Below are 57,671 nucleotides of genomic sequence, written 5' to 3'. Positions count from 1 at the left end.
ATCACTTTGACCGGCGAGGCGCAAACGAAGGAGCGGCCATCCGTCGCCACTCCAGGCCTTCCTACTCGCGAGGAGAACAAGGGCGTTGATGCGGCCTACAGCGATGCCGCCGACGGCGGCTCAGGGAATGACCTGATCATCGCCAAGGTAGGCAGCAGCTTTCTACTAGGCGGGCTGGGCAACGACATGCTGGGGGGCGCGGACGGTGACGACTGGCTGGAGGGCGGAGAGGGCACGGACTTCATCAACACCGGCGAAGGCAAAGACGTCGCTCTTGGAGGAGCGGGCAACGACATCTTGCGCGCGGGTGGTTCGATCAATCTTGTGCGTGGCGTAGTGACCGCCACAGGCGAGCCCGCGATCTTCTGGAGTGATATCAACCCTGGCTTCTTGTGGGATGGCAACTCGGCGGAGGAGTTCTTCTACTCCGTCAATGGCTTTAGGCGTTCCGTCGCCCATCCCGAGCTGGCAGAGTTCAACTTCCAGTTCACAGCTGAACAGAGCGTGACTGAAAGCCTAACCAGCTATTTGTGGTGGCACGACTCGAACACCGCCAAGGCGAGTCTGGAGCCGGGGCTGAAGATGACGATAACGCTCGGCGATCCGGAGTTCGTCCGGCGCAATGGCAACTACAGCGAGGCGCCGAGCAGCAATTTTGGCAAGCCCAAGGCCTACACGCTGTACTTCCAGGGCGACGCTCTCCTCGAGCCGGGCACGAACATTGAAGGTGCACGACTCTACGGTGGTGTCGGCAACGATGTTCTTTACGGTGCCAACAACAACGACAAGCTCTTTGGTGAGGACGACAACGATCTGATCGTTGGGTATGACGGCAACGACGAGTTGTACGGTGGCAAAGGCAAGGACGAGCTCTCGGGCGGCGCTGGCCGCGATCTGCTGGACGGCGGTGACGCTGAGGATCTTCTCGTAGGCGGCTATGGCGCGGACGTGCTCATTGGTGGTGAGGCTGGCGACAAGCTCTTTGGCGACGCGACTCTCCTGCACGGTACGAAAGACTACCCGCCGGCGATGGACAAAGCCCAGATGGGGGGCGACTATCTGCAGGGGGGCGCGGGCAACGATTCACTGTGGGGCAACCATGGCGATGACTACCTCTTTGGCGGCACGAACAACGACGTAGCTTTCGGCGGCGAAGGCGACGACCACGGCTTCGGCGAGAGCGGGGAGGACACGCTTTGGGGTGGCAATGGAGGTGACTACCTGGATGGTGGTGCCGACAAGGATCGCATCTATGGCGATGACGGCGGTGACTTGCTGCTGGGTGGCTCGGGTGACGACATCATTTACGGCGGCGATGGTGATGACATCGTGGACGGGGGCGAGGACAAAGACGTCTTGTCTGGGGATAGCGGCAACGACAACCTGCGAGGCGGATCCGGAAACGATCGCCTTTATGGCGACGGTGCGGCATCCGAGGTTGACGGCGCCGATATCGTCGAAGGCGGCGCGGGCACGGACGAGCTCTGGGGCGGCGGCCAGGGCGACATGTATGTGTTCGCCAAGGGAGACGGGCAAGACACCATTTACGACGATGGTGCCAAGGGCTCTCGCAACATCATCGTTTTCAAGTTCTCGAGCAGCGATGTCCGCGAACTGAAGCCATCGGGCGGCGACCTCATCATCAAGTACGGGGTCGACGACCAGGTCACCGTGAAGGGCTACTACAGCGGACAGGCCTACGGGGTGGGTTCGCCCGGCTCTGAAGCGGGCAACGAAGGCTCCGGTGAGGTTCAAGCTGCCATCGCGGAGATCCGCTTTGAAGACGGCACGGTCTGGGGTACCAGTGAGATCTTGGCGATGGCCCCTGCGCCGACCGACGTGCCGCCCGATCCCTACGCGGGGCTGGAGGCAATCTACTTTGTCAACGCGCTCCTGACCCGTGAAGAGGTGAAAGCTGCCGGCAAGCACTCTCTGAGCTACTCGTTCGCGAACTTCGCAGGGCCTGAGTACACCGGCGTCTATCTGTTCGACGACTCGCAGAAGCAGGCCGTACGAGATGCACTGTCGCGATTCAGCGCAGTTCTGAACTTGAACTTCACAGAGCTTGCTGACGGTGCCACGGCAGACCTGACGTTCCAGCTCGACGATCTGGAGGCCGGCGGGTTTGGCGCATTTGCTGGCTACGCATCGCCAACCACCGGCGAGATCCATCTCAACAGCGAACTTTTCTCAGCGCAGAGGCAAAACGAGTTCAACGAGTTCGTGACCAGCGGCTCGCTGGCTGTGGGCAGCGAGGGTTTCGAAGTCCTGCTGCACGAGATCGGCCACGCTCTCGGTCTCAAGCATCCGTTCGAGCCGCCCGTGCTGCCGAATGCTGAGAACACGACGGCCAACACCGTGATGTCGTACACCTCGTCAGGTGGTCCTGCGACTTCGCTGGCCGCCTTTGATGTGGCAGCACTGCAGTACCTCTATGGCGTCGCGACTTCAATCAAGACGGGCAACGATACTCACAACTTTAGCCAGCGTTGGATTCAAGACAGCAGTGGCTCTGATACGTTTGACGTTCGCTCCGAGACGTTGGACGTCAACGTGAATCTCACGCCAGGCTCGTGGATCTATCGAGGATCGAAGGCGGACAGCATCCTGGCGGAGAACCAGGCTTTCATCGGCTTTGGAACTCTGATTGAGAAGGCAAGAGGTGGGAGCGGCAACGATACGCTGACCGGAAACAGCGGATACAACTCGCTGAAGGGCGGAGACGGCAATGACTCGTTGAGCGGCGGGCAAGGGGATGATTCGCTCGCCGGGGAATCGGGCGATGACTACCTTGCCGGCGATGAGGGCAACGACACGTTGGAGGGCGGCAATGGCTCAGACACATTTGTCTGGCGCCCTGGTCTTGGCAACGATATTCTCATTGGCACCGTCGGTTTGCCAGAAGACATCGATACGCTGCGCATCGAGGGTGGTGTCCTGGCTTCTGACATCCTGATCACGCGATCGGGCAGCGATCTCGTGGTGCGGAGTCGGATCGGCGCGGATAGCGTGACCGTCAGAGCGCACTCTCAAGGCTGGGCCATTCAGCGGATCGTCTTTGACGATGGCACGCAATGGGATGCTGCAGCGATTCTGGAAAGGGTTGCTTCCGACCTGACGGACGGTGACGACAATTTCGTAGGCACTGCTGCCAACGAAACGGTGGACGGCCGAGGCGGGAACGACACGATCTGGGGTGTCGATGGCAATGACAGTCTCAGCGGCGGTAGCGGAGACGACCGTCTGTACGGCAACGGTGGCAACGACACGCTGGCTGGCGGTGCAGGAAACGACTGGCTCGCACTCAGCCAGGGGAATGACACCTATGTCTTCGGCCGAGGCGATGGCGCCGATACGGTCGAGGGAATGCTGCCCGAAGACTCAACCATCCGCCTCAAGCTTGGGGTTCTGCCAGCAGATCTTCTGGTGAAGTCTGATGGAACTCTCGGCCGAGATCTGAAGTTCGTGATTGCCGGTACGGCCGACAGCTTCACACTCAGTCAGTTCCTCTACGAGTACACGGACGACTACTTCAACCGGATCAGCGTCGAGTTCGTCGATGGCACGGTTTGGACGGGTGCGCAGGTGCTGCAGAAGCTCCATGGCGGCACTTCGGGGAATGACTACCTTGTCGCCAGCCAGAGCGGGTCTGCGATCTCAGGTGGTGACGGCTTCGACACCCTGATAGGCGGGGTCGGGAACGACACGCTGGATGGCGGCAGCGGGCAAGATAGCCTCAGTGGCGGTGCGGGCGACGACACGCTCACCAACGGCGACATCATGGATGGTGGCCAGGGCAATGACACCTACGTTGTCACCGAATCCACGACCATTCGCGATTCGGGTGGCATGGATGCAATGAGGCTGCCTGCCGGCGTCACGCCAAGCGATGTTCAAGTCCTCAATGGCCTCGACTACGCGCTGACCCTGGAGTACCGAGGCCCGAATGGTTCCGGGCTGATCCGTCTGGAGGGCTATTTCAAGGATTCGCCAGACAACCGAGTGGAAGAGTTCAGGTTCCAGGACGGCACGGTCTGGACGCTCAGCGACATCGTCTCGCGAGCCAAGATCAACAATCTGACCGAAGGCGACGATAGCTACTGGATTCATGGCTTTGCCTGGGGTGACAACATCAACGCCAGAGGCGGAAACGACTATGTCCACGGCTTGGCGGGCGACGACACCATCGACGGGGGCGCGGGCAACGACACGCTCTACGGAGAAGAGGGGAACGACACCGTGCTGGGCGGTGCCGGCGACGATCGACTGGACGGAGATGACTTCAGTGGCGACGCCGCAGGCAACGATCGCCTGGATGGTGGTGCCGGCAACGACACCCTGAATGGCGGGAAAGGGGACGACGTCTATGTGTTCGGCCGTCAGTCCGGATACGACACCGTCAACGAAGCCAGCGGCAACGATCGGATCGTTCTGGATGCAGGTATCACGCCAGCCAACGTCACGCTGTTCCATGACAGCGATGATCTGGTCCTGATGTTGGATGGCGGCCGCGTGCAGATGCGCGTGGCCGGCCATTTCGACGTCTCCAGCAAGACGGTTGAGTCCATCGCTTTTGCGGACGGCACGGTCTGGGATCAGGCCTATATCGCTTCCCACGCATCGGGTTCACCCGTGCGCAATGAGTTCACCGGCACGGCGGGCAACGACAGCTACACGGTCGACCACACCAATGACTGGATCACCGAAGGTGTGAATCAGGGTGTCGACTCGGTCACCAGCTCGACCTCCTTTGCGCTGCCCGACAACGTCGACAACCTGACGCTCACCGGCATGCTGAATCTGTGGGGAAAGGGCAATTCGCTTGCCAACCTGATCATCGGCAACGCTGGCCACAACCAACTATTCAGCGGGCGCGGCGAGGACACGCTGAAGGGCGGGGCGGGCGACGATCTCTACGATCTCACCATCGGTCCGTATTCCACGTCCTCGTCCTCCGCCACCGTCGTGGAGAACGCCAACGAAGGCGTCGACACGGTTCGTGTGGACAGCTACTACTACACACTTGATGCGAATGTCGAAAACCTGATCGCCGTGTCGACGTGGCTGACGCGGTACGACGGCAGCAACGCGGTGATCCCGCGCGAGCTGACTGGCAATGCCGGGAACAACGTCATTGATGCTTCCGCGGAGGTTCATACCGCTGCTGTGCGTCTGGACGGAGGGGCTGGAGCAGATACCCTGATTGGCACCAGCAAGGACACCATCTATGTGGTGGACAACGCCCAAGATGTGCTCGTCGAGGGGATCAACGGCGGTGTCGATACCGTGGAGACCAGTGTTGACTGGACGCTTGCGGAAGGCTTTGAGAACCTCAAGATCGTCTTGGGCGCTGGCGCCATCAAGGGGACTGGCAATGCAGCCGACAACGTCCTCGACGGCACCGAAACCAGCGCCGCCAACGTCTTGACCGGCGGCATGGGCAACGACACCTACGTGCTGGGAATTGGCGATACAGCAGTAGAGGGTGTTGGTGGCGGGAACGACACCATCATTCTGCGAACGGGCGTTGTCGGCACCTACCGCGTATCTGACTTCGCCAACATCGAGTACCTCTCGATGGGCTCGGAGATGGGAGCGTCGACGCTCTTGGGCGGTGCAGGCAGCGATATCTTGATCGGCAGCGGCCGTGGCAGCGTGGTCAATGGCGCAGCGGGCGACGACTCCTTGTCCGACCAACAATCAACGCGCTATCCCAACGAGTACGCCGACACGTTGTTGGGCGGAGACGGGGGCGACACCTTGACGTCCCGGTCGGGTGCCGACTGGCTGGAGGGAGGCCTCGGTAACGACACGATCAACGTGTACAGCGCCAATAGGACTACCGTTGCGCTGCCTACGGTGCGCTTTCAGCGAGGCGACGGTGCCGACGTCCTGACGAGCGGCCGATCTGTCTGGATCAGCGTTGGTGGATGGGCCCTGGTGGACGTGAAGTTCACTGCGCAGGATTCGGGCTATGTGCTTGGCTTCGGAGAAAGCGCCGACAGCATCACTGTCCAGTCGTCAACTCAAGTGGTCAAACTCATTTTTGACGACGGCACGACTGTCGATGCTGCAGGCATTGCTTCCATGTTGGCCAATCCAACCGGGCAAGCATCTGCCGGAGCTGACCTGCTTCGTGGCACGGTTGGGGCCGATACCTTGCGCGGCCTGGCCGGCGACGACACGATGTACGGCGGCGGTGGCGATGACGTCCTCGAAGGCGGTGACGGGTCGAACACGCTCTATGGCGGCGACGGCAACGATGTGATTGACGTCAGGAATACCGGGGTGGAGTTCTTCAACCTCGGGTTTGGCGGACAAGGCAATGACACTTTGCTTGGGGGCGCAGGCGCGGACTCGCTGCATGGCGATGAAGGTGGCGACGACATTCGCGGTGGTCTTGGTGACGACTACCTGTCTGGCGGCGCAGGCGATGACACGCTGCTGGGTGAAGGTGGCAACGACCAGGTCTGGGGGGGCGACGGCAATGACAGCCTGAGTGCAACCTTCGCGGCCGGTGACGCTGGCAATGACACGTTGGTGGGCACGTCCGGCGCTGACAGCTTGCATGGCGGGGTCGACAACGACTCGCTGTCGGGTCTTGCCGGCAACGACACCCTTCAAGGCTACGACGGCCTTGATATCTTGGAGGGTGGAGCTGGCAATGACAGCCTTGATGGTGGACTCGGCAATGACATCTATCGATTCGCGCGTGGCGACGGTTCGGACACCATCAACAACAACGCGCCCGACGGTAGCTCGGATGAGTTGCACTTCGCATCTGGGATCGCTCCGGCCGACGTGACGATTTCCAAGAGCGGTACTGTCGATTTGCGCCTCACCGTCAACGGCTCCTCTGACGCGGTGCTGATTGCAGGCTTCATGTACGCCAACGCGCCGTTGTCGTTGGTCCGGTTCTCGGATGGCACGACGTGGGATAGAGCCTTCATGCTCAATCAGCTGTCAACCTTCAATGGCACTTCCGGAGCTGATAGCCTGACCGGCGGAAGCGGAAACGACAGGATGTTCGGCCTGGAAGGCAATGACAGGCTCACTGGCCTGGGTGGAGCCGACACGCTGGACGGCGGCGCTGGTACCGACACGCTGATCGGCGGCTCGGGTGACGACTCCTATGTGGTCGATGTGACCGCTGATGTCATCACCGAGGCCTCGGGTGAAGGCGCTGACAGCGTCACCTCGTCGGCGACCTACACGCTGCCCAGCAACGTCGAGCACCTGACGCTGACGGGCTCGGCCAACATCAATGCGACCGGCAACTCCCTGCCCAACAGGCTGACCGGCAACGGCGCCAACAACCGCCTGGATGGCGGCTCGGGTGTGGACACCATGAGCGGTGGTGCTGGCAACGACGTCTACGTGGTCGACAACGGTGCCGATGCCATCACCGAAGTGTCTGGCGGCGGCACGGATAGCGTGGAGTCCAGCGTCACATACGTGCTTAGCGCCGAGGTGGAGAACCTGACGCTCACGGCTTCCACCGCTATCAATGGCACCGGCAACGCGTTGAACAACATCCTCACGGGCGGCAGCGGTGCCAACACCCTCAACGGTGGTGACGGCAACGACACCCTGGACGGCGGCGCAGGCACCGACACGCTCGTGGGCGGCAAGGGCGACGACAGCTATGTCGTCGATGCCACGACCGACGTGATCACGGAAACGTCTGGTGAAGGCGCCGACAGCGTCAGCTCCTCGGCGACCTACACCTTGTCGTCGGCCAACGTGGAGAACCTGACGCTGACCGGCTCCAACGCCATCAACGCCACGGGCAATGCACTGGGCAACGTTCTCACCGGCAACAGCGGTGCCAACCGTATCGACGGTGGCGCAGGCATCGACACGATGATCGGCGGCGCAGGCAACGACACCTACGTGGTGGACAACGCCGGCGACGTCATCACCGAGCTGGCTGCGGGTGGCACCGATGCCGTGGAATCCAGCATCACCTGGACGCTGGGCGCCGAGCTGGAGAACCTCACGCTGACGACGACTGCTGCGATCAATGGCACAGGCAATGCAGCGGCCAACACGCTGACCGGCAACAGCGGCGCCAACAGACTGGACGGCGGTGCTGGCATCGACACCATGGTGGGCGGTGCAGGCAACGACACCTATGTCGTAGACAACACGGCCGACGTCGTGAACGAGGCCGCCAGCGGCGGCACGGACACCGTCGAGGCGAGCGCCACCTACACGCTGGCTGCCGAGGTCGAGAACCTCACCCTCACGGGCACGGCCGCTATCAACGCGACCGGCAACGGCGTGGCAAACACGCTGCGCGGCAACGCGGGGGACAACACCCTGGACGGCAAGGCCGGTAACGACACCATGATCGGTGGCGCGGGCAATGACATCTACGTGTTCGACGTGGCAACCGATGTTGCAACTGAGCTGGCAGGCGAGGGCACCGACACCATCCAGATCGGCGTGACGCTGGCGACGCTGGCTGCCAATGTCGAGAACGTCACGCTGACAGGCACGTCCAACATCAACGCTACAGGTAACACGCTGGCCAATGTGCTGACCGGCAACAGCGGTGCGAACAACCTCAGTGGCGGTGACGGCAACGACACGCTAAACGGTGGCACTGGCACCGACACCCTGGTGGGCGGCCTGGGTGACGACACCTTCTACGTCGACGCCACGGCCGATGTCGTCACCGAAGCCTCCGGCGCCGGTACGGACACCATCATGTCGTCGGTGACGCTGACGACGCTCGTCGCCAACGTCGAGAACCTCACGTTGACCGGCACGTCCAACCTCAACGGCACGGGCAACACGTTGGCCAACGTCATGACCGGCAACAGCGGGGCCAACAACCTCAGTGGCGGCGACGGCAACGACACGTTGGATGGCGGTGCAGGCACCGACACCTTGGTGGGCGGCGCGGGCAATGACGTCATATTTGTGGACTCCACCGCCGACGTCGTCACCGAAGCCTCGGGCGGCGGTACCGACACCATCATGACCTCGGTCACGCTTCCTAGCCTGGCGGCAAACGTCGAGAACCTGACCCTGATCGGCACCGGCAACATCAACGGCACCGGCAGCACCGGCGACAACGTGATGACCGGCAACGCGGGTAACAACTCGCTCATCGGCAACGCCGGCGCCGACACCCTGGATGGCAAGGCCGGCAACGACACGCTGAATGGCGGGGCAGGTGCCGACACCTACTGGTTCGGCGTGGGCTACGGCTCCGACCTGATCGTGGACAGTGATGCCACGGCCAACGTCAAGGACTTGGTGCGATTCGGTGTGGGCATTGTCCAAGCCGACATCAAGTTCACACAGAGCGGCAATGCGCTGGTGGCCACCATCAAGAGCACCAACGAGGCGCTGACGATCCAGGACTGGTACCTGAGTGCCAACAACCGGGTCGAGGAGTTCCGCTTCAATGACGGAACGGTGCTGACCAACGTGCAGGCGCAAGCACTTGTGGGCGCGATGGCGGCGTTTAACCCGTCGGGTGCAGGTATTGCTATGGTGCAGGAGCCGGAGTCGTTCAGGCATACCGGCCTGGCGGTGTCGGGGACGGCCTGAGCTTGAACGAAACGGGGGCGATTGCCCCCGTTTTTGCTTTCAGGCCTAACCGTCGATGCGCACTCTGTGAAGCTGCGCAGGTCGATTGAATCAACCTCAACACTCTGACCATCCGTCAGCGTCGCACTGCAGGGTGGTGCCAATTTCGGACCAAGCAGCTGGAACGGGCCGTGACGGGTGTCCGGGCCTGCGATCATGTGAGGGCACCGCGTCACCGGCAACCGACCCTGCCGGGCTATCTGCATCCCCGCCAGGCCGGCGTCGTGCTTCTTGGCTGCGGGGAGTGAGGCATGAATGACGAATCTGACGGCAGCCGAGCTGGATCGCTTGATCAAGGATGAGGAAATGCGGCTGCTGCGCGAGAAGGTGCGCCGTCAGCTCAACCCCACTCTTGCTGAGGCGATGCGGGACTTTGAAGAGCAGCAGGTACGCAACTTGGTGCGCTCTCTGGCCGGCACGTCGGCCCCTTCAGGTGGCAACACCTTTCTAGACCGCCTGGATTGGGCGGGTTCAAAGGTCGCGACCACCGGATCTCAATCCGCCTTGCGCCGGCCTGTCGGCAAGCGGGTGGAAGGACTGCCGTCCGATGAGGATCTGGCGAAAGAACTAACCGCAGAGCTAGCCAAGAAGAGGCACGGTGCAACCAAGCGGATCGCTGACAAGTACGGATGTAGCGTGGACACCATTCAAAGGCGCGTGAAGAAGAAACGTGCGCAGGGGTCATCCGTCTTCAGTTTGGTCAGACCTAGCCCCAAGCGTTAATGCCGCGCCGCAACTGCCGCATGGTGTCCGTGCGGCAGTTCCATGAGCCCGTGGCCGTCCACCACGAGTGAAACGCACTCAGGTGGCGTGCGGCAGTTTGCTGCCGCACGAAGACGTTCTGTGCAATGGGAACCGTCAAAACTACTTGGCGATATCCCATGCAAATCGTTTCCGAAACGCGTCCGCAGGTGAAGCGCGATCGCCTGCTGCGCCTGCCCGATGTGGAGGGTGCTACCGGTCTGAAGAAGTCGACCCTCTACCTGCTGATGAAGCGCGGCGAGTTCCCGCGCTGCGTCCAGGTAACGCCGCGTTGTGTGGCATGGGCCGAGTCGGCCGTGTTGCAGTGGGTTCAGGACCGCATTGGCGCAACCCTGGCACCAGCGACGGCCCAGAAGGCGGGCTTGGAATGAGGGGAGGTGCCTACCCAGGATTGTTGTCGATGGCAATTCATCTGAGGCGCGCGCATGCCACGACAGATTAGGCCGCGCGCCATCTCGCCCGAGCTCATCCGTCAGGCCCTTGCCTGCATTTCGCCAGCTGTCGACCGTGAAACCTGGGTGCGCTTAGGCATGGCGGTCAAGGCGGAGATGGGCGCCGAGGGCTTCGACCTGTGGAACGACTGGAGCGCCCAGGCCGAGGCCTACAACTTGGCCGACGCCCGCGACACTTGGCGCAGCATCAAGGCGGGCGGACGGGTGACGGTAGGCACGCTCTTCGGCATCGCCAAGGAACACGGCTTCCGCTTTCCTGATGATGCCGGCCAGGCCATAAGCTCCGAGGCCCTGGCCGAACTGGAGCGCAAGCAGGCCCAGGAAGCGGCCCGCCGCAAGATCGCCCATGAGGCCGAGGCCGAGCAGCACCGGCGCCGAGCAGAGAAGGCGGCACTCGATGCGGCCGAGCTGTGGGCGGAGGCCGCAAAGTCGGGCGCCAGCCCCTACCTGCAGCGCAAGCGAGTCCAGGCCCACGGCGTGCGCTTCCTGCCGGATGGCACGTTGCTGGTGCCGCTGCGTGACGCTGCAGGCGAACTGCACAACCTGCAGCGGATCGCGCCGCATCCTCCGACCGAGGAAGAGCAGGCCCGGGGGCGCACGGAAAAGCGCTTCCTGTCCGGTGGCCGCAAGCGGGGAATGTTCCATGTCATCGGCCCGGCTGCCGTCGATGGCCCCGCACCTGACATGGTGCTGATGGCCGAGGGCTATGCGACGGCCGCGACCATTCACGAGGCCAGCGGTCTGCCGGCTGTGGTGGCCTTCGATGCAGGCAACCTGGCGGCCGTGGCCGAGTCCATGCCGGCGCGCTTCCCAGGCGCCCGCTTCCTGGTGTGTGCCGATCATGACGCCGGCACCGAGGCCCGCAGCGGCAAGAACCCCGGCCGTGAGGGGGCCGAGAAGGCTGCTCGCAAGCTGTGTGCGCTGGGCTCTGCGGCGGCAGTGCTGCTGCCCGAGGGAGTGCCCAGCGGCGGGAGCGACTTCAACGACCTGGCGGCAGACTCAGGACTTGAGGCCGTTGCCCTGCAGATTGCGGCAGCGGCCCAAGCGCCGACCCTCGCGACATCACGCAGGCCTCGGGCGCCCCGCCAGGCCGTGGAATCGGCCCCAGACGCCATGAACGAGGGTGCGGCAGGGTCAGGGCATGCCGATGATGAGGTGAGAGCTTCTGAGGCTCCACCATCGGCCGGCCCCGGTGGTCGCGACCCGTTCACGCTTGATGAGCGGGGCGTGTGGTTCATCGCCCGCGACAGCCAGGGCGAGGACCGCCCGCCGCTGTGGGTGTGCGCACCGTTGCAGGTGACGGCCCGCACGCGTGACGACTCGGCCAACGGCTGGGGCTACCTGTTGGAATTCGGCGACCCCGACGGCAACCCCAAGCAGTGGGCCGCGCCAGTGGCGATGCTGAGCGGGGAGGGAGCCGAGTGGGCAGCGCGCCTAGCTGACATGGGCTTAGAGATCGCCCACGGCCCGGCCGCGCGCAACCATGTCGGCCGCTACATCAAGACCCGACACCCGGCCGAGCGTGTCACCTGCACTGACCGCGTAGGCTGGCATGGCGGGGCCTATGTGCTGCCCAGTCGCTGCATTGGCGAGGCCGAGGGCCGGCGCTACGTGTTCCAGTCCGAAGTGGGTATAGAAGACACATTCCGCCAGCGGGGCGACCTGGACACCTGGCGGGCCACGGTGGCAGCGCCCTGCGTTGGCAATAGCCGCTTCGTGTTCGCGGTTAGCTGCGCATTTGCTGGGGCGCTACTGCTGCCGGCCGGCGTGGAAAGCGGCGGCTTTCACTTCCGCAGCGGGTCCAGCCAGGGCAAAACCTCGGCCCTGCGGATCGCGGCCAGCGTGTTGGGCCGGTCTGACTACGTGAAGCGCTGGCGCACGACCGATAACGCCCTGGAGGCGACTGCGGTTCAACACAGCGACGGCCTGCTGATCCTGGACGAGATTGCCCAGCTCGACGCGGCGAAGGCCGGGGAATGCGCCTACATGCTGGCGAACGAGCAGGAGAAAGGGCGCAACACCCGGAGTGGGTTAAACCGCAAGCAGCGGACCTGGCGCCTGCTCTTCCTGTCCTCAGGTGAAGTGAGCCTGTCCACGCACATGGCCGAAGCCGGCAAGCGGGTGATGGCGGGCCAGGAAGTGCGCATGGTCGATATCCCGTTGGACGCCGGCCAGGGCATGGGCGGGGTTGAAGCCCTGCACGGCCACGCGACTCCCGGCGCTCTGGTGGAGGCCATGACGGGCGCAGCGGCACGCTGTTACGGGGTGGCGGGACGCGCCTGGCTGGAATGGGCCTGCAGCCATCAAGCCGGCCTTGCAGACCGACTGGGCGCGATGGTGGACGAGCTGCGCGCCGACATGCTGCCGAACGGCGGCGGCGAGCAGGTGCGCCGCGTGGCCCGTCGCTTTGCCCTGGTGGCCGCTGCTGGTGAGCTGGCGAGCGAAGCTGGAATCACGGGGTGGCCAGCCGGTACGGCCTCGGCTGGCGTGCGCCGTTGCTTCGCGGACTGGCTGGCGGCCCGTGGACACCTCGACAACGGAGAGGATGCGCAAGCACTGGCGCAGGTGAAGGCCTGGATTGAGAAGAACGGCGACGCGCTCTTGACCCCGATTCATCGAGCGCACGACGACCACAGACCAAACACGGCGTTACGCGCTGGCTTCAAGCGCCGTGTAGACGAGCAGGGGAAGCCGATCAAGCTCGATAGTGCTACGGACTACATGGAAAAGCGCAGCTCGCCTGAGTCATCGGAAAAGTTCAACGCGATCACTGAATACTTGATCCTTCCTGAGGCATGGAAGCGTGATGTCTGCAAGGGCTTGGACGCCACGGCCGTAGCATTGCTGATGCGCAAACGGGGACACCTGGACCATGAGGTGAACAGCCTGCAGCGTGGCCATCGCGTGCCAGGCATAGGGAGGGTGAAGGTGTATCACCTTAAGGCGTCGGTATTGGCTGATGAACTTTGAGCCATGCCGGCGGTCGCCCCCACGGAGAGCTGCGCCAGATGTTGGCACAGGCACCCTCGCGCTTACCAACTCTGCGATCGTTGTCGCCTGGTCGGCTTGTGTGCGCTGGCCAGCAAGAGCGAAGTGAAGCCCGACGAATGTAGCGAGGGCCGTGACGATGGAGCGCTGGCACCGATGACCAGTTCGACTAGCTTCATGGACGGGGTATCTGACTTGGGCAGTAGCGGGGTCGCGAGGTAAGTGAGGGCGCAGAGCGCCATGGCGGCGAGCGCACAGGTTTGGCAGCCAAACTGATGATTTCATGGAGAGCATCCCGGTCCTTGTGAAAAATCGAGTTGGAGCCACGTTGATGGGCGTCGTCAGGACTCGCCGACCCGAGGCCCAGCACGTTGTCCCCGCCAGGCTCAACCGCGGGGACAGATGGTCGGGACAGGAAAGCGATTCCAGATCAAAGACTTGGGCGGCTTGTCCCCGCGTCCCCGGCGTCCACGCCACCTTGGTGACGGCCGTTAGTCCACAACTGATTTCTGGTCAGGTGCATGCGATGCCGCCCATGTGCTCGGGCCAAGTTACCCGGTTTCCAGCTCGTCGAGTTACCCGGTCAGCGCGAGTTACCCGGAAAGTTACCCGGGTCGGACTGCGGCCATGGCTGACGGCTGAAGCCCAGGAATCACACTCTTCTACGACAAGCGACCACTGGCGCGGCCTGGCACGGAGTGTTGGGAAATCCAGAGCGTTTCCGTCTATAGCGCTGGCGCGGCTTGGCCGGTATCGTTTCCCAAGTTTTGAGCGCGGTAAAGGCTTGCGCCGCCCTTCACCGAAGATCAAGCTGCGACGCATAGGTAACATCAGATGTAGTGGCGAGCACTTGATGCTTCCAGCCAGTGTCAAGCGCTGTCCGACCCATTCATAACGTTCAACATATTGCCTCTATGGGACCCGCAGGATTTTTCTTGTACAACAAGGACGGCGTTTTTCTTCAACCGTCTCCCGAGGTAAACCAGGCGTTTAAGCCGTCGAAAAGATTAAGTAGAGCGGAGCACGATGAACTACTGATCGTCGAGTATCAGCAAGCCTGCCTTGGCACAGACCAGGAGTTTGATGTTTTGGCAAGAGGCGAACGGCCAGATTTTTTGATTTCCAGGCAAGGAAAACGCATTGGCCTTGACGTCACAATTCTCACGATTGGTGATCAGAGAATCAGGATTAACCGCTTTCAAAGATTCAAAGACGCGATAGAAGAAGCTAAGGCATCCGGAATTTTCAATGGTTGTCAGGATATTTCAATCTCGATCGAATTCGCTGCGGATCATGTGCCCCAGGCTGACGACAAGTTGATTGGATGGTTTTTGGGTGCAGTGAAACACGTAGGAATTCAATTGGAAGCTTACTTGGCAGTGAGCCAGAGGTATGGATTTGAAAGCTTTCCGCCAATCGGCGGAAATTCCCCTTGCGGCTCGCTCAAATGGAAGATGACCGGATATGGAACACGCGACGACGGCATCCGTCAGAACGGAGTGGGAATAAACATTCAGCTGCATGATGCGAGGGCCATTTCACAGAATGACTTGATCGAGTCCATAACTGGGCTAATCGCTTCGCACGATAAGCAGGAGGATCAAGGAATTGACGAACTCGTAATAATCGCAGGAGCGCCCGATGAGAATGGTCGCCAGTATATTTCGGAGTCGCTTGCTGGAGAGTACGTCCTGCATCAAGGTCTTCCAGAATTCACGTTTCCACGCTTCAAGTCAAAGGTCGTTCTTTTGTTGTGGCACAGCGGAAAACTGATTGAACTCTACGTCAACCAGGCGTATATACCAACCGGCGCGCCAAAGATGCAAATTAGAGCGCAAGCGGGCATCGCTCCCAGTGAGCGTTGCGGGAGTGGCCGGAAGGCGCAAATAGTTCTTGACTAGGAAGGTGCCGTCAATCTAAAAACACCCTAAACGGGCGCACGAAAATACAGCGCTTCGTTCACCATGCACGGAGGATCTGTGCCAGCATCCAAACAAGAAGAGTTGATTGAATTCTTAATGGCACACACATTTGGTGCGCCTTTTCTATTTCGGCCACACAAATACGGCAAGAAGACAGGTGGATGGAAGCAGGAAGAACCGACCGACTTGTTTTGGGCTCATGGCAATCTCGTGGCGTTGATGTACCTGAACGAATCGTCCTCTAGCCTTGCCAAGCAGCTTGACCACAATCAGCGCCAGCCGTACAGATATATACGTCTTTGGGCAAGTGGCGACGAGCGATTTATCCTGAGGGGTGTAAATCGCTTCGGGGACGAAAAACAACTTCGGTTTGATGATTTTAAATATCTGATTACTATTTCGGTGGTCTCGGCCCATTGTGGACTTTCTGTTGCTAGGGACAACAGTGGGAAGTACGGAAAGCGCGGGTTTACGCTGGTGGTCTCTACTGCTTCCATGACGCTTCTAGCAAAGCATGGCTGCACATTCGCCGACCTACTGTCTATCGCAGCAGCTCAAGCATCCGGCCCTTCTGCGGCCCTCAACGATGAGGATCGATTCACGGAACTGCACTTCTACCTGGAAGCGTATCTACAGGCTGCGCTCCAACAGGCGCGGAGTCTCGAACTTGGTGGAGAGCCCCCCTCGCCTGATTGGTTGACAAAAATATTGCAGCCGCTGTCCCACGCCCGCATGGGGGGCAATTCGAGCCTAAACGATCACGGCAGGCAGATCGTGGCTGCCATGTTCAGCGATATGACGCTTGCAGAATATTTGCGCGTCGGTTTCGCTATCGCGAGAGTGTTTGAGTATTGTGAGGCCCCTGCGTTTAAAAATTGGTGCGTCTTGGCGATTGATAACCCTCACTATCCGTTTGTGATTGCCGGATCGAGTTTGGGTAATTCTGTAAAAACACGCGACCTTATCATGCGGGAGACTTTTGCGGCAGCATCGAAGATCAAAAGCGGCCGACCCGTTGTGATGATTCAGTATTTTGACTGGAACGCTTTTGGTGGCGACTACCACCATCCTGGTCTTATTGGCCTGCCGCCAGAGATCAGCCTTTGTTTTCAATCAGAAACCACGGCGGATCGCTTGATTGATTGGCTTGACAAGTGTCAATCAAACCGACCCGCAGCGTGACGACGCGCCGCAGGACCGGGCAGCACCCTGCCGCCGCGGCTCCCCGGGGTCAGCTGACCCCGGACGCCGATCCAGTCGTTGGCAGGGCGCGTTTATGTAGCGTCGAACCCTTCAGACGCGTCAACCTTGGGTTGTAGGTGAAGTCTTCAGCGCGGCATGGCGGCCTTCCGTCTGCGCGGTAGGGATTTGCGCAACCGTGCCGCAAAGGAGCACATCCGCATCGCCCTGCCTGTGCTGCTCGGCTTGGTCGACAGTGCAGGTCTGCCTCAGCTTCATGTCGCCTTTAAATCGCCGGATGAACGTGCGCAGCAGTGCGTTGGCGCTCATGGGCACTTCCCCGGCGTGCGCAGTGCGCGACGATCTAGAGAAGCTCACAGGGATCACAACGCTTGGCTCATCGTGCGTTTGTCGGCCCGTGGACTCGGCCGGCTGACCGGGTAACTTTCCGGGTAACTCTCTCGATCCATTGATGGGAAACCCAATGGTTATTAGGCCTTCTGGCGAGAGTTTGGGTGACCCCGGCCCACCATTCAAGGGTCCAACAAAGACCGCAACGACTGAAAGCGCCAGGTGAACCCATCACCTGGCGCTTTTTTCTTGCGCATGGGGCCCGCACTGACCACTTGTGTCCGGATTCCGCAGAGGCTGCCGTCGGCACCTCGATCGATCTTCGAGATCAGGGAACCCGCGTGGGCTTGCAGTCTTTCGGGCCCTTGGCAACCGGGATCGAAGTCCTGCGATACGAATTGCTCTCACCCGCGTGAAGCTGGAAGACTTCGACCGAACACAGCGCCCGGCCGGATCGGAACTGGACCTCGTACTGGCCGTCGGCCTCGGGTGTGAACGTCACGGGAAGGCTGCAAGTCCGGACGGCCATGAGGTCGTGGGGGCCAATTTGGCTGTAGAGCAATGTCACGGCTCGCTGAGCAGGCATGGCGACTTCCAAGGTCTCCGATTCGGGCCGGCCACTGCTTCCCAGCATCTGCGGCCTGATCCCCCTGGACGCGTCCTTCTCCGGCGTGGGAAGCATCGCTTTGCTGCCGATCACGCCGATGGCCTGCGGTCCTTCGCAACCCGCGGTTGAGAAGGTATGAACCATCGCAAAGGCTTCGTTTCCAACGTAGCGGACGCGAACCTGGGAGACCGGCCCGCTCGTCGGTTGGACATAGTGAGGTGTGCATGCGGCGGTCAGCGCAACCGCGACAGGAAGCAAGAGCCAACACGTTTCCCGTTTCACCACTTTCCTCCCTTCCCGCGGCCTTGGCGCCGCACGTGTTCAAGCAAAAAAGGGCCCGTGTCGACGACAGGGGCCCTCTTCATTTCGAGCGCACCAGGATCAATTGAACCCTTGCCCGCGGATCAGGCCGACGGCCAGGCCCTCGATGCTGAAGCTCTCGCTGTGCTCGTTGATGCGGATGGGCTCGAAGTCGGGGTTCTCGGGCAGCAGCTCGATGCCTTCCGGGCCGCGCTTGAAGCGCTTCACGGTGACCTCCTCGCCGACGCGGGCCACGACGATCTGGCCGTTGCGGGCTTCCTTGGCCGACTGCACGGCGAGCAGGTCGCCGTCGAGGATGCCGATGTCCTTCATGCTCATGCCCTTGACCTTGAGCAGGTAGTCGGGCTTTTTGGAGAACAGGCTGGGCTCGACGTTGTAGGTCTGCTCGACATGCTCCTGGGCCAGGATGGGGGCGCCAGCGGCAACGCGGCCGATCAGCGGCAGCGTCAGCTGCGCAAGGCTGGGAATGGGCAGGCTGAACTGGCGCGCCCGATTGACGGCGCCCAGCACTTCGGATTTGAGGCGGATGCCGCGCGAGGTGCCGCCGACGAGTTCCAGCATGCCTTTGCGGGCCAGGGCCTGCAGATGTTCCTCGGCCGCGTTGGCGGATTTGAAACCGAGCTCGGCGGCGATCTCGGCGCGGGTCGGTGGGGCGCCGGTGCTTTCGATCGCTTTGCGGACCAGGTCGAAGATCTGCTGCTGGCGGGCGGTAAGCTTGGGTTGGTCTTGCACGGTCGGCCTTCTGAAGGGGCTGGCGATTTGTCCAGCACCTGTATTTTTGTCCAGGAACCCAAGAAATTGCAAATCTCTGCACCTTTGATTGTCATTTTGGGTACCGGCGGCACGATTGCCGGTACCGCCAAGACCGCCAGTGATGGCGTGGGCTACACCGCCGCACAGCTGAGCGTCACTGACCTGCTGGCGGCCGTGCCGAGCCTGGCGGCCCAGCGCCTGGAGGCGCACCAGGTCGCCCAGCTCGACAGCAAGGACATGGATTTCGCGACCTGGCAGAAGCTCGCGAATGCGGTGCAGCAGCAGTTGGACCGGCCCGAGGTCGGTGGCATCGTCATCACCCACGGCACCGACACGCTGGAGGAAACGGCCTACTTTCTGCAGCGGGTGCTGGCGCCTGCCAAGCCCGTCGTGCTGACCGCCGCCATGCGCCCGGCGACGGCGCTGGCGCCGGATGGGCCACAGAACCTCTCCGACGCCGTCCAGGTGGCGGCCGCGCCTGGCGCCCGGGGCGTTGTCGTCGCCTTTGCCGGCCGCGTGCACGATGCGGTCCAGGTGCGCAAGACGCACAGCTACCGGGTCGACGCTTTCGAGTCGGTCGACGGTGCCCTGGTCGCGCGCGTGGAAGAGGGCGTTGTTCGCGTGGTCGGCCGCTGGCCGTCGGGCGAGGCCCTGGGCCTGCCGCGGATCGCCGCGCCGGCCGAGCGCTGGCCCCGGGTCGAGATCGTCATGAACCACGCCGGTGCTGACGGCTCGGTCGTGCGGGCGCTGTGGGCCAGCGGCATCGACGGCCTGGTGGCCGCCGGCACCGGCAACGGCACGCTGAGCCGCGGGCTGGATGCCGCGCTGAGCGAGGCGCAGGCCGGCGGCGTGAGGGTCGTGCGTAGCACGCGCTGCGACGCCGGCCCGGTCATGGATCTGCCCGGCCTGCTGCCCAGCGCGGGCGCGCTGAGTCCGGTCAAGGCCAGGATCGAGCTGATCCTGACCCTGCTGGCTGCCTAGGCCTTGCGGCGGCGGGCGATCAGGCCGACGGCGCCGAGGCCGGCCAGCAGCATCGCGCAGGTGCCGGGCTCGGGGACGGGCGCGGTGTAGCCGCCCAGGTCGGCGGCAGAGACCTTGTAGCCGTTCAGCAGGCCTGGAATCAGCGCGTAGCCGGCCGGCAGCGAGGCGACGTTGGCGCCCAGGTCGGTGCCGTTGTCGCGGATGTACTGGCAGGCGCTCGTCGTGCCCATGGGGCACTGGATGCGCGACACGTTGGCCGTGCCGACCAGCGACGGGTTGAAGTAGACGTCGTACTGCGCGCTGGTGCCGGCGATCTGGGTGACGGAGTAGTCGTTGTCCGTGCCGGCCAGCAGCAGGAAGGAGCCGTCGGCGAGCTGCGGGCCGACCGTCAGGCCTTCCCATTTCTCGGGCGAGCGGCCACCGAAGGCGGCAGGGTTGTTGACGCCCAGGTTCAGCAGCGGCGACGCGCTCTTGGTCACGGCCACCGTGCCACCCGGCAGGGCCAGCGTGTTCAGGTCGATGCCGGAAACGTCGGTGGCGCCGGCGATGTCGATGACATGGACCTGCTTGTCCGGGCTGGCGAGGTTGGACGCCGCACCCACGCCGCGGTTGTTGCGCTCCAGGACCATGAAGCGGTGGTCGTCGAGGGCCACGATGGCCGAGATGCCGCCGCCCTGGGCCGGCGCAGGGCCGGAGCCGTTCATGCGGTAGGCGTACTGCGCGACCGCATTGCCGCTGTCCAGATCGAACTTGATGATGCGGGCATACATGCTGCGGCCGGCCGCCGTGCTGTCGGCGACGGTGCCGTTCTGCAGCATCGCGAAAGCGTACTTGCCGTCGGGGCTGATGGCCAGGCCTTCCAGGCCGCGATTGACCTCGCGGCCGGCCGTGGCGGTCGGCGGCAGGGCGTTGTAGTCGACGCCGCCGCCGGCCTTGGGCACCAGATTGGCCGGCATGTTCAGCGCGCGCACGAACTGGCCGCTGCGGTTGAACTCGTAGACCGAGGTGCCGTACTCGTCGGAGACCAGCAGATTGCCGTCGCGCGGGTTGACGACGACGCCCTCAGGGTCGAAGGCATTGCCCAGCATGGCTGGGTTGGACGGCGCGATGCCGTTGTAGGCCACGCCGTTGTTCGTGAACTTGACGGTCTGCTGGACCTGGAAATTGCTGATCGCGCCCGTCGTCGGGTTCACGTCGATGGTGAAGCGCTGGATGCGGGTGTCGTAGGACAGCGTGCCGCCGCCAGGGCCGCGGTCGGACAGGGCCCACCATTCATTGCGCTGGCGGTCGTAGTAGAGGTCGGAAAACATGCCCAGCCGGCCGTCGTTGACGGACGTGCCGTACTGGTCACCCAGGCTGCCGGGGACGACGATGCTGCCGGTGAAGCTGGGGGCGGCTTGCGCGCCCGTGGCCAGCGCCAGTGCGGCAGCGGCGAGGAATGTTTTCTTCATGGTCTGCGGTCGCCAGGTTGTGACAAAACTCACATCCTAGGAAGCAGGCCATGACGAAGTGATGACACCGGCAGGCCCGCGCGGGGCCTGCCGGTGCTTGGAGCCCGCCGTGGCGGGCGGGGCATCAGACGATGGTCAGCGAGACGTCGACGTTGCCGCGGGTGGCGTTCGAGTAGGGGCAGACCTCGTGCGCGGTCTTGACCAGGGCTTCCAGGGCGGCGCGGTCCATGCCGGGCACGGAGATCTTCATGTCGACCTGGATGCCGAAGGCACCCGGCTTGTTGGCGTGGGGGCCGATGGCGACGTCGCTGGTGATCGAGACCTCGGCGGGCAGGCTGATCTTCTGCTTGCCGGCAACGGCCTTCATGGCGCCGATGAAGCAGGCGGAATAGCCGGCCGCGAACAGCTGCTCGGGGTTGGTGCCGGGGCCGCCGGCGCCGCCCAGTTCCTTGGGCGTGGACAGGGTCACGTCGATGGCGCCGTCGGACGACTTGGCGGTGCCGGCGCGGCCGCCGGTGGCAGTGGCGGTGGCGGTGTAGAGGGCTTTTTCGATGGCCATGGTGGGCTCCTTTGGGGTGGTCGGTGGGTGGGGGAAGGAATCAGGCGGCCGCGTCGGCAGCCTTGTTGAGTTGCTGGCGCAGTTGCGTGAGCCGCTGCGTCAGCGCGATGACCTCGTCCAACTCGCAGGCGCTGGCGCAGGCGAGGTGGCTGGGGATGTCCAGGGCCATCTCGCGCAATTGGCGGCCCTGGGGTGTCAGGAAGATGTCGACACGGCGCTCGTCGTCGCGGGCGCGGCGGCGCTCGATATGGCCCAGGGCCTCCAGGCGCTTGAGCAGCGGCGTCAGCGTGCCGGAGTCCAGCGACAGGCGCTGGCCCAGTTGAGACACGCTCGGGCCCTCGACCTCCCACAGCACCAGCATGACGAGGTATTGCGGATAGGTCAGGCCCAGCGGGGCCAGCAGGGGCTTGTAGATGCGGGTCATGGCCAGCGAGCTGCTGTACAGCGCGAAGCACAGCTGGCGGTCCAGCTGCAGCCATTCACCGCGCGGATCGGCGGTGGGGGAGGGGGTCTTGCTGCGTGCCATGGCCATTAATGTAGTTCGCAATTTAATTGCGCACAAGCTAAATGGTCTTTCTGGTCTTTTGGGTGACACCGGACCCTAGGTTGATCTGAGACGATGCGCCACCCCCAAACATGAAAAGACGAGGAGAGAGCCCATGTTGATGGTCGCAATCGTGCTCGCGGCGCTGGTGGCGCTGCTGCATCTGTACTTCCTGGTGCTGGAGATGTTCTTCTGGACCAAGCCGCTGGGCCGCAAGGCCTTCGGGCTGGACGCGGACTTCGCCGAGCGCAGCAAGGCGCTGGCGGCCAACCAGGGCCTGTACAACGGCTTCCTGGTGGCGGGCCTGGTCTATGGGCTGGTGCTGGGCGCCGCGGGCGCGGGCAAGCCCTGGCTGGTGTTCTTCCTGGGCTGCGTCGTCGTGGCCGGCGTGTTCGGCGCGGCCACGGCGTCCAAGAAGATCCTCTATGTGCAGGCGCTGCCGGGCGCTCTCGCGTTGGCAGCGGTGCTGGCGGCTTGAGCGGACATCAAGCGGCCGTCATCGCCTCGATCTGCTCGCCCAGCTCCAGCCAGCGCATCTCGTCGGCTTCGAGCTGGTCGTGAATCGCCTTCAGGCGCTTGCCCATCTCGGCAATCGCCGAAGCGGCGGCGCCTTCGGCCAGCTGGCTCTCGATGCCCTTGCGCTCCTCGGCCAGGGCGTGCATGCGCTTGTCGATGGTCTCCATCTCCTTGCGCAGCGGCCTGGTCTGCTCGGCCAGCTTGGCGCGCGCCTGACCTGAGGCCTTGCGGTCCTCGCGAGGCGCCGGGGCTGCCGCCGCAACCGGCGCGGCCACGACAGGCGCGGGAGCAGGGGCCGAGGCGCCTTTCTTGGCCGCGCGCGCCGCTTCCTTGCTCTGGTCGAGCAGCCATTTCTGGTAGTCGTCCAGGTCGCCGTCAAAAGGCTTGACGACGCCGTCGGCCACCAGCCAGAACTCGTCGCAGACCTCGCGCAGCAGCGCGCGGTCGTGGCTGACCAGCATGACGGTGCCCTCGAACTCGTTGAGGGCCATGGAGAGCGCCTCGCGGGTGTTCAGGTCCAGGTGGTTGGTCGGTTCGTCCAGCAGCAGCAGGTTGGGGCGCTGCCAGACCAGCATGGCCAGCACCAGGCGGGCCTTCTCGCCGCCGGACAGGCTGCCGACCTGCTGGTTGACCATGTCGCCGGTGAAGCGGAACTGGCCGAGAAAGTCGCGCAGCTCCTGCTCGCGGCCGGCCGGGCCGACCTCGCGGGCCAGGCGCACCATGTGCTCGAGAGGCCCTTCGTCCAGGCGCAGCACGTCCAGCTCCTGCTGGGCGAAATAGCCGATGGACAGGCCCTTGCCCTGGGTCATCGTGCCGCTGAGCGGCGGCTGCGTGCCGGCGATGGTCTTCACCAGCGTCGACTTGCCCTGGCCGTTGGCGCCGAGGATGCCGATGCGCTGGCCGGCCAGCACCGAGCGATCGACATTGCGGACGATGGTGGTGCTGCCGTAGCCGGCCGACATCTCGTCGAACATCAGCATCGGATTGGGCAGGTTCAGCGGCTCGCGGAACTCGAAGTTGAAGTCCGCCGAGGCCAGCACCGGCGCCAGCTTCTCCATGCGCTCCAGCGCCTTCACGCGGCTTTGCGCCTGCTTGGCCTTGCTGGCCTTGGCCTTGAAGCGGTCGATGAACTTCTGCAGATGGGCCACGCGGTCCTGCTGCTTGGCGAAGGCGGCCTGCTGCAGCACCATGCGCTCGGCGCGCTGGGTCTCGAAGCTGGTGTAGTTGCCGCCGTAGCGCACCAGCTTGCCTTCGTCCAGGTGCAGGGTGACCCTGGTGATGGCGTCGAGGAATTCGCGGTCGTGGCTGATGATGATCAGGGTGCCGTCGTAGCGTTGCAGCCAGGCTTCCAGCCAGACCAGGGCGTCCAGGTCCAGGTGGTTGGTCGGCTCGTCCAGCAGCATCAGCTCGGCCGGGCACATCAGCGCGCGGGCCAGCTGCAGGCGCATGCGCCAGCCGCCGGAGAAGCTGTTGACCGGCGCGTCGAGCTGCTCGGTCTTGAAGCCCAGGCCCATCAGCAGCGCCTGGGCGCGCGAGCGGGCGTCGAAGGCGCCGGCATCGGCCAGGGCGGCATGGGCATCTGCCATCGCGTGGCCGTCCTCGGCGGCCTCGGCCTCGGCCAGGGCCACGCGCGCCGCCACGAGCGTCAGGTCGCCCTGCAGCACATAGTCGGTGGCGCCGTCGTCGGTCTCGGGCATGTTCTGGGCCACTTCGGAGCGGCGCCAGTGCTTGGGCACCTCGACCTCGCCCTTGTCGTTGCCCAGGCGGTGGGTCAGCAGCGCGAACAGGCTGGACTTGCCGGCGCCGTTGCGGCCGACCAGGCCAATCTTCTCGCCGGGCTGCAGCGTCGCGGATGCGCCGTCCAGCACCACCTTGACGCCGCGGCGCAGCGTGATGTCGCGGATGGTGATCATTGCAGGGCCTCCTTGGTGACGAGGAGGACCTGGTCGGCGCCGGAGGAGGTTTCCATCCAGACGACCTCGAGGTCGGGGAAGGCCGCCTCGAAGAAGTTGCGCTCGTTGCCGATCTCCAGCACCAGCACGCCGTCGTCGTTCAAGGCGGCGGGTGCGGCGCGCAGCAGATCACGAATGAAGTCCATGCCATCGCTGCCGCCGGCCAGGGCCAGTTCGGGCTCGGCAAGGTACTCAGCGGGCAGGGCGGCCATGCTCTGGCTGTTGACGTAGGGCGGATTGCAGAGGATGAGGTCGTACTTGCCTTCGGCGCCGGCCAGGCCGTCGCCTTGCAGCAGACGAATGCGCAGGGCCAGGTTGTGCCGTTCGACATTGAGCCTGGCGACGGCCAGTGCGTTGACGTCGATGTCCAGCGCATCCACCTCGACCTCGGGCCAGGCCATGGCCGCCAGCACGGCGAGGCTGCCGTTGCCGGTGCACAGGTCCAGCACGCGGCGGCTGGCCGGGTTCAGCCAGGGGTCGATGCTGGCGTCGGCGATCAGCTCGGCGATGAAGCTGCGCGGCACGATGGCGCGCTCGTCGATGGTGAAGGGCACGCCTTGCAGCCAGGCCTCACCGGTCAGGTAGGCGGCCGGCTTGCGCGTCGTGATGCGCTCGTCGACCAGGGCGGCGATGGACGCAAGCTCGGCGTCGCTCAGCTCGCGCTGCTCGTGCTCGTCGAGGGCGTCCAGCGGCAGGCCGAGGCGCCACAGCGCCAGCCACGCGGCCTCGTCGAAGGCATTCGTCGTGCCGTGGCCAAAAAACAAGCCCGCCTGGTCGAGGCGGGCGGCTTGGGATTCAATGCAGTCGATCAGCTTCAAGTGCCGCGGACGTCCAATGTGATTTCGGTGAAGCTGGCTTCGTCGCCCGCCTTCTCTTCCTTGCGCGGGGCGGTGACCAGGCGTTGCCCGGGGGCCTCGTTCTGCAGCCGCCAGAGCAGGTTGGTCGGCGAGTCGGCGAAGGCCAGGCCTTCCTCGCGGGTGATGGTGCCTTCGGTGATGAGCTTGGCGAAATGCTCTTCGTAGGTCTGGGAGCCTTCGGCGATGGACTTCTCCATCGCTTCCTTCACGCCGGCGAAGTCGCCCTGCTCGATGAGCTCGGCCGTCAGCTTGGTGTTGAACAGGATCTCGACGACGGGCACGCGGCCCCCGGCCGTGGCGCGCACGAGGCGCTGCGACACGATGGCCTTCAGGCCGGCCGCCAGGTCGTTCAGCAGGGCCGGGCGCGACTCCGGCGTGTAGAAGGACAGGATGCGGTTCAGCGCGTGATAGGTGTTGTTGCCGTGCAGCGTGGCCAGCACCAGGTGGCCGGACAGCGCATAGCTGATGGCTGCCGTCATGGTCTCGCGATCGCGGATTTCACCGATCAGGATGCAGTCCGGCGCCTGGCGCAGCGCATTCTTCAGCGCGATCTGCAGCGTGGCCGTGTCGCGGCCGATCTCGCGCTGGTTGACGACGGAGCGCTTGTTGCTGAACAGGTATTCGATCGGGTCCTCGATGGTGAGGATGTGCCCCGTCATGGTCTGGTTGCGCATCTCCAGCATGGAGGCGAGCGTCGTGCTCTTGCCGGTGCCGGTGGCGCCCACCATCAGGATGAGGCCGCGCTTTTCCTTGATCATGGTGCCCAGCACGCCGGGCAGCTGCAGGCTTTCCAGCGTCGGGATGTCGTGCGGGATGTGGCGGAACACGCCGGCGATGGAGCCGCGCTGGCGGAAGCCCGACAGGCGGAAGCTGCCGACGCCGCGCACCGAGACGGCCATGTTCAGCTCGCCGGTGTTGTCGAGCTCGGCCAGCGACGTCGGGTCGATGACCTCGGCGATGAGCTGGCGCGGCTGGGGCGGCGTCAGCAGCTGGTCCGACAGCTGCACGGTCTGGCCGTTGATGCGGATCAGCACCGGCATGTTCGCCGACAGATAGCAGTCCGAAGCACCCTTGTCGGCCATCAGCCGCAGGATGCGCTCCATGTTGCCGGCGCTGGGACCACTCATGTTCAGGCTCGCAGCAGTTCGTTGATGCTGGTCTTGGAGCGCGTCTGGGCATCGACGCGCTTGACGATGATGGCAGCGTACAGCGAGTAGCGGCCGCCGTCCTTGGGCAGCGACCCAGAGATGACGACGGAACCGGCCGGGATGCGGCCATAGCTCACGGTATCGGTGGCGCGGTCGTAGATCGGCGTGCTCTGGCCGATGTAGACGCCCATGGAGATGACCGAGTTCTCCTCGACGATGACGCCTTCAACGACCTCGGAGCGGGCGCCGATGAAGCAGTTGTCCTCGATGATGGTCGGGTTGGCCTGCAGGGGCTCCAGCACGCCGCCGATGCCGACGCCGCCGCTCAGGTGCACGTTCTTGCCGATCTGAGCGCAGGAGCCGACGGTGGCCCAGGTGTCGACCATGGCGCCTTCGTCGACATAGGCGCCGATGTTCACGTAGGAGGGCATCAGCACGACATTGCGTGCCTGGAAGCTGCCGCGGCGGGCGACGGCCGGGGGCACGACGCGCACGCCGGTGGCGCGCAGCTGCTCGTCGCTCCAGCCCGAGTACTTGGTGGGCACCTTGTCGAAGAAGGTCAGTTCCTTGTCGCCCATGATGCGGTTGTCGTTCAGGCGGAAGGACAGCAGCACGGCCTTCTTGATCCACTGGTGCACCGTCCACTGGCCCACGGCCTCGCGGGTGGCCACGCGCAGGCGGCCGGCGTCCAGCTCGGCGATGACATGCTCGACGGCCTGGCGCACTTCGGGCGCGTTGACGGGGTCCAGCGAGGTGCGGTTGTCCCAGGCGAGATCGATCGTGCTTTGGAGTTCTGCGGTGTTCATCGGCGAGATTGGGTGAAAGAAACGATGCGGTGGGCGGCTTCCAGGCATTCGGCCTCGTCGGCCACCAGGGCCAGGCGGATGCGGCCGGCGCCGGGGTTGCTGCCATGGGCTTCGCGGGCCAGCAGGCTTCCCGGCAGGACGGCGAGATTGTATTGAGCGAGCAGGCCTTGGGCGAAGGCGACGTCGTTACCACCGGGAACAGCCGCCCAGAGATAGAAGCCGGCGTCCGGCAAGCCGACGTCCAGCACCCCGGACAGCAGCGGCGTGACGGCGCCGAACTTGTGGCGGTAGCGGGCCCGGTTCTCGATCACATGGGCCTCGTCGCCCCAGGCCGCGACGCTGGCGGCCTGCACGATGGGGCTCATGGCGCTGCCGTGATAGGTGCGGTAGAGCAGGAACTTCTTCAGCAGGGCGGCGTCGCCGGCCACGAAGCCCGAGCGCAGACCCGGCACATTGGAGCGCTTGGACAGCGATGTGAAGGCGATCAGGTTCTTGAAGTCGCTGCGACCGAGCTTGGCGGCAGCCTCCAGGCCACCCAGCGGCGCCGCACCTTCACCTTCAGCGCGGAAATAGATCTCCGAATAGCACTCGTCCGAGGCGATGACGAAGCCGTGGCGGTCGCTGAGCTCGAACAGGGCCTGCCACTCGGACAGCGGCATCACCGCGCCGCTGGGGTTGCCCGGCGAACAGACGTAGAGCAGCTGGGTGCGGGCCCAGGTGGCTTCGTCGATCTGGCGCCAGTCGACGGCGAAATTGCGCGCCGGGTCGGCATTGGCATAGGCCACCTCAGCGCCGGCCAGCAGGGCCGCGCCCTCGTAGATCTGATAGAAGGGATTGGGGCAGACGACGACCGGGCCGGGGCGGCTCGAATCGACGACGGTCTGCGCGATGGCGAACAAGGCTTCCCGCGAGCCGTTGACCGGCAAGACCTGGGTGCCGGCGTCCAGCGTCAGGCCGTAGCGGCGCGAGATCCAGCCGGCGATGGCCTCGCGCAGGGCCGGCGTGCCGGCGGTGGCGGGGTAGGCCGCCAGGCTCTTCATCGAGGCGTTGATGGCCTCGGCGATCAGGGCCGGCGCGGCGTGGCGGGGTTCGCCGATCCCCAAGGAGATGGGCGCCAGCTTGGGATTCGGCGTGATGCCGGCGGTCAGCTCGCGCAGGCGCTCGAAGGGATAGGGGTGCAGCCGGTCGAGCCGCGGATTGACGGGAAAACTCATGCCGGAATGATAGGTGGCAGGTGTCCCGATCGGCTTCGCACTCCGCCGGCCTGTGTCAGCGGCGCGGCGAAGCACGCCCTCCCGGCTCAGCCCAGCATCCCGGACTCAAAGCCATGAGCCGGCAGGTCCACGCGCGGTGCGGGCGTCCAGCCCGGCTTGCGGTGTTCGGCGACGACATTGGTGTAGATGCCGCCGCGCACATACCACTTGGCCGTGATGCGGATGAAGCGCGGATCGGTCACCTTGACGATGTCGTCCAGGATCTTGTTGGTGACCTTCTCGTGGAAGGAACCCTCGTCGCGGTAGCTCCAGAAGTACATCTTCAGGCTCTTGAGCTCGACGCAGAGCTCGTCCGCAATCATGTCGATGGTGAAGTGGGCGAAGTCGGGCTGGCCGGTCAGCGGGCAGTGGCAGGTGAACTCGGGCACCTGGAACTGGATGACGTAGTCGCGCTCGGGATTCGGGTTCGGGAAGACCAGGATGTCCTTGCTGGGCTTGCTCGGCGGATTCGGCGGCACCTCGCGCATCTTGGGCTTGCTGTTCTTCTTGGCGGGGGCGGCGGACTTCTTGGTGGCCATGTGAGTGTGAGCGGCTGGTCTTTCTGAGAGGGGGCGAATGGTATCATCCGGCCCCGTCAAAGCGCCCTTGAAAGGCGCTTTTCTTTAGCCAAATCAAGGGCTTACGTCCGAGCTACATGCGGCTGAACTCGATCAAGCTGGCCGGCTTCAAATCCTTCGCTGAACCCACGACCTTCCAGTTGCCCGGGCAACTCGTCGGCGTCGTCGGGCCGAACGGCTGCGGCAAGTCCAACATCATGGACGCGGTGCGCTGGGTGCTGGGCGAGAGCAAGGCCAGTGAATTGCGTGGCGAGTCCATGCAGGACGTCATCTTCAACGGCAGCGGCAACCGCAAGCCGGCAGGGCGCTCCAGCGTCGAACTGGTGTTCGACAACCAATCCGCCCGTGCCGGCGGCCCCTGGAACCAGTTCACCGAGATCGCCGTCAAGCGCGTGCTGACGCGCGACGGCACCAGCTCCTACTTCATCAACAACCAGCCGGTGCGTCGCCGCGACGTGCAGGACGTCTTCCTCGGCACGGGCCTGGGCCCGCGCGCCTACGCCATCATCGGCCAGGGCACCATCTCCCGCATCATCGAGAGCAAGCCCGAGGAGATGCGCCTCTTCCTGGAGGAAGCGGCCGGTGTCTCCAAGTACAAGGAACGCCGCCGCGAGACCGAGAACCGCCTCAAGGACACGCGCGAGAACCTGACCCGCGTCGACGACATCCTGCGCGAGCTCAACAGCAACCTCGAGAAGCTGGAGCGCCAGGCCGAGGTCGCCGCGAGCTATCGCAGCCTGCAGGACAGCGGCACGCTGAAGCTGCACCAGCTCTGGTGGCTGAAGCTGCGCGACGCCGGCAGCGAGGCAGCGCGGGTCAAGACAGCCCATGCCGAGGCCGTCAATGCGCTGGAATCGCGCACCGCCGAGCTGCGCGCCGTCGAGGCCACGCTCGAGGAAGTGCGCCAGGCCCATTACGCCGCGGGCGACGAGCTGCATGCCTCACAAGGCCGTTTTGCCGACGCCCAGCTCGAAGTGAGCCGCCTCGAGGAGCGCATCCGCTTCGTCGTCGAGAGCCGCAACCGCGCCCAGGCGCGCCTGGCCGAGCTGCATGCCCAGGACGGTCAGTGGCGCGAGCGCGTCGAACAGTCCACCGCCGAGCTGGAAGGCATTGCCGAGCAGATCGCCGGTGCCGACGAGCAGAGCGAGATCCTCGCGGCCCAGGCCGAAGAGCAGCAGGGCCAGCTGCCCATTGCGGAAGATGCCCTGCGCGCCGCCCAGGCCCGCGCCAACGAGCAGCGCACCCTGGTGGCCCAGGTCCAGCAGCAGATCCAGGTGCTGGCGGCCGAAAGCCGCAGCGTGGACGAGCAGGCGAGGGCGCTGCGCCAGCGCGAGGACAGGCTGACGGCCGAGTCCCGCGCCCTGGGCGCGCCCGACCACGAGGCGCTGGAAGCCTTGAAGGCGCGCAGCGCCGAAGCCGACGAGGCGCGCGACCTGTCCGACGCCCGCCTGCAGGAACTGGCCGAGCAGGTGCCGTTGCTGGAAGAGCAGCGCCGCAACGCCCAGCAGGATGCCAACGCCCAGCTTGCCCGCCAGTCCGAACTGACCGCCCGCCTGGAGGCCTTGAAGGCCCTGCAGGAGAAGGTGCAGACCGAAGGCAAGCTCAAGCCCTGGCTGGCCAAGCATGGCCTCGATGGCCTGCAAGGCCTGTGGACCCAGCTGCACATCAGCCAAGGCTGGGAGAACGCGCTGGAGGCCGCGCTGCGCGAGCGCATGGGCGCCTTGAGCGTGGGCCGCCTGGACACCGTGCGTGCCTTCGAGCTCGACGCGCCGCCGGCCCGCCTTGCCTTCTATTCGACGCCGGCCGGCTCCATCGCCAACACGCACGAGACACTGCCCAAGCTCAGCGAGCTGCTCAAGCTCGACGACGCCGGCCTGGTCGCGCTGCTGAACGACTGGCTGGAAGGCGTCTACACGGCGCCGACGCTGGACGAGGCCCTGGCCGCACGCGGCAAGCTCACGCACGGCGAGCTGATCCTGACACCGGCCGGCCATGCCGTCGGCCAGTTCTCGGTCACCTTCTACGCGCCCGACTCCGAGCAGGCCGGCCTGCTGGCCCGCGCCCAGGAGATCGAGCAGCTGACGACCGCCCAGCGCGGCCAGAACCTGATCGCCGACGAGGCCCGCCTGTCGCTGAGCCGCATCGAGCATCAGTTCAACGACGCCAACGGGCGCCTCACGACGCTGCGCCGCGAAGCCAGCGAGGCGCAGACGCGCGCCCATCAGATCCATGTCGAACTGCTGCGCCTGACGCAACAGGCCGAGGCCAGCCAGCAGCGCCGCAGCGCCCTGGACGCCGAGCTGGCAGAGATCGCAGCCCAGCAAGAGGGCTTGCAGGAACGCCGCGCCGTCGGCGAGGCCCGCTTCGAGGAGCTGGACATCCAGCTGGGCGACTCTCAGCAGCGCCATGCCGAACTGGAAGACGGCACCATCGCCGCCGAGCGCAAGCTGGCCGACGCCCGCGAGCAGCTGCGCACGCTGGAGCGCCGCTCGCAGGAGGCGCGCTTCGCCACCCAGACGCTGGCGGCCCGCCGCGGCGAGCTGCAGCGCGGCATCGAGACGGCCCAGGCCCAGATCGGCCAGGTGGCGTCTTCCGCTGCCAGCCTGCAGGCCGAGCTGGACACGCTGAACGATGCTGCCGCCCAGGCCGGCCTGCAGGATGCGCTGGCCATCAAGGTCGAGCGCGAGCAGGCCCTGGCGGCCGTGCGCGCCAATTACGACGACCTCAGCTTGCGCCTGCGCAAGGCCGACGAGCAGCGCATGACGTTCGAGCGCAGCCTGGACCCGCTGCGCGAGGCCATCACCAAGCTGCAGCTGGAAGAACAGGCCGCCCAGCTTGGCGGCGCGCAATACCGCGAGCAGCTCGAAGCCGCCGCCGTCGACCTGGAGGCCCTGGCCAAGTCCATCGAGGACGGCGCCGTCAAGCTCTACGGCCTGCAGGGCGAGATCGATCGCATCAACCGCGACATCGCCGCCCTGGGCGCCGTCAATCTGGCGGCCCTGGACGAGCTGACGGCGGCGCGCGAGCGCAAGACCTTCCTCGATGCGCAGTGCAGCGATCTGAATGCCGCCATCAAGACGCTGGAGGACGCGATCCACAAGATCGACCTCGAGACGCGCGACCTGCTGGGCTCGACCTTCAACCAGGTCAACGAGCATTTCGGCCGCATGTTCCCCGAGCTTTTCGGTGGCGGCCAGGCCCGCCTCGTCATGACGGGCGAGGAGATCCTGGACGCCGGCGTGCAGGTCATGGCCCAGCCGCCGGGCAAGAAGAACAGCACCATCCACCTGCTGTCGGGCGGCGAAAAGGCACTGACCGCCATCGCCCTGGTGTTCGCCATCTTCCAGCTCAACCCCGCGCCCTTCTGCCTGCTGGACGAAGTCGACGCGCCGCTGGATGACGCCAATACCGAGCGTTATGCCAAGCTGGTGACCAAGATGAGTGCCGGCACGCAATTCCTCTTCATCTCGCACAACAAGATCGCGATGGAAATGGCTGAACAACTGATTGGCGTGACCATGCAGGAGCAAGGCGTGTCGCGCATCGTGGCCGTCGACATGGACAAGGCACTCGCCATGGCCGAGACGTGAGCCCCTCGTCTGGTTCCGCCGCGCTGAACGCGGGCGAGGCCAGCCGGTCCCCTGAGGGGACGGCGACGCTCGCGGCATCGAGCCGCGAGCACGTCGCCTTGACGGGCCGGCTTGGGAGCGGCCCGGCGCTCGGCCCGAATGCAAAACGGATACGGAAATGAGTCTGACGCTGACTGAACTTCTCGCCATCGCCGGCGGCCTGGTGCTGGCCGGTGTCGTCGCCCACGGCGCTTGGGCAGCGCGCAAGGCAGGCCCCAAGCGTGCCGTGCCGCCGCTGGAGGAGCCTTCCTTCGACGTGCCTCCCGCCATGCCGATCGAAGGCAGCGCCGAGGCCGAGTCGCTGGAGGTGACGCTGCCCGCGGTCGCTCGCCCGCTGCGCCGCCCCTCGGCCCGCATCGATGCGCTGATCGACGCCATCGCCGCCATCACCGTCGAGGCCCCCGTCTCTGGTGAGTTGGCCCTGCAGCACCAGCCCGGCAGCCGCCGCGCCGGCACCAAGCCGCTGCAGATCGAAGGCCTGAACGCCGAGACCGGCGACTGGGAGCTGCCCTTGCCAGGCCAGCGCTACAGCGAGTTCCAGGCCGGCCTCAAGATGGCCAACCGCAGCGGGGCGCTGAACGAGATCGAGTACTCCGAGTTCGTGCAGAAGATCCAGGCCTTTGCCGATGGCGTCGGCGGCTTCGTGCAGTTCCCGGACATGCTGGACGTCGTTGCCCGTGCCCGCGAGTTGGACCAGTTCGCCGCCAGCCACGATGCCCAGCTGGCCCTGCTGCTGCGCGCCAAGGCGGCAGCATGGACGCCGGGTTTCGTGCAGCAGTCCGCCGGCCGCCACGGCTTCGTCGCCGGCGCCTTGCCGGGCCGCCTCGTCATGCCCTCGGGCGAGGAGGGCGCCCCGCCCGTGCTGACCCTGCAGTTCGACGCCCAGGCGGCCCTGGCCGAAGACCCCGAGGCCCTGTCGCTGCGCGAACTGACGCTGGCCCTGGATGTGCCGCAGACGCCGGCCGAGGCCGAACCCTTCGCCGCCTGGCAGGAGGCGGCCCGCTCGCTGGCCCGCGACCTGGAGGCCGAGGTCTGCGACGACCGCGGCCAGGTGCTGGGCCTGCATGCCTTTGCCGCGATCGACGTCGAGCTGAAGAAGCTCTACGAGGCCTTGGCGGAGCGGGATCTGGCCGCGGGCTCGCCCGCCGCGCGCCGGCTGTTCAGCTGATGGCGTGACATTGGCCGCGCAAACGCCGCGGTCGGGCTGACAGCCGGTGGGCCTTTTCGGGCCCAAAGCTCCTAAAGTCTGCGCGTCCCATGGTCAGTCAAGCCTGATGCGCAGCGGCGGTTCCCCCCCAGTCCTCAGTCTCCTTCTTTCGGTTGCCCGGTGCTGGCTGCTGGGCGGGCTGTTGCTGCTCGGTCGGCCCGCATTCGCGGCGCCGGCGCTGGCCCAGCAGATCGAGGCCATCGAAGCCAGCCATGGCGGCGAGCCGCCGGAGGTGGTGGCGCGCTTGCGCCCGCTGGAAGCCCAGGCCCGCGCCCTGGGTGGCGACAATCTGCGCGTCTTCCTCGCCGCCTGGGGCTATGCCCACGGCCTGATGGATCAGTTCACCGTCGTCGATGCGGCGATTGCCGAACTCATCGACCTGGGCGCACGCGAGAGCAATGCCGCCGCCATGGCCTCGGCCTATGCGTTGCGGGCGACCATGCTGCAGCTGTCAGGCCGCTTGAATGCAGCCTATGGCTGGATGAACGAGGCCCTGCCCTGGGTCGAGAAGACGCAGGACGAGCCGCTGCGCTATTGGGTGTTCATGACGGCGGGCAACATCAGCCTGGCGACGGGGCATTTGCAGGAAGGCCTGCGGGCCTATGCAGCGGCAAGCCGCTCGGCCCTGGCTCAGTCCAATCCGCGGCGTGGCGCACAGGCCCACAACGCGCTGGCGCCCATCCGCCTGGCCCTGCGCGACATCGACGGCGCCCGGGCCGACGCGCAGCAGGCTTTCCGTCTGGCCGAGGCCGCGGGCAGCCAGCCCCTGCAGCTCGCGGCCAAGGTCATCGAATCCCTGGCAGAGGAAGAGGCCGGCCGCCCCATGGCAAGGGACAGGGCTCAGCAGCAGGCGCGCCGGCTGGCCGCCAGCATCGAGCCCGGCGTGGCTGCGAGTGCAGCCGCCGTGAATCCCGCTTCGGGCAGCTCGACCTGGTTCAGCAGCCAGGCCGAGGTGGTGCAGGAGCTGGCCGACCTGCACCTGAGTGCCCGCAGTTTCGCGGCCGCACTCAGCTATGCCGAGCGGGCGCTCAAGCTGGCCCGCCAGGAGGGCGGCGACGAGGATGCCGTCGTGATGGCGACCATCAGCTCGGGCCTGGCGCGCCTGGGTCTGCGCCAGAAGGCGGCCGGCGAACAGCTGGTGAACCACGGCCTGGCCACGCTGGAGAAAGAGGGTCGCAAGCTGCGCCTGATGGAGCAGCTGAACCGCCACGCCGACCTGCTGGAGGCCCTGGGCGACGTGGCAGGAGCCGTGCGCCAGTCCCGCAAGGCGCTGGCGCTGGAGACCGAGCTGGTGCGCAGCGACCGCGTCAGCACCGTGCTGGAGCTGCAGCGCCGCTCCAGCTTCGAGCAGAGCCAGCGCGCGCTGGACAGCCTCAAGCATGACAACGAGCTGCAGGCCAGCCAGCTCGAGCGCCACCGCAGCGAAAGGCGGCTGACCCTGGGCCTGGCCCTGGCCATGCTCATCGTGGTGCTGCTGACCGTGGCCCTGTACCGCCGCGCCCGCCGGGCCAACCGTGCGCTGCAGGCCCACAACGCCGAGCTGGCCCATGTCGGCCTGCATGACCGCGTGACCGGCCTGCCCAACCGGCGTGCACTGGAACAGCGGGCCAAGGAACTCGGCAACGACAGCTTCGTTGGCCTGGGCATCGCCATCAACCGCTTCAGCCGCATCATGGGCAGCCTGGGCCATGCCGCCGGCGACGAATTGCTGTGCCAGGTGGCCGAGCGGCTGAAGGCCGTCGTCGAGGGTGCCGGCGGACGGCTCTATCGCATGGACGGGTTGTCCTTCGGTGCCATCGTGCCTGCCCTGGGCGACGACGCCGCCTTGCGCGGCCTGCTGGACCGCTTGCTGCACGTCATGCAGCCGGTCTTCGAGGTGCAGCGCCAGCAGCTCGCCGTCACGTTGAGCATAGGCGCCGCCGAATACCCGCGGCACGGGGGCCAGACCTCCGAGGTCGCCAAGGCCATCCAGCTGGCCATGCGCCAGGCCCAGGGCATGCCCGGCAACAGCGCCGTGGTCTTCACGGACGGCCTGCTGGCCGACCAGGAGGACAGGCTGCTGCTGGAGGCGCGCCTGGTGCAGGCCCTGGACCGTGGCGAGCTCGAACTCTTCTACCAGGCGCAGTGCGATCTGCAGACGCGCCAGCTCTCGGGTTTCGAGGCGCTGCTGCGCTGGCGCAGCCCCGCTGGCCTGATCCCGCCGGACCGCTTCATCCCGCTGGCGGAGGAATCCGGCCTCATCGTGCCCATCGGCCGCTGGGTGCTGCAGCAGGCCTGCCGCCAGGCCAGGGCCTGGCATGACAGCGGCATGGGCCGGCCCATCGTCGCCATCAACATCTCGCCGCGGCAGTTCCAGCATCCCGAGTTCATGGCCACGGTGCGCGAGGCCCTGGACTCGTCCGGCATGGACCCGCACTACATCGAGCTGGAGATCACCGAGGGCGCCATGATGGACGACGCCGAGTCCACCATCGCCAAGATGGCCGAGCTGCGCGCCCTGGGCCTGCACCTGGCCATCGACGATTTCGGCACCGGCTATTCCAGCCTGGCCTATCTGAAGCGCTTCCCCATCAATCGCCTGAAGATCGACCGCGCCTTCGTGCGCGACCTCGGCCAGGACGAGGGCGGTGCGGCCATCGTGCAGGCCATGATCCAGCTGTCGCACAGCCTGGGCATGACCGTGGTGGCCGAAGGCGTCGAGGACGCCGGCCAGGAGGCCTGCCTGCGCGGTTGGCATTGCGACGTCATGCAGGGCTTCGGCTATGCGCGCCCGGTGCCGGTGCGGGACGCGACGGCCTTCCTGGAGAAGTGCCACGGCGAGGCTGGGGTGGCGGCATAAACTGACCGCCTGCCCACCTCCCGGACCTGGCGTTTGACCACCAGCCTGCTGCTGATTGCCCTCCTCATCGCCGCCAGCGCCTTCTTCTCGATGGCCGAGCTGTCGCTGGCTGCTTCACGCCGCTTGAACCTGCAGCAGCGCGCCGACTCGGGCGATGCCCGGGCCGCCAAGGTGCTGGCCGTGCAGGAGCATCCGGGCGACTACTTCACCGTCGTGCAGATCGGCGTCAACACCGTCGCCATCCTGGCCGGCATCGTGGGGGAGGGCGCCTTCACGCCTCACTTCGAAGCGGCGCTGCGCCTCGTCGTTTCACCCGAGCTGGCGGCGACGCTGGGCTTCGCGGCCTCCTTCATCAGCATCACGTCCCTCTTCATCGTCATGGCCGATCTGGTGCCCAAGCGCCTGTCCATGAACGAGCCGGAGCGCGTCGCCATGAGCCTGGTCGGGCCCATGCTGATGCTGTGCCGCGTGCTCAAGCCGCTGGCCTGGCTGTTCAGCGGCATCACCGAAGGCCTGATCCGCATCCTCGGCCTGCCGGCCAAGCGCGACGAGACCATCAGCTACCGCGACATCCTCGCGCTGACCGAGGCCGGCTACCAGGCCGGCGTCGTCGCCGACGAGGAGCAGCAGGTCATCGCCAATGTGTTCGAGCTCGACACGCGCACCGTCGAGACCGTGATGACGGAGCGAGAGCGCATCGTCTTCTTCTCGCGCGACGACGACGACGTGCTGATCCGCAACCGCATCGCCGAGACGCCGCACTCGACCTATCTGGTCTGCGACGGTGACATCGACCAGGTTGTCGGCTATGTGGACGCGACCGACCTGTTCCAGCGCGTGCTGCGCGACGAGCAGCTGTCGTTGCGAGAAAACGGCGGCGTGCTCGTCAAGAAGGTGCTCATCGTGCCGGACCGGCTGACGCTGTCGGAGATGCTGACGCAGTTCCGCGAGGCGCATGAGGACTTCGCCGTCGTCGTCAACGAGTACAGCCGCGTGGTGGGCGTCATCACGCTGAACGACGTGATGAACACCGTGATGGGCAGCCTGGTCGCGCCGCACGACGAGGAGCAGATCGTGCGCCGCGAGGACGGTTCCTTCCTGGCCGACGGCATCACGCCCATTCCCGATGTCGAGCGCTCGCTGGGCATCGAGAGCTGGCCGCATGCCGGCACCTACGACACGCTGGCCGGCTTCCTGATGGTCATGCTGCGCCGCATCCCGCGGCGCACCGACGTCGTCGAATGGGAAGGCTGGCGCTTCGAGGTGGTCGACGTGGACAGCTACCGCGTCGACCAGGTCATGATCACCGCGGTCGCGCCTGCGGCACGTCCGAGTTGACGGCCAGTATTTGCTGCGGGCCGAGCGCTGGGCCTGCCATGGGCCAGAGGCCCATGGCCTTCCATAGGCACAAGCAGTCCGCAGGGACTGCCTGTGTCCGACTCCAGTTCACCGAGCCGGCCCGCCTTGGGCATGTGCTTGCGGTTCAATGCCGCACGCATCGCCGTCCCCTCGGGGGCTGAGGCCGGAGACATGGCGTCCAGTGGGCGGCATGTGCCTGCCGAAGAGCTGCGGCACATGCCGCAGCGCGGTCTGCAAGACCGACCAAGGTAGTCCTTGGGCGAGGGGCTCCACATTCAGGCGTGCTTCAGGCGGAAGCGGGACACCACCTCCGCCAGCATGGCCGCCTGGCTCTTCAGCGCCTCGGACGCCGCCGCGGACTCCTCCACCAGCGCCGCGTTCTGCTGCGTCATGGTGTCGAGCTGGGTGACGGCCGTGTGCACCTCGCTCAGGCTCTGGGTCTGGTTCTGCACGCCGGTGCTGATCTCGCCGATGACATGGGTCACGCGCTGCACCGCGTCCACCACCTCCTGCATGGTCGAGCCCGCATCGGCCACCTGGCGCGAGCCGGCCTCGACATGCTCGACCGAGCCCGAGATCAGCGTCTTGATCTCGCGAGCCGCCTGGGCGCTGCGCTGGGCCAGCGTGCGCACCTCGGCGGCCACGACGGCAAAGCCGCGCCCCTGCTCGCCGGCCCGGGCTGCTTCCACGGCCGCATTCAGGGCCAGGATGTTGGTCTGGAAGGCGATGCCGTCGATGACGCCGATGATGTCGGCGATCTTGCGGGAGGACTGCTGGATGGCATCCATGGTTCGGATCACCTCGCCCACGGCCGCGCCGCCGCGCGCGGCCACGCCCGAAGCGCCCGAGGCCAGGCGGTTGGCCTCGCCGGCCGAGCTGGCATTGGACTGGGCCGTGTCGGTGATCTGGTGCATGGCCGCCGCCGTCTCCTCCAGGCTCGCCGCGGCCTCTTCCGTGCGCGAGGACAGGTCCAGGCTGCCGGCCGACACCTCGCCGCTGGCCGTCGCGATCGCGTCCGCGCTGTTGCGCACCGTGCTGATGGACTCGTGCAGGGCCTGCTGCATGCGGGCCAGGCCGCGCAGCAGATCGCCCAGTTCGTCGCCGAGGCGGCTGTCGACATCGGCCGTCAGGTCGCCGCCAGCGATGCGCTCCGTCGCCGCGGCCGCCAGTTGCAGGGGCTGGGTGACCGAGCGCGTCATGCGCCAAGCCACCAGAGCGCCCAGGGCCATGGCCACGGCCACCATGCTCCAGATGCCCCAGAGCACGGCGCTGTAGCTGCTCAGGGCCTCGGTGCGGGCCTGCTGGGCGCCGGCGCCGTTGATGTCGATGAGCTTGCGCACCGCCTCGGTGGTGGCGCGGAACTGCTTGCGCGAGTCGCCGCGGATCAGCGCCACGGCTTCGTCGGCCTTGCCGCCGCCGACCAGGGCGGCGATCTTCACCTGCCCGGCCTTGTAGGCGTCCAGCGTGGTCTGGAAAGCCTGGAAGGGAGGCTTCTCCTCGGGGCTCAACAGCTCGCCATAGGCCTTGAGCAGCGGCGTGAGCGCCTCCCATTGCTTGGCAATGCGCTGCTGCTCAGCGGCCATTTCTTCAGATGACCCGCCCAGCGCCTGCTGCAGCTCGGCCCGGCGCATCTGGTTCAGCGCCTCGTTCATGCCGGCCAGCTGCTGGGTGCTGACCAGCCAGTTGTCCGCCAGGTCCAGCACATTGGCCTGCACGCGCGCCACGCGGTTGCTGGCAAAGCCGCCCATGGCCAGCATCAGCGCCAGCAACAGGCCAAAGCCCAGCGCCATGCGCGGGCCCACACGGAGATTCGACAACATCAGACCCTCCCTGCGGCCCACCGCGGGCCGTGCCGCCGATGATGGCATCGGTGCGGGCGGGGCACAACGGTCCCCGCGGCCTAACTGCGACGTCGGCCGGCCATTTCCTCGCCCATGCGGGCGAGGGCGGCTTCGTCGAGGCCGTCGCGAGCGGCGGCGAAGGCCTGCTGGTCTTCCAGTGCCAGATGCGCTTCATAGAGCGTCAGATAGCGCTTGAGCAGGGTCGGGCCGATGACGCCGGGCTCCTGGTGCGTCCAGCTCAACAGCGGCTGGCGCAACTGCGACCACAGGCCTTCCATTTCGCGATGCTCCGCCTGCAGCCTATCGGCCATGCTTCCCAGGCCCGCCTGGCGCAGCCGTGGCAGCACATGGCGTTCCTCGTCCTCATGGTGCTTGGGGCCGGCGAGGTCGAAATAGCGCAGCACATCGGCCGCCGCTGCGCGCGCCTGGGCGTCCACGCCGTGGCGGTCCACGTGCGCGTCCAGGCGTCGCAGCAGGTCCAGGCTGCGCCAGATGCGCTCGTGGCAGGCGGCCAGCATCTCGAAGGGCTCGTCGAAACCCACGGCCGGGCCGGAATGCAGGGTGTCGAGGCTGACGCGGCTCATGGCGGCATTCTCGGCCGTTCGGCGAAGCCACAATGCGCGCATGACCAAGCCCGCCGAACGCGCCTCCGAGTTGCGCGCCCAGCTGAATCACCACGCCCACCTCTATTACGTGCTCGACCAGCCGGCCCTGCCGGACGCCGAGTACGACAAGCTCTTCCAGGAATTGCAGGCCCTGGAGGCGGCCCATCCCGAGCTGCAGACGCCGGACTCGCCGACCCAGCGCGTCATCGGCGCCGTGCTGCCGGGCCTGACGCCGGTGACCCATGTCGTGCCCATGCTCTCCATCACGACGGAGACCGACACGACCGACGGCGGCGCCATCGCCTTCGACGCCCGCGTGCGTCGTGAGCTGGCCCTGACCGAGGCGGACCCACCGGTCGAGTACGCCGCCGAGCTGAAGTTCGACGGCCTGGCCATGAGCCTGCGCTACGAGAACGGTGTGCTCGTGCAGGCGGCCACGCGGGGCGACGGCGAAACGGGCGAGGACGTCACGCAGAACGTGCGCACCATCGGCCAGATCCCGCTGCGCCTCAAGGGCAAAGCTGAGGACATGCCGGCGGTGCTGGAGGTGCGCGGCGAGGTCTATATGCGCCGCGACGACTTCGAGAAGCTCAATGAGCGCCAGCGCGAGCGCGGCGACAAGACCTTCGTCAACCCGCGCAACACGGCGGCCGGCGCCATCCGCCAGCTCGACCCGGCGCTGGTGAGGCAGCGGCCGATGTGCTTCTACGCCTATGGCCTGGGCGAGGTGCAGGGCTGGGAGATTCCCGCCACGCATGCCGGCATGCTGGACGCGCTGGCGGATTTCGGCCTGCCGGTGAACGGCGACCGTGTCGTGGCGTCGGGGCACGAGGGGCTGGTCAGGTTCCACCAGGCCATGGCCGCCAAGCGCGACGCGCTGCCCTTCGACATCGACGGCGTCGTCTACAAGGTCAACTCGCGCGAGCTGCAGCAGAAACTCGGCTTCAAGACCCGCGAGCCGCGCTGGGCCGTGGCTCACAAATACCCCGCCCAGGAGCAGGTGACGACGCTGCTGGCCATCGACATCCAGGTCGGCCGCACCGGCAAGCTGACGCCGGTGGCGCGGCTGGACCCGGTCTTTGTCGGCGGCACCACGGTCAGCAACGCGACGCTGCACAACCTGTTCGAGATGCGCCGCAAAGACGTGCGCCTGGGCGACAAGGTCATCATCCGCCGCGCCGGCGACGTGATTCCCGAGGTCGTCGGCCGTGTTCCCGGCGAGCGCGCCAGCTATGTGCCCAACTTCCACATGCCGCGCGCCTGCCCCATCTGCAAGAGCGAGGCGGCGCGCGAGCGCGGCGGCATGGACTACCGCTGCACCGGCGGCGTGTTCTGCCCGGCCCAGCGCAAGCAGGCCATGCTGCACTTCGCCGGCCGCCGCGCCATGGACATCGAGGGCCTGGGCGACAAGCTCGTCGAGCAGTTGGTCGACTCGGGGCTGGTGCTGAGCCTGCCCGGTCTCTACAAGCTCGGCGTCGCCAAGCTGGCGGCCCTGGACCGCATGGCCGAGAAGAGCGCCCAGAACATCGTCGACGCGCTGGAGAAGAGCAAGACGCCGACGCTGGCGCGCTTCCTGTTCTCGCTGGGCATACGCCAGGTCGGCGAGACGACGGCCAAGGACCTCGCGCGCCACTTCGGCACGCTGGACAAGCTGATGCATGCCAGCGTCGAGCAGCTGCTGGAGGTGCCCGACGTCGGCCCCATCGTCGCGGCCAGCATCCACACCTTCTTCGCCCAGCCGCACAACCGCGAGGTCGTCGAGCAGCTGCTGGCGGCTGGCATCAGCCCGAAGGAAAGCGAAGGCCAGGCCGACGACCGCCCGCGTCCGCTGCTGGGCAAGACCCTGGTGCTGACCGGCAAGTTCCCGGTGCTCAGCCGCAACGAGGCCCAGGCCCTCATCGAAGCGGCCGGCGGCAAGGTCAGCGGCTCGGTGTCCAAGAAGACAAACTACGTCATTGCCGGCGAGGACGCCGGCAGCAAGCTGGACAAGGCGCAGGCCCTGGGTGTTACCGTGCTGGACGAAGCGGGGCTGCGCAGGCTGCTCCAGGAACCGGCTTGAATCGTGAGCGGAAGGGATCGCCCATGACGACGATGCTGCGGGTGGGCCTGCGGGCGCTGCTGCCGGCCCTGGTGGCGGGTGCCGCGCTGGCACAGGCGCCTGCGCCCGCACCGGTGAGCCCGCCCGTCTGCCGCCAGCTGGTGGCGTCCGGCAACCCGCAGTACCCGCCCTATCTGTGGCGCGTTGCCGAGGGCGACGATCGCCTGGTCGGCGCCAACGCCGACATGCTGGCTTGGCTGTCCAAGGAGCTGGGGCTGCCCATCGAAGCGCGCTATGTCGGTCCCTGGGGCCGCGTGCAGGAGGAAATGCGCGCCGGCCGCATCGACCTGATCGCCGGTGCCTTCTTCACGCTGGCGCGCACCGAGTACATGGACTACTTCCATCCGGCCTTCCACGAGACGCGCTCGGTCGTCTTCGTGCGCAGCGGCAGCCGCCTCGACTACCGGCGCTGGAGCGACCTCGTGCCCCTGCAGGGCGGCACCGTCATCGGCAACAGCTTCGGCGAGGAGTTCGACCGCTATTCGCGCGAGAAGCTGAAGGTCTCCCAGGTGGCCAGCGTGGAGAAGGCCCTGCTGATGCTGCAGAAGTCGCGCATCGACTACCTGATCTACGAGGACAGCCCGGCGCTGGCCTATCTGGGCCGGTTGAACATCGAAGGGGTGCGCCCGCTGAAGCCCGCCATCGCGAGCGAGCCCCTGCACCTGACCTTGTCGCACCGTTCCGCCTGCAACACGCCGGAGCTGCGCGGCCGCCTCGCGCGGGCGATGTACACGCTGTCCCGCCAGGGCCTGATGCGGGGCTGGATCGACAGGAACATCGAGCTCTGGAAGAGCGCGAGCCCGCCGCCCTGAAATCAGCTGGCGGCGCGTTGCCCTGCCGGCAGCCCCGGCAAGCCCGAGCGCGCCCACTCGGGGGCCGTCTCGAACAGGTGGTCGATGAAGGCCCGCGTCTTGGCCGGCATCAGGCGCCGGCTGGCCGTCAGCAGGTGCACGGGCAGGGGCTCGTAGCTCCACTGCGGCAGCACATGGACCAGGGTGCCCGCCTCGATGTCGGGGGCCACCATGCCGAACGGAAAGCTGCCGATGCCGCCGCCGGCCCGCGTCAGGGCCAGCACCAGGCCGATGGAGTTGGCCTCCAGGGGCCCGTGCAGGTCGATGTCCACGGTCTGTGAGCCGTTCTGCAGGCGGCGCTTGTTGGCTTCCTTGGCCTGGGTCATGACGACGAAGTCATGCGCCGCCAGGTCGGCCGGCGTCTGCGGCGCGGGCCGGGCCTGCAGATAGACGGGGCTGGCATACAGGCCGCGCTCCAGCAGCATGAAGCGGCGCGCGACGAGGTCGGGCTCGTCCACGGGGCCGACCCGCACCGCCACGTCATAGGGCTCGTTGAAGAGGTCGACGCGGCGCGGGGTCGTGTCGATCTCGAGTTCCACCTTGGGGTAGCGGCGCACGAAACGCGAGAGGCTCTCGGCCAGCACCAGCATCGCGAACTCCGCCGGCACGGCCACACGCAAGCGGCCCTGGGGCGTCGCCTCCCGCGAGGCCAGCCATTCGCGCGTCTCGGTGATGTCCTCCTCATGCCGGGCGGCCCGCTCGGCGAGCTGCTCGCCCAGCTCGGTCAAGGTCAGGCGGCTGGCGCCGGGCACGAACAGGCGGGCGCCTACCGAGGTCTCCAGCGCGGTCAGGCGGCGGCTCAGCGTGGCCTTGGGCAGGTCCAGCTGGCGGGAGGCCTCGGACAGCGATCCCGCCTTGTGTACCTGGGCGAGCAACAGCAGGTCGTCGATCTTCATGGGGTCGATGGTCTCGTTTTATTTCGTTTCGTTTCCGGAACGGTGAGTTTGAGTTTTGTGGCTATTCGCCATAAATGGAACTCTCTACAGTCCGCGCCATCATGTCAACCGCCCGACTCCTGCAGCCCCAAAGGCATCGCATCGGCACCGGCTTCCAGGCCGAGGGCTGGCGTGAGCCGTTGGCCCTGCTCGACCCCTTCATCATGGTCGACCACTTCCGCATGAGCGAGGCGACGTTTGCGCCGCACCCCCATGCCGGCTTCTCGGCGGTGACCTATCTCTTCGACGATTCGGCCACCGGCATGCTCAGCCGCGACTCCCTGGGCGGTGAGCATGAGATCCTGCCCGGCGGCCTGCACTGGACGCTGGCCGGGCGGGGCGTCATGCATGACGAGTTCCCCCTCGAGGCCGGCCGCGAAGCCCATGGCCTGCAGATCTTCGTCAACCTGCCGGCGGAGCAGAAGTTGCGCGCGCCCAGCGTCATGCGCCTGGCGCCCGAGCTGATGCCGCGCCGTGTCGGTGAGGGCTGGCAGGCGGTGCAGGTCTTCGGCGCCGACACCGCGTTGGCTTTGCCCTGGCCGACGTCCCTGGTGCTGGTCGACATCGAGGCCGGCGCCGCCTTCGACCTCGTGCTGCCCGAAGGCGAGCAGGGCTTTGCCCTCGTGATCCAGGGCAGCGGCCGCACCGGCGAACTGCCGCTGTCCACCGGCCGGGCCCTCAGCCTGCCCGTGGCCGGCCGCGCCCGCATCGGGGCCGAAGAGGCCCTGCGGCTGGCCTGCTTCTGCGGCCGGCCCTTGCACGAACCCCTGGTGCGCCACGGCCCCTTCGTCATGAGCGACGAAGGCCAGGTCGTGGCCGCCCTGCAGCGATTCCAGACCGGCGGCATGGGCCGCCTCAGCCCCCGACAACAAGCCTAACGATTCCCAGAGGAAACCTGTCATGAACGCACCGCAGCAAGACAACCCCGTCGCTCCCAAGCCCGCCAAGAGCGGCCCGCCCGTGCCCCTGCTCATCGTCGGCGCCATCCTGCTGATCGGCGGCATCGCCCTGGGTGGCCGCATGTGGTGGCGCAGCACCCACCTGGTCGAGACGGACAACGCCTTCGTCGCCGGCCGCATCCACCCGGTCGCGACCCGCGTGGCCGGTGTCGTCACCGAGATGCGCATGCAGGACAACGCCGTCGTCAAGGCGGGCGACGTGCTGCTGCGCCTGGACCCGGCCGACGCGGCCGTGCAGATCGAGCGCCTGAAGGCTCAGATCGCCCAGTCGGACGCGGCCATCGCCACCAGTGCCGCCCAGATCGCCCAGGCCAGGGCGCAGGCCGCGGCAACCGGTTCGCAGGTGACCCAGGCGGAGGCCGTGCTGGCCCGTACCGAGCTGGACGCCAAGCGCAGCCAGACCCTGTTCGGCGCCGAGCTGCGCGCGACCTCCAAGCAGGAGCTGGACGCCGCGCTTGCCGCCCGCGACGTGGCCCGCGCCGACCTGGCAGCCCGCAAGGCCAGCGCCGCGGCGGCCAAGGAAGCCGTCGTGGCTTCTGAGAGCGCCCGCCAGTCCGCCAACGCGCAGAAGAGCGCGACGCAAGCCCAGCTGAAGGACGCGCAGAACCAGCTCGGCTACGTCGAGCTCAAGGCGGCCAGCGACGGCCGCATCGGCAAGCGCACCGTCGAGGTGGGCCAGCGCGTGCAGCCGGGCCAGCAGCTGGCGGCCATCGTCGAGCCGGAGACCTGGATCGTCGCCAACTTCAAGGAGACCCAGCTCGCCAAGATGAAGGTCGGCCAGAAGGTCCATGTGCACATCGACGCCTTCCCGGGCCACGACCTGATCGCCAAGGTCGACAGCTTTGCCCCGGCCTCGGGCGCCAGCTTTGCGCTGCTGCCGCCGGACAACGCGACCGGCAACTTCACCAAGATCGTCCAGCGCGTGCCGGTCAAGCTGGTGTTCGAGCCCGAGAGCCTGAAGGCGCTGGGCGAATCCGCCGCACGCATCGTCCCGGGCCTGTCGGTCCAGGTGGAAGTCGAGATCCAGGGCTGACCTCGCCATGGGCAACGAAAACTACCTCCCGCCGCCGCCCGACCAGAAGGTCAGCGGCCGCACCTGGCTGGCCGTGCTGGCCAGCCTGCTGGGCGCCTTCATGGCGGTGCTGGACATCGCCATCACCAACTCCTCGCTGAGGGACATCCTCGGCGCGCTGTCGGCCACGCAGGAAGAGGGCAGCTGGATCTCCAGCGCCTATCTGGTCGCCGAGATCGTCGTCATCCCGCTTGCGGGCTTCCTGGCGATGGTGTTCTCGACGCGCCGCTACCTGGTCGTCAACGTCGCGCTGTTCCTCATCTTCAGCACGCTGTGCGGCATGGCCTGGAGCCTGGAGTCCATGATCGTCTTCCGGGCGGCCCAGGGCTTCACGGGCGGCGTCATGATCCCGATGGCGATGACCCTGGTCACGCGCAAGCTGCCGCTGAACAAGCGGCCCATTGGCCTGGCGATGTTCGGCATGACGGCCACGCTGGCGCCCACCCTCGGCCCGACGATCGGCGGCTACCTGACCGAGCTCTATGGCTGGCCCAGCATCTTCTACATCAACTGGGTGCCCGGCATCCTGCTGATGCTGGGCGTCACCATCGGCCTGGACAAGGAGCCCATGCAGCTCAAACTGCTGCGCGAGGTGGACTGGTGGGGCGTCGTCTTCATGGCCGTCGGCCTGGGCTCGCTGACCGCGATGCTGGAAGAGGGCAATGCCAAGGACTGGTTCCAGAGCCCCTTCATCATCACGGCCGCCGTGCTGGCGATCGGCGGCATCTACGGCTGGGCCTGGCGCGGCCTGACGCGCAAGAACACCTTCATCGACCTGCACATCCTCGGCCGCCCGAGCTTCCTGATCGCCGGCGTCATCGCCTTCGCGACCGGCATGGGCCTCTATGGTTCGGCCTTCATCCTGCCGCTGTATCTCGGCCAGATCGCGAACTACACGCCGATGCAGATCGGCCTCGTGATCATGTGGATGGGCCTGCCCCAGCTCTTCATCATGCCCTTCGCGGCCAAGCTGTCCACCAAGCTGGACAACCGCGTGATGATGAGCGTGGGCCTGGGGCTGTTCGCGCTGTCCTGCTTCATGAACACCCACATGAGCGCCGACACCGCCGGCCCCGAGCTGATCGCTGCACAGATCGTGCGCGCCCTGGGCCAGCCGCTGATCATGATCACGCTGACCAACTTCGCGGTGAACGGCATCCCGCCGAATCTGCTGCCGAGCGCCTCGGGCATGTTCAACATGATGCGCAACCTCGGGGGCTCGGTCGGCATCGCCACGCTGGCCACGCTGCTGACCAACCGCGAGCATCTGCACAGCGCCCGTGTCGGCGAGGCCGTCAGCCTCTACGACCCGGCCACCCAGCAGCGCCTGGACCAGCTCGCCCAGAACTTCGCCACCAAGGGGTTCGATGCGGCCACCGCCCAGGACATGGCCCTCAAGGCCCTGGACAACGTCGTGCGCCGCGACAGCTACGTCATGGCCTACAACGACGCCTTCCTGATCCTCGGTATCGCGCTGCTGGCCTGCGTCGTCATCGTCTGGCTGAGCAAAAAAGTGATGGGTGGCGCCGCGAGCGCGGAAGCAGCCCACTGAATCCGAAAGAGAGATCACCATGATCCAGTTCAAGACCATCCTCACCCTCGTCGCCACCGCGGTACTCGCCGCCTGCACGACGCTCGGCCCCAACTACCAGGCGCCAGCCGCCAACGCACCGGCAGCCTATCGTGCCGCGCCCGTGGTGGCCGGTGCAGAGCTGCAGCGCGACTGGTGGCTGATGTTCGGCGACGCCCAGCTCAATGCGCTGGAGGCGCAAGCCCTGCAGGCCAGCCCGACGCTGGCCGCCGCGGCGGCGCGCATCGAGCGCGCCCGTGCCGTCTTCGGTGCGACCCAGGCCGACCAGTTGCCGCGCGTCGACGTCGGCGCCAATGCCGGCGGCCTGCGCACCTCGGCCAAGGCGACGACGACGCCGGTGCTCAACGGCCGCGCCGTGACCTTCGAAGGCGAGAGCTTCGGCCTGTCGGCCAGCATCGGCTGGGAACTGGACCTCTGGGGCCGCGTGAAGCGCCAGCAGGAAGCGGCGCAGGCCCAGCTCGACGCCTCGACGCTGGATGCCGCCGCCGCCCGCGTCGCGCTGACGGCAGATGTCGCCGCCGCCTACTGGCAGTGGCGGGCGCTGGCCGATGAAGCCATGGCTCTGCAACGCCTGCGCGACAGCCGCGCCAAGGCCTTCCAGGTCGCGCAGACGCGCTTCGACGCGGGATCGTCGACGACCCAGGACCTGGAGCGCGTGCGTGCCGAACTCGCCGCCGCGGACGCCGACGTGGCCGACCTGCCGCGCCGCCAGGCCCTGGTGGCCAACCAGATCGCCGCGCTGACGGGCCAGCCCGCCGCCGAGCTCAAGCTGCAGGCGGCCACCTCGCTGCCCGTGCCGCCGCAGATCCGCGCCGGCCTGCCGTCCGAACTGCTGCAGCGCCGCCCCGACCTGGCCCAGAGCCTGGCCCAGCTGCATGCCGCCACCGCCCAGGTCGGCATCGCCGAGGCGGCCTTCTATCCGTCCATCAAGCTGACCGGCAGCTTCGGCTATTCCAGCGAAGACCTCGGCTCGCTGATCTCGGCGCCGGCACGGCTCTACAACATCGGCCCCAGCATCTCGCTGCCGATCTTTGAAGGCGGCCGCAACAAGGCCAATCTGGCGTCGAGCAAGGCCTCGGTCGATGAGTCGCTCGCCGCCTTCCGCGGCCGCATGCTGCAGGCCCTGCGCGAGGTCGACGATGCGCTGGCCGAACTGCAGGGCCGCGCCACCGTGGTGGAAGCCCAGAACCGCACGCTGGCCTCCAGCGGTCAGGCGCTCAACGTCGCCAAGAGCCGCTACGACAAGGGCGCCGTCAGCTATCTGGACGTCACCGAGGCCGAGCGCACGCCGCTGGCCACCGAGCGCGCCCTGGCCCAGCTGCGCGGGGCGCAATGGGCGGCGACGGCCCAGCTCGTCAAGGCGCTCGGCGGCGGCTGGGCCCAGCAGGGCGGCTGAGCCTCAGCGCCGGTTCTCGTCGAACTGCTCGGCGCCCGGCACGGCCTGAAGCCAGGGCTCGCGGCGCTTGACCCAGAGCTCGTAGCTGGGCACGAGGGGCGTGGGCGCCTGCGACAGGATGCCGAGCTTGATCTCGGCCTCCTGCGCGTCCAGCGAGAACAGGCGCGCGCCGCAGCGGGTGCAGAAATGCTGGCCGCGGAACTCGGCGGTGTCACCCGAATACTCGAACTGCCCGGCCGGCCAGACGCCATAGAAGGTGAAGGCCGAACCGCTCTCCTTGCGGCAGTCCGTGCAGTGGCAGATGCCCACGCGCAGCGGCCCGCCGGTGGCGGCCAGCCGCACCTGGCCGCACAGGCATTGGCCCGGGTAGCGGGTCATGGCTGCTGCCTGTCTGCGGGCCGGGCCGCGCAGACGGCCTCCTTGCCGTCGGACCAGGCCTGCATGAAGCGCCGCGCGTCGACGAGCGAACCGGTCGCCACCTGGCTGCCCCAGCGGACATCGCGGGTCAGCACGGCATCGGGCTGGCCCTGGGCGAGGCCGGCGAGCATGCTCAGCACCAGGACCTGCTCCTTGATGCCCGAGGGTGTCGGCTCGACGGCGCCATTGAGGATGCGCTCGGCGGCGCGGTCGACGGCCGGCCAGTCGCGCCGCGCGGTGGCGTCATACAGGACCATCAGTTCGACCACGCCGGTGGGCAGGTCGGGCCTGGCCTTGCGCCAGGCGGCCGGGTCCCAGATCGCCTGCTGCTCGGCCGCGGGCACGTGCGCCAGCACGGCCTGGGCCAGGTTGGCGGCGTACACCAGCAAGGCATCGGCATCCATGGGCACGCCAGGCTGGCGCTGCAGGCGCAGCGCGTCGACGAGGCGGCTGTGCCCTTCGCCGCGCGTCTGGCCCGTGCTGCGGCCGCTGAAGCGTTCGGCCGCCCAGATGGCCTCCTGGCGGGCGCTCAGCAGGGGGTGATCCGGCACGAACCTGAGCTTCTCGCTGGCGGGCCAGGTCTTCTGGCAGTCCAGCACCTGCAGCAGCGGCATGCCGTCGGTCGCCAGCCGCATCAGCAGGTTGGCATGGCTGCCGCGGAAGCGCTGGCGCGGCGCGAACAGCGAGACGGTGGGGTAGAAGTCGGAATGCGGCTTGACGTTCTGCAGGCGCACATAGGTGCGCAGCACGGCCGGTCCGCCGATGCGGCGCACGGCGAGGTCGGCGGCCGACGACAGGCCGACGCGGCGCAGCTCCGACGCCAGCTCGGGCGACTGCCAGGGCGCGTTGCTGACGGGCTGCAGCTTGTCGCGCGGTGCGAGCACGACGAGGTCGGCGGTGTTGGTCGCATAGATCTCGCTGTCCGGGAACTCTGCGAGCAGGGCGGCCAGCATCTCGGCCAGCAGGCCGTCGGAGATCTCGTAGCTGTGCACCCACTGCACCAGCAGGCCGCCGGGCTTGAGGCTGCGTTTCACGCCGCGATAGAACTCCTGGGTGAAAAGGCTGGCCACGCCGCTGACCCAGGGGTTGGACGGCTCGGAGACGACGACGTCGTAGCGGCGCTGGCCGCGCGCGAAGAACTCCCGGGCATCCTCGAAATGCACCTGCGAGCGTCCATCGAGATAGGCGCGGGCATTGCGGTCGATGAAGGCCGCGGCGCCCTCCCACACCGCATGCTCGATCTCGATGCTGTCGACCCGCTTGGGCAGCGGCGAGCCGAGCAGGGTATGCGTGCTCAGGCCCGAGCCCCAGCCGATGACGGCGATCTCCTCGGGCGCCGGGTGCACGGCCAGGGGCAGGGCGCCGAGCATCAGCATCGTGATCTCGTCGGCCGTCGGCGCCTGCGAGAGCGAGGTCAGGCCGGCATCCGGCTTGCCGTTGGTGGAGATGATGGTGCCGCCTGGGTGCTTGACGACGGAGATGCTGGCCGTCGCGCCGTCGCGATAGAACTGCAGCTCACGGCCGCTCATGTCGGTCTTCCCATAGCGGAAGACGCCGGCGGACTGCAGCAGGCGGTCCGGCAGTCCCCACTGCAGCATGCCGCCCAGCACGACGACGCCGGCGCCCGAGACCAGCAGCACCGCAGGCGCCCAGCGGCGCGGGCTGAGGCCCCGCAGCAGCAGCAGGCCGATGACGAAGTCGGCCGCGCCGGCGGCCAGCAGCGTCATGCCGACGCCCAGGGCCGGCATCAGGACATGGGCCGCGACGAGCACGCCCAGGATGGCACCGAGGGTATTGGCCGCGTAGACCTGGCCGACGGCCCGCTCGCCGGCGCCACGCCGCAGCAGGGCGGCCGTGAACAGCGGCAGCGTCATGCCGGCGAGGAAGGCCGTCGGCGCCATGATGAGCATGGCGATGGCCGCCGTCGCCAGGCTGTAGAGGGCATAGCCCGCATCGGTGCGGGCCAGGGCCTGCAGCAGGGAGGGCACCCAGTGGTAGGCATTGCCCAGCAGGGCGATGGACAGCATGGCGCAGATCCCCATCGCCACCTGCACGAAGCCGGCATAGCGGACCAGGTCCTGGATGCGGTCGCCCACGCGCCTGACCCACAGCCCGCCCAGGGCCAGGCCGGCGATGAAGGCGGCCAGCATCAGCTCGAAGCTGTGCAGGCTGCTGCCCAGGGCCTGGTTGAGCATGCGCACCCAGCCCAGCTCGTAGGCAAAGGAGGCGGCGCTGGACAGGAAGGTGGCCGCCAGCAGCGCAGGCAGCAGGCGGCCCGCGCCGTTGCTGCCGGAGTCTTCCTGCGCCGCGGGCGCGACGGCAGGGGCGCCTTCCCGCGAGGCCATGCTGAGCCAGGCACTCACCGCCGCCACGCCGAGGTTGAGCCAGGCCGCCGCCTGCAGCGCGCCGGGCATGCCGACGGCGGGCAGCAGGGCGAAGGTGGCGATCAGGGCGCCGAGGGCGGCGCCGATGCCGTTGGTGAAGTAGAGGCCGCCCAGGGTCTGGCCCTGCTGGCTGCCTGGCAGCCTGAGCACGCCCACCGCCAGCAGCGGGAAGGTGGCCCCCAGCAGCACGGTCTGCGGTGCGATCAGGGCCGCGGCGCTCAGCCATTGCCAGGTCGTGGCGGCGCCGGCGCTGGCCAAGGCTGGCAGCACGCGGGCCTGGCTGAACTCGCTGTAGGCGACGAAGACGGCGTGGAAGACCAGGCCGAACAGGCCGATCAGGGCCTCGGCACCGGCGTAGGCGGCGATGGGGCGACGCAGGCCCGCCGTCACGCGGCTGACGGCCCAGGCCCCGAGGGCCATGCCGCCCATGAACATCATCAGCACCAGGGTCTGGGCATAGGCCGCATGGCCCAGGGTCAGGCCCAGGTAGTGGGTCCAGATCGACTGGTAGATCAGCGCCGCGCATCCCGACAGCACGAACAGCAGCTGCAGGGTCCAGCGGGTCCGGGCGGCGAGGCGGGCTGTGGTCATGTCGTCCTGAGGTTGAGCAGGGCCGCCGCCATGCGTGCGGCAGCGCCCTGGTGGGCCTGGGAGAAGGCCAGGGCGCTGGCCGCCATCCGCTGGCGGGCGGCCGCGTCGCCGCACAGGGCCAGGCCCTGGGCGACGGCCGCGGGCAGATCGGCGCAGCGCAGGGCCGCGCCCGCGGCGACGGCCAGCTCGGCCGCCTCGGCGAAATTGAAGGTGTGGGGACCGGCCAGCACCGGGCAGGCGCAGGCCGCGGCCTCGATGAGGTTCTGGCCGCCCAGGGGCTCGAAGCTGCCGCCGAGCAGGGCCACGCTGGCCAGGCCGTAGTACAGCGGCATCTCGCGCATGGAGTCGCCCAGCCAGACGTCGGCTGGCAGGGCCTCGGCCGGCGGCGTGTCGGCCCAGGTGCTGCGCCTGGCCAGGCTGAGGCCGCTGGCCTGGATGAGGGCGGCGATCTCGTCAAAGCGCTGCGGATGGCGGGGCACGATGGCCAGCAGTGGCCGGGGTGAGGGCTGCCGGCTCCAGCTGTCCAGCAGCGCCTTCTCCTCGCCTTCGCGGCTGACGGCCAGCATCAGCACCGGGCGGCCGAGCAGCCCGGCCCAGGCCCGGCCGCGGGCGATGAGGCCGGGGTCCATGGCGATGTCGTATTTCAAGTTGCCGGCGACCTCGACACGCGCCGTGCCCATCATGCGGATGCGCTCGGCATCCGCTTCGGTCTGGGCCAGCGCCAGCGTCATGCGGCGCGCGGCAGGGCGCATCAAGGGGGCGAGTTTCTGCCCCTGGTGCAGGCTTTTGGCCGACAGGCGTGCGTTGGCCAGCACCATGGGCACGCCGGCGCGCTCGGTCTCCTGCTGCAGCATGGGCCAGACCTCGGTCTCCATCAGCACGCCCAGGCGCGGCTGCCAGTGGCGCAGGAAGCGGCGCACCGCGCCAGGCGTGTCGTAGGGCAGCCAGGTCTGGGCGTCGCCGTCACGCAGCAGTGCCTGCCCGGCTTCGTGGCCGGTGGCGGTGGAATGCGTCAGCAGGACCTTCAGCGCCGGCTCGCGTTCGCGCAGCGCGGCGATGAGGGCGCTGGCGGCCCGGGTCTCGCCGAGGGACACGGCGTGGATCCACAGCCGGCCGGGCGCGGACTTGCCGCTGTACAAGCCCAGCCGCTCGCCCATCGCATGGCGGTAGAGCTTCTCCCGGGCGCCACGCCGCCACAGGCGCAGCAGGTAGAACGGGGTCAGCAGCTGCAGCAGTGCGGCATAGACCCACAGTGCCAGCCGCTCAGGCATCAGTCACCCTTGCGCGCCAATTCATGCGCGGCCCTCAGGCGCAGCATGACCGGTTCGTTCAACTGGCGGCTGACGGGATTCCATTGCTTGACCTGGCGGTCGATCTCGGTCTGCAGCCGCGCCGCCGTGGCGGCGTCACCCGTGGCCAGGGCCCAGATCGAATACTCGGCATGGGCTTCGAAGCTGCCGTACTGGCGAACGGCGGCCTCGAAGTTCTCGCGTGCCTCCGCCGAGCGACCGGTACCGGCCAGGCTGCGTGCCAGCAGCAGCAGGACCTGGTCGGGCCGGTAGTCGGGCCGCTCGGCCTTCAGGGTCTGCAGATGGGGCAGGGCGGCGTCGAAGCGCTGCGATTCCACATAGGCCCGCACGGCGCCGAAGCGCAGGTCGGGGTCGCTGGCAAATGGCCCGTTCAGCGCACCCTCATACAGCCGCGCCGCCTCCGGCGCCTCGCCGTTGTTCAGCAGGGCCTCGGCCAGGCGCATCTGGTTCTGGGCCGACGGCGAGACGTCGAAGGCCGCGCGCGCCTCGCGCACGTCGCGACCCGGGTCCAGGGCCCGCGCCGCGGCCGACACGGCCTTGAAGGCGCCGCGCTCCAGCCGCGAATTGGGCAGGTAGATGGCGAAGAAATACACCAGGCTGCCCAGCAGCGGGAAGGCGAAGAGGATGAAGAGCCAGTAAAGCTGCTGGCCGCTGCGCACGACATGGACCGCGCAGAGCAGCGCGATCAGGATGTGCAGGCCTCCGATCAATGGCATGTCGTTCTCCCTGTGGTGATGAATGGAAAGCGGCTCTGCGGCCGCGTGTCAGTCAGTGCCCAGCCGCGAACGTGGCGTCCGGCTTCACGCGCTTGAGCTGTTCCAGCACGTCGTGCTGGATGCGCTCCAGGGCTTCGGGCGTGTGGCCCTCGAAGCGCAGCACCAGCACCGGCGTCGTGTTGGACGGGCGGATCAGGCCGAAGCCGTCCGCATACTCGAAGCGCATGCCGTCGATGGTGATGATCTCCTGCACGCCCGGCAGGTCGGCCGCCGTCACCACCTCCTTGAGCTTCTTGACGACCTCGTGGTGCTCGCCCTCGGCGCAGGGGACGTTGATCTCGGGCGTGTTGAAGCTGTTGGGCAGGGCCTTCAGCGTGGCGCTGGGATCGGCGTCGCGGCTCAGGATCTCCAGCATGCGGCCGGCCGTGTACATGGCGTCGTCGAAGCCATACCAGCGCTCGGCGAAGAAGATGTGGCCCGACAGCTCGCCGGCCAGCGGGGCGCCGGTTTCCTTCAGCTTGGCCTTGGCCAGGGAGTGGCCGGTCATCCACATCAGCGGCTTGCCGCCGTGTTGCTTGATCCAGGGTGCCAGGCGCTGGGTGCACTTGACGTCGAAGATGATCTCGGCGCCCTTGTTGCGCTTCAGGATGTCGGCGGCCAGCAGCATGATCTGGCGGTCCGGCATGATCATCTCGCCGTCCTTGGTGACGATGCCGAGGCGGTCGCCGTCGCCGTCGAAGGCCAGGCCCAGCTCGGCGTCGGTGGCGTGCACGATCTTCTTCAGGTCCTCGAGGTTCTCGGGGCGGCTGGGATCGGGATGGTGGTTGGGGAAGTCGCCGTCGACCTTGGAGAAGATGTCGACGACCTCGCAGCCCAGGGCGCGCAGGATGGCCGGGGCCGAGGCGCCGGGGATGCCATTGCCGCTGTCGACGACGACCTTCATCGGGCGGGCCAGCTTGCAGTCCTTGACGATGCGGGCCGAATACTCGGCGCCGACGTCCATCTTGCCCACGCGGCCCTTGCCCGTGGCGTAGTCCTCGGCCTCGATGCGGCGCTTCAGGCCCTGGATCTGCTCGCCATAGACGGCGGCGCCCTTCAGGACCATCTTGAAGCCGTTGTAGTCCTTGGGGTTGTGGCTGCCCGTGACCATGATGCCGGAGTTGCAGCCATGCTTGATGCGCGTGGCGGCGACGTAATAGAGCATGGGCGTCGTCACGGCGCCGATGTCGACGACGTCCAGGCCGGTGCTTGCCAAGCCGCGGATCAGGGCGGCGACGAGGCCGGGGCCGGACAGGCGGCCATCGCGGCCGACGGCCACGGCCTTCTCGCCCAGGGCCTTGGCCTCGGTGCCGAAGGCGCGGCCCAGGTGCTCGGCGAGTGCCTCGTCCAAGGTCTTGCCGACGACGCCGCGGATGTCATAGGCCTTGAAGATGGTTGCGTTGACCTGCATGAATGCCCTCGAAAACTGGGTTTGAAAATCGCGCCGGATTGTAGGCACGCCCCATGGTTGTCGATCTGTCGGCCGGCCTGTCGATCCGTCGCCCGTCCAGGGGGCAAGGGCTCGCGCCTTCCTACACTCGCGCCCCATGACATTCACCCAGGAATTCACCCAGGCCCTGCGCCACCAGCGCATGCTGATGAAGGACAGGCCGGATCGCTGGCGCTTCCGGCTGCTGGTCTATCTGGTCTGGATGCTGGGTTTCGGCAGTTTCTTCGCCGTCGTGGCCGGCCTGCAGCGCGGCAACCTGGGCGCGCCGGCCTGGTGGCAGCAGCAGGTGCCCGGCAATATGCTGGTCAGCTTCTGGGTGATGGTGAGCTTCTTCATCGGCTTTCGCAGCTTCGAGAAGCTGGCCCCGCAGCGCTGGCTGGACACCGTCATGGGCTGGCGCGACTGGCGCTCGGGCCTGTTCTTCTCGGTGTCGTCCATCTTTTGCGCGCTGCTGGGCGTCATCGTCGGGTTGTGGTTCGTCGACCTCATCTGGTCGGGCCGGAGCCTGCCGCAGCTGCTGGGCAATCTTGGCTTCTGGCGCCAGTTCCTGATCGTGTCGGCCGTCATCTCCGTCGTGCTGGGCTGGCGCTACCGGGCGCGCTGGAAGCAGGAGGCCCTGCAGGCCCGCGTCACCGAGGCGCAGCTGAAGCTGCTGCAGGGCCAGATCGAGCCCCATTTCCTGTTCAACACGCTGGCCAATGTGCAGAGCCTCATCGACTTCGACCCCGAGCGGGCCAAGCTGATGCTGGAGCGCTTCACCGACTATCTGCGCGCCAGCCTCGGCCAGTTGCGCGGCGAC

The 57,671-nt window shown here is 66.8% G+C and carries 38 protein-coding genes and 2 pseudogenes (2 of these 40 only partly in view); 19 read left to right on the top strand and 21 right to left on the bottom strand.

The genetic code is table 11. From position 1 onward, the window contains the following. The 6 genes from AC07OY_RS27270 to AC07OY_RS27245 all read left to right on the top strand — a co-directional run. Nucleotides 1-9,564, top strand: partial view of a calcium-binding protein gene (locus AC07OY_RS27270; RefSeq protein ID WP_495045743.1) — the 3' portion only. Its footprint begins 2,196 nt before the window's first position; 9,564 of the gene's 11,760 nt are visible here — the last part of the coding sequence; its start codon lies beyond the left edge, outside the window; its stop codon occupies nt 9,562-9,564. A gap of 294 nt (nt 9,565-9,858) precedes the next feature. After that, complete coding sequence (locus tag AC07OY_RS27265; protein WP_495045742.1) at nt 9,859-10,326, top strand: hypothetical protein; 468 nt, start codon at nt 9,859-9,861, stop codon at nt 10,324-10,326. A 158-nt stretch (nt 10,327-10,484) separates the two neighbouring features. Further along, the gene (locus tag AC07OY_RS27260; protein ID WP_495045741.1) at nt 10,485-10,736 is read left to right on the top strand and encodes a helix-turn-helix transcriptional regulator; all 252 of its coding nucleotides are present in this window, start codon (nt 10,485-10,487) and stop codon (nt 10,734-10,736) included. Between the two features lie 54 nt (nt 10,737-10,790). Next, the gene (locus AC07OY_RS27255; protein ID WP_495045740.1) at nt 10,791-13,787 is read left to right on the top strand and encodes a DUF927 domain-containing protein; all 2,997 of its coding nucleotides are present in this window, start codon (nt 10,791-10,793) and stop codon (nt 13,785-13,787) included. A 953-nt stretch (nt 13,788-14,740) separates the two neighbouring features. After that, nucleotides 14,741-15,706 (top strand): hypothetical protein, encoded by a 966-nt coding sequence (locus AC07OY_RS27250; protein WP_495045739.1) that lies wholly within the window; start codon nt 14,741-14,743, stop codon nt 15,704-15,706. 78 nt (nt 15,707-15,784) lie between these two features. Next, on the top strand, nt 15,785-16,909 hold the full coding sequence (locus AC07OY_RS27245; protein WP_495045737.1) for a hypothetical protein: 1,125 nt from the start codon (nt 15,785-15,787) through the stop codon (nt 16,907-16,909). A 120-nt stretch (nt 16,910-17,029) separates the two neighbouring features. Here AC07OY_RS27245 and AC07OY_RS27240 read toward each other — a convergent pair whose 3' ends face one another. From AC07OY_RS27240 to lexA, 3 genes are all read right to left on the bottom strand, one after another. Further along, nucleotides 17,030-17,236 carry a hypothetical protein gene (locus AC07OY_RS27240; protein ID WP_495045736.1) on the bottom strand — a complete coding sequence of 69 codons (207 nt, stop codon included), beginning with the start codon at nt 17,234-17,236 and terminating at the stop codon, nt 17,030-17,032. Between the two features lie 349 nt (nt 17,237-17,585). Then, nucleotides 17,586-18,008: a hypothetical protein gene (locus AC07OY_RS27235; RefSeq protein ID WP_495045735.1), complete on the bottom strand. Its 423-nt coding sequence runs from the start codon at nt 18,006-18,008 to the stop codon at nt 17,586-17,588. A gap of 237 nt (nt 18,009-18,245) precedes the next feature. After that, complete coding sequence (gene lexA, locus AC07OY_RS27230) at nt 18,246-18,917, bottom strand: transcriptional repressor LexA (RefSeq protein ID WP_495045734.1); 672 nt, start codon at nt 18,915-18,917, stop codon at nt 18,246-18,248. A gap of 84 nt (nt 18,918-19,001) precedes the next feature. Between lexA and AC07OY_RS27225 the strand changes: the two genes are divergently transcribed. Next, entirely contained in the window at nt 19,002-19,919 is a 918-nt protein-coding gene (locus AC07OY_RS27225) for an asparaginase (RefSeq protein WP_495045733.1), read from the top strand. On the opposite strand, the pseudogene AC07OY_RS27220 reads toward AC07OY_RS27225, so the two are convergent. From AC07OY_RS27220 to AC07OY_RS27205, 4 genes and pseudogenes are all read right to left on the bottom strand, one after another. After that, nucleotides 19,916-20,005: pseudogene (locus AC07OY_RS27220) on the bottom strand (PEP-CTERM sorting domain-containing protein); the annotation flags it as partial. The gene AC07OY_RS27225 and the pseudogene AC07OY_RS27220 overlap by 4 nt on opposite strands. A 252-nt stretch (nt 20,006-20,257) precedes the next feature. After that, a pseudogene (locus AC07OY_RS27215) lies at nt 20,258-21,229 on the bottom strand (esterase-like activity of phytase family protein); the annotation flags it as partial. A 265-nt stretch (nt 21,230-21,494) separates the two neighbouring features. Beyond that, nucleotides 21,495-21,929, bottom strand: a complete 435-nt coding sequence (locus AC07OY_RS27210) for an organic hydroperoxide resistance protein (RefSeq protein ID WP_495045732.1) — start codon at nt 21,927-21,929, stop codon at nt 21,495-21,497. Between the two features lie 40 nt (nt 21,930-21,969). Further along, nucleotides 21,970-22,461, bottom strand: a complete 492-nt coding sequence (locus tag AC07OY_RS27205; RefSeq protein WP_495045731.1) for a MarR family winged helix-turn-helix transcriptional regulator — start codon at nt 22,459-22,461, stop codon at nt 21,970-21,972. Between the two features lie 127 nt (nt 22,462-22,588). On the opposite strand from AC07OY_RS27205, the gene AC07OY_RS27200 reads away from it, so the two are divergent. Next, nucleotides 22,589-22,951 (top strand): DUF1304 domain-containing protein, encoded by a 363-nt coding sequence (locus AC07OY_RS27200; protein WP_495045730.1) that lies wholly within the window; start codon nt 22,589-22,591, stop codon nt 22,949-22,951. Nucleotides 22,952-22,958: 7 nt separating this feature from the next. On the opposite strand, the gene AC07OY_RS27195 is transcribed toward AC07OY_RS27200, so the two are convergent. From AC07OY_RS27195 to queF, 6 genes are all read right to left on the bottom strand, one after another. Beyond that, the gene (locus tag AC07OY_RS27195; RefSeq protein WP_495045729.1) at nt 22,959-24,902 is read right to left on the bottom strand and encodes an ABC-F family ATP-binding cassette domain-containing protein; all 1,944 of its coding nucleotides are present in this window, start codon (nt 24,900-24,902) and stop codon (nt 22,959-22,961) included. Next, nucleotides 24,899-25,759, bottom strand: a complete 861-nt coding sequence (gene prmB / locus AC07OY_RS27190) for a 50S ribosomal protein L3 N(5)-glutamine methyltransferase (protein ID WP_495045728.1) — start codon at nt 25,757-25,759, stop codon at nt 24,899-24,901. Before prmB ends, AC07OY_RS27195 begins: the two co-directional genes overlap by 4 nt. After that, nucleotides 25,756-26,925: a PilT/PilU family type 4a pilus ATPase gene (locus AC07OY_RS27185; RefSeq protein ID WP_495045727.1), complete on the bottom strand. Its 1,170-nt coding sequence runs from the start codon at nt 26,923-26,925 to the stop codon at nt 25,756-25,758. Before AC07OY_RS27185 ends, prmB begins: the two co-directional genes overlap by 4 nt. 2 nt (nt 26,926-26,927) lie before the next feature. Then, complete coding sequence (gene dapD / locus AC07OY_RS27180) at nt 26,928-27,752, bottom strand: 2,3,4,5-tetrahydropyridine-2,6-dicarboxylate N-succinyltransferase (RefSeq protein ID WP_495045726.1); 825 nt, start codon at nt 27,750-27,752, stop codon at nt 26,928-26,930. Continuing rightward, a complete protein-coding gene (gene dapC, locus AC07OY_RS27175; RefSeq protein ID WP_495045725.1) occupies nt 27,749-28,966 on the bottom strand; it encodes a succinyldiaminopimelate transaminase in 1,218 nt (405 codons plus the stop codon). The genes dapD and dapC overlap by 4 nt, the downstream gene beginning before the upstream one ends. An 86-nt stretch (nt 28,967-29,052) precedes the next feature. Further along, nucleotides 29,053-29,493 (bottom strand): preQ(1) synthase, encoded by a 441-nt coding sequence (gene queF, locus AC07OY_RS27170; RefSeq protein ID WP_457425016.1) that lies wholly within the window; start codon nt 29,491-29,493, stop codon nt 29,053-29,055. 167 nt (nt 29,494-29,660) lie between these two features. Here queF and smc point away from each other — a divergent pair, with 167 nt between their 5' ends. The 4 genes from smc to paeA all read left to right on the top strand — a co-directional run bounded on the left by smc (nt 29,661) and on the right by paeA (nt 38,596). Continuing rightward, a complete protein-coding gene (gene smc / locus AC07OY_RS27165) occupies nt 29,661-33,173 on the top strand; it encodes a chromosome segregation protein SMC (protein ID WP_495045724.1) in 3,513 nt (1,170 codons plus the stop codon). Between the two features lie 157 nt (nt 33,174-33,330). Then, complete coding sequence (locus tag AC07OY_RS27160) at nt 33,331-34,380, top strand: cell division protein ZipA C-terminal FtsZ-binding domain-containing protein (RefSeq protein ID WP_495045723.1); 1,050 nt, start codon at nt 33,331-33,333, stop codon at nt 34,378-34,380. A 181-nt stretch (nt 34,381-34,561) separates the two neighbouring features. Continuing rightward, complete coding sequence (locus AC07OY_RS27155; RefSeq protein WP_495045722.1) at nt 34,562-37,258, top strand: putative bifunctional diguanylate cyclase/phosphodiesterase; 2,697 nt, start codon at nt 34,562-34,564, stop codon at nt 37,256-37,258. Between the two features lie 33 nt (nt 37,259-37,291). Next, on the top strand, nt 37,292-38,596 hold the full coding sequence (gene paeA / locus AC07OY_RS27150; protein ID WP_495045721.1) for a polyamine export protein PaeA: 1,305 nt from the start codon (nt 37,292-37,294) through the stop codon (nt 38,594-38,596). Nucleotides 38,597-38,892: 296 nt separating this feature from the next. Here the strand turns inward: paeA and AC07OY_RS27145 are convergent, their stop codons facing one another. Beyond that, a complete protein-coding gene (locus tag AC07OY_RS27145) occupies nt 38,893-40,437 on the bottom strand; it encodes a methyl-accepting chemotaxis protein (protein WP_495045720.1) in 1,545 nt (514 codons plus the stop codon). An 80-nt stretch (nt 40,438-40,517) separates the two neighbouring features. Continuing rightward, nucleotides 40,518-41,042 (bottom strand): hemerythrin domain-containing protein, encoded by a 525-nt coding sequence (locus tag AC07OY_RS27140; protein WP_495045719.1) that lies wholly within the window; start codon nt 41,040-41,042, stop codon nt 40,518-40,520. Between the two features lie 40 nt (nt 41,043-41,082). On the opposite strand from AC07OY_RS27140, the gene ligA reads away from it, so the two are divergent. Further along, on the top strand, nt 41,083-43,122 hold the full coding sequence (gene ligA / locus AC07OY_RS27135) for an NAD-dependent DNA ligase LigA (RefSeq protein ID WP_495045718.1): 2,040 nt from the start codon (nt 41,083-41,085) through the stop codon (nt 43,120-43,122). A gap of 23 nt (nt 43,123-43,145) precedes the next feature. Continuing rightward, nucleotides 43,146-43,973: a substrate-binding periplasmic protein gene (locus AC07OY_RS27130; RefSeq protein WP_495045717.1), complete on the top strand. Its 828-nt coding sequence runs from the start codon at nt 43,146-43,148 to the stop codon at nt 43,971-43,973. A gap of 2 nt (nt 43,974-43,975) precedes the next feature. Here AC07OY_RS27130 and AC07OY_RS27125 read toward each other — a convergent pair whose 3' ends face one another. Next, the gene (locus tag AC07OY_RS27125) at nt 43,976-44,908 is read right to left on the bottom strand and encodes a LysR family transcriptional regulator (protein ID WP_495045716.1); all 933 of its coding nucleotides are present in this window, start codon (nt 44,906-44,908) and stop codon (nt 43,976-43,978) included. A gap of 101 nt (nt 44,909-45,009) precedes the next feature. Here AC07OY_RS27125 and AC07OY_RS27120 point away from each other — a divergent pair, with 101 nt between their 5' ends. Genes AC07OY_RS27120 through AC07OY_RS27105 form a run of 4 tightly spaced genes read left to right on the top strand, consistent with a single transcriptional unit; the run spans nt 45,010 to nt 49,965 of the window. Then, nucleotides 45,010-45,825: a pirin family protein gene (locus AC07OY_RS27120; protein ID WP_495045715.1), complete on the top strand. Its 816-nt coding sequence runs from the start codon at nt 45,010-45,012 to the stop codon at nt 45,823-45,825. A gap of 22 nt (nt 45,826-45,847) precedes the next feature. Then, a complete protein-coding gene (locus AC07OY_RS27115) occupies nt 45,848-46,939 on the top strand; it encodes an HlyD family secretion protein (protein WP_495045714.1) in 1,092 nt (363 codons plus the stop codon). Nucleotides 46,940-46,946: 7 nt separating this feature from the next. Continuing rightward, the gene (locus AC07OY_RS27110; protein ID WP_495045713.1) at nt 46,947-48,530 is read left to right on the top strand and encodes a DHA2 family efflux MFS transporter permease subunit; all 1,584 of its coding nucleotides are present in this window, start codon (nt 46,947-46,949) and stop codon (nt 48,528-48,530) included. 19 nt (nt 48,531-48,549) lie between these two features. Further along, nucleotides 48,550-49,965 carry an efflux transporter outer membrane subunit gene (locus AC07OY_RS27105; RefSeq protein WP_495045712.1) on the top strand — a complete coding sequence of 472 codons (1,416 nt, stop codon included), beginning with the start codon at nt 48,550-48,552 and terminating at the stop codon, nt 49,963-49,965. Nucleotides 49,966-49,968: 3 nt separating this feature from the next. On the opposite strand, the gene AC07OY_RS27100 is transcribed toward AC07OY_RS27105, so the two are convergent. Genes AC07OY_RS27100 through AC07OY_RS27080 form a run of 5 tightly spaced genes read right to left on the bottom strand, consistent with a single transcriptional unit; the run spans nt 49,969 to nt 56,833 of the window. After that, entirely contained in the window at nt 49,969-50,343 is a 375-nt protein-coding gene (locus AC07OY_RS27100; protein ID WP_495045711.1) for a GFA family protein, read from the bottom strand. Further along, nucleotides 50,340-53,357 carry a fused MFS/spermidine synthase gene (locus AC07OY_RS27095; protein WP_495045710.1) on the bottom strand — a complete coding sequence of 1,006 codons (3,018 nt, stop codon included), beginning with the start codon at nt 53,355-53,357 and terminating at the stop codon, nt 50,340-50,342. The genes AC07OY_RS27100 and AC07OY_RS27095 overlap by 4 nt, the downstream gene beginning before the upstream one ends. Further along, nucleotides 53,354-54,628: a 3-deoxy-D-manno-octulosonic acid transferase gene (locus AC07OY_RS27090; RefSeq protein ID WP_495045709.1), complete on the bottom strand. Its 1,275-nt coding sequence runs from the start codon at nt 54,626-54,628 to the stop codon at nt 53,354-53,356. The genes AC07OY_RS27095 and AC07OY_RS27090 overlap by 4 nt, the downstream gene beginning before the upstream one ends. Continuing rightward, nucleotides 54,628-55,383 (bottom strand): tetratricopeptide repeat protein, encoded by a 756-nt coding sequence (locus AC07OY_RS27085; protein WP_495045708.1) that lies wholly within the window; start codon nt 55,381-55,383, stop codon nt 54,628-54,630. The genes AC07OY_RS27090 and AC07OY_RS27085 overlap by 1 nt, the downstream gene beginning before the upstream one ends. A gap of 52 nt (nt 55,384-55,435) precedes the next feature. Continuing rightward, complete coding sequence (locus tag AC07OY_RS27080; RefSeq protein ID WP_495045707.1) at nt 55,436-56,833, bottom strand: phosphomannomutase/phosphoglucomutase; 1,398 nt, start codon at nt 56,831-56,833, stop codon at nt 55,436-55,438. Between the two features lie 136 nt (nt 56,834-56,969). On the opposite strand from AC07OY_RS27080, the gene AC07OY_RS27075 reads away from it, so the two are divergent. Beyond that, a protein-coding gene (locus AC07OY_RS27075) for a sensor histidine kinase (RefSeq protein ID WP_495045706.1) crosses the window boundary here: on the top strand, nt 56,970-57,671 show its 5' portion. The gene runs 417 nt beyond the window's last position; 702 of the gene's 1,119 nt are visible here — the first part of the coding sequence; its start codon is at nt 56,970-56,972; its stop codon lies beyond the right edge, outside the window.

It is taken from the genome of Roseateles sp. GW821-FHT09H10 (assembly GCF_059415865.1).
The sequence above is the reverse complement of the archived record's forward strand: the minus strand, read 5'-3'. Positions and strand labels throughout refer to the sequence as shown.

What these genes read in the sequence shown, in the direction of transcription:
- AC07OY_RS27240 (WP_495045736.1), bottom strand. Translation starts at nt 17,236, where the DNA reads ATGAGCGCCAACGCACTGCTGCGCACGTTCATCCGGCGATTTAAAGGC.
- smc (WP_495045724.1), top strand. Translation starts at nt 29,661, where the DNA reads ATGCGGCTGAACTCGATCAAGCTGGCCGGCTTCAAATCCTTCGCTGAA.
- AC07OY_RS27115 (WP_495045714.1), top strand. Translation starts at nt 45,848, where the DNA reads ATGAACGCACCGCAGCAAGACAACCCCGTCGCTCCCAAGCCCGCCAAG.
- AC07OY_RS27110 (WP_495045713.1), top strand. Translation starts at nt 46,947, where the DNA reads ATGGGCAACGAAAACTACCTCCCGCCGCCGCCCGACCAGAAGGTCAGC.
- AC07OY_RS27160 (WP_495045723.1), top strand. Translation starts at nt 33,331, where the DNA reads ATGAGTCTGACGCTGACTGAACTTCTCGCCATCGCCGGCGGCCTGGTG.
- AC07OY_RS27100 (WP_495045711.1), bottom strand. Translation starts at nt 50,343, where the DNA reads ATGACCCGCTACCCGGGCCAATGCCTGTGCGGCCAGGTGCGGCTGGCC.
- AC07OY_RS27105 (WP_495045712.1), top strand. Translation starts at nt 48,550, where the DNA reads ATGATCCAGTTCAAGACCATCCTCACCCTCGTCGCCACCGCGGTACTC.
- AC07OY_RS27195 (WP_495045729.1), bottom strand. Translation starts at nt 24,902, where the DNA reads ATGATCACCATCCGCGACATCACGCTGCGCCGCGGCGTCAAGGTGGTG.
- AC07OY_RS27095 (WP_495045710.1), bottom strand. Translation starts at nt 53,357, where the DNA reads ATGACCACAGCCCGCCTCGCCGCCCGGACCCGCTGGACCCTGCAGCTG.
- AC07OY_RS27085 (WP_495045708.1), bottom strand. Translation starts at nt 55,383, where the DNA reads ATGCCATTGATCGGAGGCCTGCACATCCTGATCGCGCTGCTCTGCGCG.
- AC07OY_RS27265 (WP_495045742.1), top strand. Translation starts at nt 9,859, where the DNA reads ATGACGAATCTGACGGCAGCCGAGCTGGATCGCTTGATCAAGGATGAG.
- AC07OY_RS27145 (WP_495045720.1), bottom strand. Translation starts at nt 40,437, where the DNA reads ATGTTGTCGAATCTCCGTGTGGGCCCGCGCATGGCGCTGGGCTTTGGC.
- AC07OY_RS27185 (WP_495045727.1), bottom strand. Translation starts at nt 26,925, where the DNA reads ATGAGTGGTCCCAGCGCCGGCAACATGGAGCGCATCCTGCGGCTGATG.
- AC07OY_RS27090 (WP_495045709.1), bottom strand. Translation starts at nt 54,628, where the DNA reads ATGCCTGAGCGGCTGGCACTGTGGGTCTATGCCGCACTGCTGCAGCTG.
- AC07OY_RS27210 (WP_495045732.1), bottom strand. Translation starts at nt 21,929, where the DNA reads ATGGCCATCGAAAAAGCCCTCTACACCGCCACCGCCACTGCCACCGGC.
- AC07OY_RS27205 (WP_495045731.1), bottom strand. Translation starts at nt 22,461, where the DNA reads ATGGCCATGGCACGCAGCAAGACCCCCTCCCCCACCGCCGATCCGCGC.
- AC07OY_RS27255 (WP_495045740.1), top strand. Translation starts at nt 10,791, where the DNA reads ATGCCACGACAGATTAGGCCGCGCGCCATCTCGCCCGAGCTCATCCGT.
- AC07OY_RS27200 (WP_495045730.1), top strand. Translation starts at nt 22,589, where the DNA reads ATGTTGATGGTCGCAATCGTGCTCGCGGCGCTGGTGGCGCTGCTGCAT.
- queF (WP_457425016.1), bottom strand. Translation starts at nt 29,493, where the DNA reads ATGCGCGAGGTGCCGCCGAATCCGCCGAGCAAGCCCAGCAAGGACATC.
- AC07OY_RS27120 (WP_495045715.1), top strand. Translation starts at nt 45,010, where the DNA reads ATGTCAACCGCCCGACTCCTGCAGCCCCAAAGGCATCGCATCGGCACC.
- dapD (WP_495045726.1), bottom strand. Translation starts at nt 27,752, where the DNA reads ATGAACACCGCAGAACTCCAAAGCACGATCGATCTCGCCTGGGACAAC.
- dapC (WP_495045725.1), bottom strand. Translation starts at nt 28,966, where the DNA reads ATGAGTTTTCCCGTCAATCCGCGGCTCGACCGGCTGCACCCCTATCCC.
- AC07OY_RS27235 (WP_495045735.1), bottom strand. Translation starts at nt 18,008, where the DNA reads ATGGTTCATACCTTCTCAACCGCGGGTTGCGAAGGACCGCAGGCCATC.
- AC07OY_RS27260 (WP_495045741.1), top strand. Translation starts at nt 10,485, where the DNA reads ATGCAAATCGTTTCCGAAACGCGTCCGCAGGTGAAGCGCGATCGCCTG.
- AC07OY_RS27125 (WP_495045716.1), bottom strand. Translation starts at nt 44,908, where the DNA reads ATGAAGATCGACGACCTGCTGTTGCTCGCCCAGGTACACAAGGCGGGA.
- AC07OY_RS27130 (WP_495045717.1), top strand. Translation starts at nt 43,146, where the DNA reads ATGACGACGATGCTGCGGGTGGGCCTGCGGGCGCTGCTGCCGGCCCTG.
- ligA (WP_495045718.1), top strand. Translation starts at nt 41,083, where the DNA reads ATGACCAAGCCCGCCGAACGCGCCTCCGAGTTGCGCGCCCAGCTGAAT.
- AC07OY_RS27080 (WP_495045707.1), bottom strand. Translation starts at nt 56,833, where the DNA reads ATGCAGGTCAACGCAACCATCTTCAAGGCCTATGACATCCGCGGCGTC.
- AC07OY_RS27140 (WP_495045719.1), bottom strand. Translation starts at nt 41,042, where the DNA reads ATGAGCCGCGTCAGCCTCGACACCCTGCATTCCGGCCCGGCCGTGGGT.